At 37.8% G+C, this 56,604-nt stretch carries 62 protein-coding genes and 3 tRNA genes (2 of these 65 running past the window's edge); 51 read left to right on the top strand and 14 right to left on the bottom strand.

Annotated features, from left to right (window positions below; genetic code table 11):
- The 3 genes from WCS89_01625 to WCS89_01615 form a co-directional block, all read left to right on the top strand.
- Positions 1-298: the 3' portion of a cytidine deaminase gene (locus WCS89_01625; GenBank protein MFA6554185.1), read on the top strand. It extends 110 nt beyond the left edge of the window; only the last 298 of its 408 coding nucleotides appear in the window; its start codon lies beyond the left edge, outside the window; its stop codon occupies positions 296-298.
- 59 nt (positions 299-357) lie between these two features.
- Positions 358-873 (top strand): hypothetical protein, encoded by a 516-nt coding sequence (locus tag WCS89_01620; protein ID MFA6554184.1) that lies wholly within the window; start codon positions 358-360, stop codon positions 871-873.
- Between the two features lie 73 nt (positions 874-946).
- Complete coding sequence (locus tag WCS89_01615) at positions 947-1,396, top strand: HIT domain-containing protein (GenBank protein MFA6554183.1); 450 nt, start codon at positions 947-949, stop codon at positions 1,394-1,396.
- Positions 1,397-1,526: 130 nt separating this feature from the next.
- On the opposite strand, the gene WCS89_01610 is transcribed toward WCS89_01615, so the two are convergent.
- Entirely contained in the window at positions 1,527-1,919 is a 393-nt protein-coding gene (locus tag WCS89_01610) for a hypothetical protein (GenBank protein MFA6554182.1), read from the bottom strand.
- A 341-nt stretch (positions 1,920-2,260) separates the two neighbouring features.
- Entirely contained in the window at positions 2,261-2,557 is a 297-nt protein-coding gene (locus WCS89_01605) for a hypothetical protein (protein ID MFA6554181.1), read from the bottom strand.
- A gap of 428 nt (positions 2,558-2,985) precedes the next feature.
- Between WCS89_01605 and WCS89_01600 the strand changes: the two genes are divergently transcribed.
- The 23 genes from WCS89_01600 to dnaK all read left to right on the top strand — a co-directional run bounded on the left by WCS89_01600 (position 2,986) and on the right by dnaK (position 20,165).
- Entirely contained in the window at positions 2,986-3,861 is an 876-nt protein-coding gene (locus WCS89_01600) for an aldo/keto reductase (GenBank protein ID MFA6554180.1), read from the top strand.
- Positions 3,862-3,941: 80 nt separating this feature from the next.
- On the top strand, positions 3,942-5,729 hold the full coding sequence (locus WCS89_01595) for an alanine--tRNA ligase (GenBank protein MFA6554179.1): 1,788 nt from the start codon (positions 3,942-3,944) through the stop codon (positions 5,727-5,729).
- A gap of 13 nt (positions 5,730-5,742) precedes the next feature.
- Positions 5,743-6,984: an MFS transporter gene (locus WCS89_01590; GenBank protein MFA6554178.1), complete on the top strand. Its 1,242-nt coding sequence runs from the start codon at positions 5,743-5,745 to the stop codon at positions 6,982-6,984.
- Between the two features lie 14 nt (positions 6,985-6,998).
- A complete protein-coding gene (locus WCS89_01585; protein ID MFA6554177.1) occupies positions 6,999-7,769 on the top strand; it encodes an endonuclease/exonuclease/phosphatase family protein in 771 nt (256 codons plus the stop codon).
- A complete protein-coding gene (locus WCS89_01580) occupies positions 7,762-8,223 on the top strand; it encodes an NUDIX domain-containing protein (GenBank protein ID MFA6554176.1) in 462 nt (153 codons plus the stop codon). The genes WCS89_01585 and WCS89_01580 overlap by 8 nt, the downstream gene beginning before the upstream one ends.
- Positions 8,224-8,298: 75 nt before the next feature.
- Positions 8,299-8,505 carry a hypothetical protein gene (locus tag WCS89_01575; protein ID MFA6554175.1) on the top strand — a complete coding sequence of 69 codons (207 nt, stop codon included), beginning with the start codon at positions 8,299-8,301 and terminating at the stop codon, positions 8,503-8,505.
- Between the two features lie 126 nt (positions 8,506-8,631).
- The gene (locus tag WCS89_01570) at positions 8,632-8,829 is read left to right on the top strand and encodes a hypothetical protein (GenBank protein ID MFA6554174.1); all 198 of its coding nucleotides are present in this window, start codon (positions 8,632-8,634) and stop codon (positions 8,827-8,829) included.
- A gap of 9 nt (positions 8,830-8,838) precedes the next feature.
- Entirely contained in the window at positions 8,839-9,111 is a 273-nt protein-coding gene (locus WCS89_01565) for a DUF3850 domain-containing protein (GenBank protein ID MFA6554173.1), read from the top strand.
- 79 nt (positions 9,112-9,190) lie between these two features.
- Positions 9,191-10,348 (top strand): hypothetical protein, encoded by a 1,158-nt coding sequence (locus WCS89_01560; GenBank protein ID MFA6554172.1) that lies wholly within the window; start codon positions 9,191-9,193, stop codon positions 10,346-10,348.
- Between the two features lie 30 nt (positions 10,349-10,378).
- Positions 10,379-11,857 carry a hypothetical protein gene (locus WCS89_01555; protein ID MFA6554171.1) on the top strand — a complete coding sequence of 493 codons (1,479 nt, stop codon included), beginning with the start codon at positions 10,379-10,381 and terminating at the stop codon, positions 11,855-11,857.
- A 58-nt stretch (positions 11,858-11,915) separates the two neighbouring features.
- The gene (infA, locus tag WCS89_01550) at positions 11,916-12,137 is read left to right on the top strand and encodes a translation initiation factor IF-1 (GenBank protein MFA6554170.1); all 222 of its coding nucleotides are present in this window, start codon (positions 11,916-11,918) and stop codon (positions 12,135-12,137) included.
- A gap of 10 nt (positions 12,138-12,147) precedes the next feature.
- Positions 12,148-12,264: a 50S ribosomal protein L36 gene (rpmJ, locus tag WCS89_01545; GenBank protein ID MFA6554169.1), complete on the top strand. Its 117-nt coding sequence runs from the start codon at positions 12,148-12,150 to the stop codon at positions 12,262-12,264.
- A gap of 18 nt (positions 12,265-12,282) precedes the next feature.
- A complete protein-coding gene (gene rpsM, locus WCS89_01540) occupies positions 12,283-12,663 on the top strand; it encodes a 30S ribosomal protein S13 (GenBank protein MFA6554168.1) in 381 nt (126 codons plus the stop codon).
- 51 nt (positions 12,664-12,714) lie between these two features.
- Positions 12,715-13,143: a 30S ribosomal protein S11 gene (gene rpsK, locus WCS89_01535; GenBank protein ID MFA6554167.1), complete on the top strand. Its 429-nt coding sequence runs from the start codon at positions 12,715-12,717 to the stop codon at positions 13,141-13,143.
- A 24-nt stretch (positions 13,144-13,167) separates the two neighbouring features.
- The gene (rpsD, locus tag WCS89_01530; GenBank protein MFA6554166.1) at positions 13,168-13,776 is read left to right on the top strand and encodes a 30S ribosomal protein S4; all 609 of its coding nucleotides are present in this window, start codon (positions 13,168-13,170) and stop codon (positions 13,774-13,776) included.
- A 54-nt stretch (positions 13,777-13,830) separates the two neighbouring features.
- Positions 13,831-14,808 carry a DNA-directed RNA polymerase subunit alpha gene (locus WCS89_01525; GenBank protein ID MFA6554165.1) on the top strand — a complete coding sequence of 326 codons (978 nt, stop codon included), beginning with the start codon at positions 13,831-13,833 and terminating at the stop codon, positions 14,806-14,808.
- 87 nt (positions 14,809-14,895) lie between these two features.
- On the top strand, positions 14,896-15,246 hold the full coding sequence (gene rplQ, locus WCS89_01520) for a 50S ribosomal protein L17 (protein MFA6554164.1): 351 nt from the start codon (positions 14,896-14,898) through the stop codon (positions 15,244-15,246).
- Positions 15,247-15,274: 28 nt separating this feature from the next.
- Complete coding sequence (locus tag WCS89_01515) at positions 15,275-15,619, top strand: uL13 family ribosomal protein (protein MFA6554163.1); 345 nt, start codon at positions 15,275-15,277, stop codon at positions 15,617-15,619.
- Between the two features lie 23 nt (positions 15,620-15,642).
- The gene (gene rpsI / locus WCS89_01510) at positions 15,643-16,053 is read left to right on the top strand and encodes a 30S ribosomal protein S9 (protein ID MFA6554162.1); all 411 of its coding nucleotides are present in this window, start codon (positions 15,643-15,645) and stop codon (positions 16,051-16,053) included.
- Positions 16,054-16,131: 78 nt separating this feature from the next.
- Positions 16,132-16,437 (top strand): hypothetical protein, encoded by a 306-nt coding sequence (locus tag WCS89_01505; GenBank protein ID MFA6554161.1) that lies wholly within the window; start codon positions 16,132-16,134, stop codon positions 16,435-16,437.
- A gap of 211 nt (positions 16,438-16,648) precedes the next feature.
- Positions 16,649-17,245 carry a nucleotide exchange factor GrpE gene (locus WCS89_01500; protein ID MFA6554160.1) on the top strand — a complete coding sequence of 199 codons (597 nt, stop codon included), beginning with the start codon at positions 16,649-16,651 and terminating at the stop codon, positions 17,243-17,245.
- A gap of 417 nt (positions 17,246-17,662) precedes the next feature.
- Complete coding sequence (locus WCS89_01495; protein ID MFA6554159.1) at positions 17,663-18,013, top strand: hypothetical protein; 351 nt, start codon at positions 17,663-17,665, stop codon at positions 18,011-18,013.
- Positions 18,014-18,245: 232 nt separating this feature from the next.
- Entirely contained in the window at positions 18,246-20,165 is a 1,920-nt protein-coding gene (gene dnaK, locus WCS89_01490; protein ID MFA6554158.1) for a molecular chaperone DnaK, read from the top strand.
- Positions 20,166-20,297: 132 nt separating this feature from the next.
- Here dnaK and WCS89_01485 read toward each other — a convergent pair whose 3' ends face one another.
- Positions 20,298-20,603: a hypothetical protein gene (locus WCS89_01485; protein MFA6554157.1), complete on the bottom strand. Its 306-nt coding sequence runs from the start codon at positions 20,601-20,603 to the stop codon at positions 20,298-20,300.
- A gap of 244 nt (positions 20,604-20,847) precedes the next feature.
- Here WCS89_01485 and WCS89_01480 point away from each other — a divergent pair, with 244 nt between their 5' ends.
- On the top strand, positions 20,848-21,858 hold the full coding sequence (locus WCS89_01480) for a virulence protein RhuM/Fic/DOC family protein (GenBank protein MFA6554156.1): 1,011 nt from the start codon (positions 20,848-20,850) through the stop codon (positions 21,856-21,858).
- 390 nt (positions 21,859-22,248) lie between these two features.
- Here WCS89_01480 and WCS89_01475 read toward each other — a convergent pair whose 3' ends face one another.
- Positions 22,249-22,512 carry a hypothetical protein gene (locus tag WCS89_01475; protein ID MFA6554155.1) on the bottom strand — a complete coding sequence of 88 codons (264 nt, stop codon included), beginning with the start codon at positions 22,510-22,512 and terminating at the stop codon, positions 22,249-22,251.
- A 134-nt stretch (positions 22,513-22,646) separates the two neighbouring features.
- Here WCS89_01475 and dnaJ point away from each other — a divergent pair, with 134 nt between their 5' ends.
- The 8 genes from dnaJ (at position 22,647) to WCS89_01435 (ending at position 31,480) form a co-directional block, all read left to right on the top strand.
- Complete coding sequence (gene dnaJ, locus WCS89_01470) at positions 22,647-23,753, top strand: molecular chaperone DnaJ (GenBank protein ID MFA6554154.1); 1,107 nt, start codon at positions 22,647-22,649, stop codon at positions 23,751-23,753.
- Positions 23,754-23,989: 236 nt separating this feature from the next.
- A complete protein-coding gene (trpS, locus tag WCS89_01465; protein ID MFA6554153.1) occupies positions 23,990-24,937 on the top strand; it encodes a tryptophan--tRNA ligase in 948 nt (315 codons plus the stop codon).
- A 17-nt stretch (positions 24,938-24,954) separates the two neighbouring features.
- On the top strand, positions 24,955-25,677 hold the full coding sequence (locus WCS89_01460; protein ID MFA6554152.1) for a ScpA family protein: 723 nt from the start codon (positions 24,955-24,957) through the stop codon (positions 25,675-25,677).
- Positions 25,678-25,844: 167 nt separating this feature from the next.
- On the top strand, positions 25,845-26,378 hold the full coding sequence (locus WCS89_01455) for an SMC-Scp complex subunit ScpB (protein ID MFA6554151.1): 534 nt from the start codon (positions 25,845-25,847) through the stop codon (positions 26,376-26,378).
- Between the two features lie 27 nt (positions 26,379-26,405).
- Positions 26,406-27,503, top strand: coding sequence for a putative peptidoglycan glycosyltransferase FtsW (locus WCS89_01450; GenBank protein MFA6554150.1), 1,098 nt, complete (start codon positions 26,406-26,408; stop codon positions 27,501-27,503).
- A 54-nt stretch (positions 27,504-27,557) separates the two neighbouring features.
- Entirely contained in the window at positions 27,558-29,645 is a 2,088-nt protein-coding gene (gene uvrB, locus WCS89_01445) for an excinuclease ABC subunit UvrB (GenBank protein ID MFA6554149.1), read from the top strand.
- A gap of 33 nt (positions 29,646-29,678) precedes the next feature.
- A complete protein-coding gene (locus tag WCS89_01440) occupies positions 29,679-30,482 on the top strand; it encodes a response regulator (GenBank protein MFA6554148.1) in 804 nt (267 codons plus the stop codon).
- Between the two features lie 53 nt (positions 30,483-30,535).
- Positions 30,536-31,480, top strand: a complete 945-nt coding sequence (locus WCS89_01435; protein MFA6554147.1) for a LamG-like jellyroll fold domain-containing protein — start codon at positions 30,536-30,538, stop codon at positions 31,478-31,480.
- Between the two features lie 79 nt (positions 31,481-31,559).
- Here the strand turns inward: WCS89_01435 and WCS89_01430 are convergent, their stop codons facing one another.
- The 4 genes from WCS89_01430 to alr form a co-directional block, all read right to left on the bottom strand.
- Positions 31,560-31,829, bottom strand: a complete 270-nt coding sequence (locus WCS89_01430; GenBank protein ID MFA6554146.1) for a helix-turn-helix transcriptional regulator — start codon at positions 31,827-31,829, stop codon at positions 31,560-31,562.
- A gap of 26 nt (positions 31,830-31,855) precedes the next feature.
- Complete coding sequence (locus tag WCS89_01425; GenBank protein MFA6554145.1) at positions 31,856-32,173, bottom strand: type II toxin-antitoxin system RelE/ParE family toxin; 318 nt, start codon at positions 32,171-32,173, stop codon at positions 31,856-31,858.
- 131 nt (positions 32,174-32,304) lie between these two features.
- Positions 32,305-32,388 (bottom strand) — tRNA-Tyr (locus WCS89_01420).
- A 39-nt stretch (positions 32,389-32,427) separates the two neighbouring features.
- Entirely contained in the window at positions 32,428-33,609 is a 1,182-nt protein-coding gene (gene alr, locus WCS89_01415) for an alanine racemase (protein ID MFA6554144.1), read from the bottom strand.
- A gap of 193 nt (positions 33,610-33,802) precedes the next feature.
- Here alr and WCS89_01410 point away from each other — a divergent pair, with 193 nt between their 5' ends.
- From WCS89_01410 to WCS89_01375, 8 genes are all read left to right on the top strand, one after another.
- Positions 33,803-34,084: a hypothetical protein gene (locus WCS89_01410; protein MFA6554143.1), complete on the top strand. Its 282-nt coding sequence runs from the start codon at positions 33,803-33,805 to the stop codon at positions 34,082-34,084.
- Positions 34,085-34,125: 41 nt separating this feature from the next.
- Positions 34,126-35,178 carry a hypothetical protein gene (locus WCS89_01405; protein ID MFA6554142.1) on the top strand — a complete coding sequence of 351 codons (1,053 nt, stop codon included), beginning with the start codon at positions 34,126-34,128 and terminating at the stop codon, positions 35,176-35,178.
- Positions 35,179-35,329: 151 nt separating this feature from the next.
- A complete protein-coding gene (locus WCS89_01400; GenBank protein ID MFA6554141.1) occupies positions 35,330-35,749 on the top strand; it encodes a hypothetical protein in 420 nt (139 codons plus the stop codon).
- 95 nt (positions 35,750-35,844) lie between these two features.
- Complete coding sequence (gene rpmG / locus WCS89_01395; GenBank protein ID MFA6554140.1) at positions 35,845-36,003, top strand: 50S ribosomal protein L33; 159 nt, start codon at positions 35,845-35,847, stop codon at positions 36,001-36,003.
- Positions 36,004-36,075: 72 nt separating this feature from the next.
- Positions 36,076-36,729, top strand: coding sequence for a hypothetical protein (locus WCS89_01390; GenBank protein MFA6554139.1), 654 nt, complete (start codon positions 36,076-36,078; stop codon positions 36,727-36,729).
- 7 nt (positions 36,730-36,736) lie between these two features.
- Positions 36,737-36,810, top strand: a tRNA-Trp gene (locus WCS89_01385).
- Between the two features lie 94 nt (positions 36,811-36,904).
- Complete coding sequence (locus WCS89_01380; protein ID MFA6554138.1) at positions 36,905-37,291, top strand: hypothetical protein; 387 nt, start codon at positions 36,905-36,907, stop codon at positions 37,289-37,291.
- Positions 37,292-37,330: 39 nt separating this feature from the next.
- Complete coding sequence (locus WCS89_01375) at positions 37,331-37,930, top strand: hypothetical protein (GenBank protein MFA6554137.1); 600 nt, start codon at positions 37,331-37,333, stop codon at positions 37,928-37,930.
- Between the two features lie 52 nt (positions 37,931-37,982).
- Here the strand turns inward: WCS89_01375 and miaA are convergent, their stop codons facing one another.
- From miaA to WCS89_01360, 3 genes are all read right to left on the bottom strand, one after another.
- Positions 37,983-38,852: a tRNA (adenosine(37)-N6)-dimethylallyltransferase MiaA gene (gene miaA / locus WCS89_01370; GenBank protein ID MFA6554136.1), complete on the bottom strand. Its 870-nt coding sequence runs from the start codon at positions 38,850-38,852 to the stop codon at positions 37,983-37,985.
- Positions 38,849-39,502 carry a hypothetical protein gene (locus WCS89_01365; GenBank protein MFA6554135.1) on the bottom strand — a complete coding sequence of 218 codons (654 nt, stop codon included), beginning with the start codon at positions 39,500-39,502 and terminating at the stop codon, positions 38,849-38,851. The genes miaA and WCS89_01365 overlap by 4 nt, the downstream gene beginning before the upstream one ends.
- 8 nt (positions 39,503-39,510) lie before the next feature.
- A tRNA-Leu gene (locus WCS89_01360) sits at positions 39,511-39,592 on the bottom strand.
- A 68-nt stretch (positions 39,593-39,660) separates the two neighbouring features.
- On the opposite strand from WCS89_01360, the gene WCS89_01355 reads away from it, so the two are divergent.
- A complete protein-coding gene (locus tag WCS89_01355; protein ID MFA6554134.1) occupies positions 39,661-40,626 on the top strand; it encodes a ParB/RepB/Spo0J family partition protein in 966 nt (321 codons plus the stop codon).
- 150 nt (positions 40,627-40,776) lie between these two features.
- Here WCS89_01355 and topA read toward each other — a convergent pair whose 3' ends face one another.
- Positions 40,777-43,134 carry a type I DNA topoisomerase gene (gene topA, locus WCS89_01350; protein ID MFA6554133.1) on the bottom strand — a complete coding sequence of 786 codons (2,358 nt, stop codon included), beginning with the start codon at positions 43,132-43,134 and terminating at the stop codon, positions 40,777-40,779.
- 42 nt (positions 43,135-43,176) lie between these two features.
- Positions 43,177-44,250, bottom strand: a complete 1,074-nt coding sequence (locus tag WCS89_01345; GenBank protein MFA6554132.1) for a DNA-protecting protein DprA — start codon at positions 44,248-44,250, stop codon at positions 43,177-43,179.
- A gap of 155 nt (positions 44,251-44,405) precedes the next feature.
- Here WCS89_01345 and serS point away from each other — a divergent pair, with 155 nt between their 5' ends.
- The 6 genes from serS to WCS89_01315 all read left to right on the top strand — a co-directional run bounded on the left by serS (position 44,406) and on the right by WCS89_01315 (position 54,242).
- Complete coding sequence (gene serS / locus WCS89_01340) at positions 44,406-45,674, top strand: serine--tRNA ligase (protein MFA6554131.1); 1,269 nt, start codon at positions 44,406-44,408, stop codon at positions 45,672-45,674.
- Between the two features lie 174 nt (positions 45,675-45,848).
- Positions 45,849-46,712: a hypothetical protein gene (locus WCS89_01335; protein ID MFA6554130.1), complete on the top strand. Its 864-nt coding sequence runs from the start codon at positions 45,849-45,851 to the stop codon at positions 46,710-46,712.
- Positions 46,713-46,722: 10 nt separating this feature from the next.
- Positions 46,723-47,685 carry a serine hydrolase gene (locus tag WCS89_01330; protein MFA6554129.1) on the top strand — a complete coding sequence of 321 codons (963 nt, stop codon included), beginning with the start codon at positions 46,723-46,725 and terminating at the stop codon, positions 47,683-47,685.
- A 226-nt stretch (positions 47,686-47,911) separates the two neighbouring features.
- The gene (locus tag WCS89_01325) at positions 47,912-48,934 is read left to right on the top strand and encodes a tRNA-dihydrouridine synthase (protein MFA6554128.1); all 1,023 of its coding nucleotides are present in this window, start codon (positions 47,912-47,914) and stop codon (positions 48,932-48,934) included.
- Positions 48,935-49,042: 108 nt separating this feature from the next.
- Positions 49,043-50,323, top strand: coding sequence for a hypothetical protein (locus WCS89_01320; GenBank protein MFA6554127.1), 1,281 nt, complete (start codon positions 49,043-49,045; stop codon positions 50,321-50,323).
- A 43-nt stretch (positions 50,324-50,366) separates the two neighbouring features.
- Entirely contained in the window at positions 50,367-54,242 is a 3,876-nt protein-coding gene (locus WCS89_01315; protein ID MFA6554126.1) for a hypothetical protein, read from the top strand.
- Between the two features lie 76 nt (positions 54,243-54,318).
- Here the strand turns inward: WCS89_01315 and WCS89_01310 are convergent, their stop codons facing one another.
- Entirely contained in the window at positions 54,319-55,311 is a 993-nt protein-coding gene (locus WCS89_01310) for a hypothetical protein (GenBank protein MFA6554125.1), read from the bottom strand.
- 535 nt (positions 55,312-55,846) lie between these two features.
- On the opposite strand from WCS89_01310, the gene dnaX reads away from it, so the two are divergent.
- A protein-coding gene (dnaX, locus tag WCS89_01305; GenBank protein ID MFA6554124.1) for a DNA polymerase III subunit gamma/tau crosses the window boundary here: on the top strand, positions 55,847-56,604 show its 5' portion. 295 nt of this gene lie beyond the right edge of the window; 758 of the gene's 1,053 nt are visible here — the first part of the coding sequence; it begins with the start codon at positions 55,847-55,849; its stop codon lies off the right edge, out of view.

Below are 56,604 nucleotides of genomic sequence, written 5' to 3'. Positions count from 1 at the left end.
GACTTCGATAGGTATAGAGGATTCACCTAATGATTCCGTTAATCTCTGTTATGAGACAGGGTGTATTTTAGAGGCTTTAAAATTGGGAGAAGAAATTGTAGCTACTGTTTGCGTATATAGGGAAACTACAAATAGTCCTATTCTAATACTTACTCCGTGTGGAATATGCCAAGAGCGCTTAAGGATATGGAGTGGTGGTATCTTTGCCGCTGTTCCTCAAAAGGGAGATTCTTCTAAGTGGGAATCAAGAACCTTGGATGAATTAGAGCCGTATTATTGGGGCAATGTTCTGAAATAGACCTCAACTTTTTATTGAATTTGATATAATTATTAAGTTTTCATTTCATCAATAAATCCATGAGTAAAAAATATATATGTGACGGAACTAAATATGAGATGGGTGGTCCAAAATTAGATACGATAAGTTTACCTGTTTCTATTAAGGGCATTCCTTTGAAGATAAACATTGAGGGTTATGAATTACAATTAAAATCATCATTTTGGGTCAGTCTCGTTTGTATCGGTAAAATAATTGAGAAGCACAAAATATCTATTCCAGATTTTGTAGATAAGGTCATTGAGGATTTTTGTAATTATACTAGAACAGTGGAAGTAAATTTTTTGAAATATCGTAATGAATTTAGATTTGTCTCACAAAATGAGAGACGAACCATTGTTGCAATGTGCGATATTTCTAATTTAAGAGAATTTTTTGATTTGGTAAACAAAAAGTATAATTTGAATGTTGAATATCAACCAACACATGTGACGGTCTATACCTTGCAACCAGAATTAGGCATCTTTCTATCCGATAGTAATGATTTAGAGAGGCTTACAAAGGTAATTCCTAATCCTGAAGGTGTGAATATATAATAATTTCTTAATTGTAATCGGATACAAAACTTGTTTAACAAAGAGAAAAGGAGGTACAATATATGCAAATAATATGAAGAACTGTATATATTGCACACTAGCACTACCAGAAATACAAGCCAGAAAAGTTGCGGAGAATGATCTTGCAGTAGCTTTTCCGACCAACATTCCTATTACTCCTGGACATATGCTCGTCATTCCGAAAAGATGCGTTGCTCGTTATGAAGATTTGACAGTTGAAGAGAAGAAGGCAATCGAGGAACTTCGGATGAAGATTACCGATGCTTTAAAGAAAGTATTTGGTGCAGAAGGTTTTAATTTTGCTTGGAATGACGGGAAAATTGCCGGTCAATCCATACCACACTTTCATTTGCATATTATTCAAAGGAAACAGGGTGATGTGGGTATTCTTGAATATGATCCTAGGAGATTTATATATAGACCAGGTGAGCGGGAAACTTCTCCTGAAGAAGAATTAATTGCAGTTAGTGAACTTATTAAGAAAGCTGTTACACATTTATGATTACGAAAAATACAGTTTATGTTACATGTTATGTAGATCCTAATGTAGAATATTAAAAAATCGTACAGACTTGAGGTGTGTACGATTTTGAAGAATTTGCATGGTCTAGACTTTTATTGTCAGACACTTGCTAAGTGGGCTTGTAAGAAAAGTTTTCTTTCTTTTCTTTTGATTCGGAGAATTGTTCTGTGTTCTGAGTGAGTCCTTGCCAGAAACTATCCAGATTGGCGGGTTTTAATGAGAATGGAGCTATTATGCCACTGATAATCATTGAACACTTAATTCCGAAGTGCTTCTCAAAGACTCTTGCTAATTCCACGGGTCCCATTTCAGTCTGCAAACAAACCAGTTTGTATTGCTGACCAGCTAGGAAGAATTCTGCAAACCAATCTTCGGCACGGTCATTAATTTTACTAAAGACATCTTTGGGGCTGAAGATCAGACCTTGATGTTTCGAGGTTTCATCTGGTGTGATATTGACTGCGACATGTATCATTTTTTTTGAAAAATATACATCCAACATAATTTATCCTTTTGTTGAGGTTCATAAATTATATTACATGATAATTGGCTGATGTCAACAACGCAGATTTGGATTGATTTCAAGATTATAGTACAATTACTATTGAGATAATCAAATAATGTATCCAGTAGATGGGTCCCACTAACACGTGCAGATGCGTCGGCAGACCGATGATAACAACGTTGTTAAACGATGGCTGGGGCAACTACGCAGGTACGGGAAAACCTAATCCTGCTTATCTTACGTCAGCCGATAAAGCTGGCGTCCTTATTTAATTGTGAAAAATCCTCAACCAGTGACGGTTGAGGATTTTGTGAATCGTTCACTGTGTATCAGTTTAGTTATATTTTGAGACAAGGTTGTAGAAGGACAGGTTCAATCCAAACACAACCGTTTTTTCCTGGCATATTCACAGGTTCGAGCAATGTTTTTACCAGATCGAAATCGGTTGGTATATCAGAGTAAACACGCAAGAACGGTGCATTTTTCCCGCGACGATCGAACGATCGAGAGGGAACTATGGTGACCGCACAATCACCTAACTGACTTGCTGGAAGATTGTTGTTCAATTGTCTCCATATACTTTCGGCAACTTGTTCCGTAATATCTGGTAGAAAACCATGTATTTCAATGTTCATTTTTAGCTCCCGTTTGATTGTTTGTGTTGCAACTAAGCAACGTTGCTATTTATTTTATCTGTTTTAATGATATCATAACTAACTTGACTTGTCAAATACTTCTTTCGACTCTACGAACTTTCGTGTGGTGGATAACTAATGAAAAAGGCGGTGTTAAGCTATGGAATGTAATTGTTCGATAAAGAGAGAAAAAGGTATAATATATTAAGTAGCAATTATAGGTTAATTAAATTATTGATTCTTACGGGGGTGAAATGCGAGAAAGGCTCTACTGCGGGGTGCTATTAGGCCGAGTAAAATCGGAATCGAACGCATTACGATGAAGGAATGCCGCCCTTCCACTCCTATGAGAGTTCGTGATTTGAAAGATAATTATCATCGGTTCTGACATTATTTTAAGTAATAGAGAATGCTACAATACATAAATCATGCAAATCCCTATCAAAAAACTTAAAAATGGTTTTGAAATTCCTGAATATGGTCTAGGTACGTGGCAGATGGGTGGTCGTATGGAAAGAGATATGGCAAATGATGATAAGTCTGATATCAAAGCAATACAAAATGCTATTGATAAAGGTGTTACTCATATTGATACAGCCGAGATATATGCGAACGGACATTCTGAGGAATTGATTGCAACAGCTATTAAAGAGAACAATATAGATCGGGAAAAACTTTTTATTGTCTCAAAGGTCCCCGGAGAACATCAAGGCTATGATGGTACTATCAATGCTTGTAAGCAAAGTCTGAAAAGGTTGAATACTAATTATCTGGATCTATATTTACTGCATGATTATGTTGATGATTTTCCTTTAAAGGATACAATCAAGGCTCTTTGTGAATTGAAAGAACAAGGTCTTGTAAAAAATATTGGCGTATCAAATTTTGGTATTGAACATTTAAAAGAAGCACAAAGTTATAGTAAATATCCAATAGTGTGTAATCAGGTTCATTACAATCTGAGAGTAAGAGAGGTTGAACATAGTGGCTTACTGAAATACTGTCAGGAAAATGACGTTATGATTGTTGCGTATAGGCCAACAGAGAAAGCGAAACTTTTTGATGAGACGCCAGCAATAATTGAAGAGATGTGCAAAAAGTATGGAAAAACTTTTGCGCAGATTTCGATTAATTGGCTGATTTCTCAGCCTAATGTAGTGACTTTAGTTAAGACCAGAAACCCAAATCACCTTGAAGAAAATCTTGGAGCTGTCGGATGGTATATGGAAAAGCAAGATATTGAAAGGTTACGCAATGAATTTCCGAGGCAGGTTATTGCTTCTGATGTAATTAGACTTGGATAATCATCAAGGTCGGGCCTTGATAATTCCGGCTAGGTCGGACCTAGCCGAACCACCCCCATATTTGCTAGTATGTATTCATTATGACTTCTGCCGAAATACGTTCTAGATTCTTGGAATTTTTTAAAAAAAGAGAGCATGCTGTGTTGGAATCGGCTTCTTTGGTGACTTCAGATGAAAAAGGGGTTACCAATCCTACACTTTTCAATACTGCAGGAATGCAACCACTCATCCCATATTTGTTGGGCAAGACACATCCATTGGGCAAACGTTTGGTTGATGCGCAAAAATGTCTTCGCACAGTAGATATAGATGACGTTGGAGATAATACTCACGCTACTTTTTTTGAAATGTTGGGCAACTGGTCTCTAGGAGATTATTTTAAAGAAGAGGCTATAAAATGGAGTTTTCAATTTCTCACTTCAAAAGAGGAAGGACTTGGTTTGGATCCTGGACGTCTATACGTAACTGTTTTTGAAGGTGATGAGAATGCTCCAAAAGATACAGAGGCTTTTGAAATTTGGAAAAAATACGTTCCTGAAAATCGCATATATTTCATGGGTGCCAAGTCCAATTGGTGGGAAGCTGGCGAAAACGGTCCTTGTGGTCCAGATTCTGAAATGTATTACGATGTTACTCCAAAAGGTTTGGGTGATTTGAATAAAGAAGGTTTCATTTCCGCTGATGATAAACGTGATGTTGTTGAGATTTGGAATGATGTCTTCATGCAATATGAGAAGAAAGACGGCAAGATCGTCGGCAAGTTACCGAAACCTTCGGTAGATACTGGTGCTGGTTTGGAAAGATTGGCTATGGTTATACAAGGTGTCAATAATATTTACGATACAGATTTGTTGAAGCCTGCGATGATTAAAATAAGTGAATTACCAAAGAAAGATAGTTACGATTTGAAGTCAGCTAGGATTTTGGCTGATCATGTCAGAGCTTCAGTATTCCTCATTGCTGATGGAGTAGTACCTTCCAATACTGATAGAGGTTATGTTTTGAGAAAATTGATACGAAGGTCAGTCAGACATGCCAACGTTCTCGGTATTGGTGACAATGGCGAGATTGGTCTTATTGCCAAGTCTGTTATTGAGAATTACAAGAATATTTACAAAGAAGTCGTTGAGAAGAGTAATGTTGTAATAGAAGAAATTGCCAGAGAAGAAAAGAAATTCCGAGAGACTTTGAATCAAGGTTTGAAGGAATTTGAAAAGGGTGTTGACGCTTTCACCTTGTTTTCAAGTTACGGTTTTCCTTTGGAATTGACTCTTGAATTGGCGAAAGAGAAGGGAATCACGGTTGATGTAAATGATTTCAATGAAAAATTCAAGAAACACCAAGAACTTTCTCGTTCTGGTGCAGAACAGAAATTCAAAGGTGGGCTAGCTGATGCCAACAATGAAATGGTTGTCCGTTATCACACCGCTACACACTTGTTACACCAAGCTCTTTTTGATGTCCTCGGAAATGGTGTTATGCAAAAGGGTTCAAATATTACTACGGAAAGATTGCGTTTTGACTTTGCTCACACTGCCAAGATGACTGATGAAGAGAAAAAGAAAGTTGAGGATATTGTTAACCAAAAGATTGCTGAGAGATTACCAGTCAGTCAAGTAATAATGTCCAGAGAAGAAGCGGAAAAGACCGGCGCCAAACATTTCTTTGGTGAAAAATATGGTGATGAGATCTCTATTTATTTTGTCGGCAAAGATTTACCATCTGCTTTCTCAAAAGAATTCTGTGGAGGCCCTCACGTAAAGAATACCAGTGAACTCGCTGGTCCAGAAGGTAAGTGGCATTTCAAGATCGCCAAAGAGGAGGCAGTTGCTCAGGGTGTGAGGAGAATAAAGGCAGTGTTGGGGTAAGGAATATTGTTATATGAACAAAAAGAAAATATTTATTTGGAGTCTGTATGATTTCGCAAACTCGATAGTAATGATTGCTTTCTTCTTGTATTTTTCTCAGTGGCTCGTCATAGATCGTGGAATTTCAGATTTTTGGTTTAATGCTACACTTGCGATTTCAAGTCTACTTTTTCTATTGGTTGGACCTGTATTGGGTTCTATTGCCGATAAAACTGGAAACAAAACATCTGGCATAAGGATTACGACTATTCTCACAGCGATACTGTACCTTATTACAGGACTTATAACCGTCTTTATTCCAGAGTATGATATCCTTGCTGCTTTCTTTTTCACTATTGCGTCTAGTGTGTATCTTCTTTCTTTTATTTATTACAATTCTTTCTTAAAAGATATTGCTCCAGCAGAAAAAAATGGATTAGTTTCTGGTTGGGGTCTTGTTGGTAATTACCTTGGTCAGATAACAGCGATTCTTATTTCTTTACCTTTTGCTACAGGAGTTATTACCTTATGGGGAACTCCTGGGAGATCTCAAGTATTTATTCCTGCGACAATCATCTTTTTCTTATTCGCACTTCCTCTACTTATCTCTTTTAAAAAAGATAGCCGTATACCTTTGGTAGTACATATAAATGTTCTCGATGAATACAAGAATGTCTGGAGGGCGCTTGTTAATTTATTAAAAATACCAAATTTGGGACGTTTCTTTCTGGCTTATTTTTTATTTAATGATGCTGTGCTTACTGCTGGGAATAATTTTCCAATATATCTAGAAAGAGTTTTTGGTACAGATGATACTATAAAAAGTTATATTCTTTTGGGTATGATGATTACTTCTGCAATCAGTTGTCCTATATCTGGATGGATTGCAGACAAGATTGGATTTAAGAAAACTTTGATCGGAATTCTTATTGGCTGGATCGTTATGTTTCCACTTCTAGCTTTTGCGAATAGTGTGATATTTGTTGTTTTTGTCGCCGTTATCACGGGCCTTTTGTTTGGTTCTGTATGGACAGTTACTAGAGCGATGGTTATTAAATTTACACCACAAAGTAGTTTGAATCAGTCTTTTACGTATTTCACTCTTATGGAACGCTTTGCTACCTTTATTGGTCCAATCTCTTGGGGATTGATAGTTGCATTGGCTCCTCATTCCGAGGCGTTCAACTATCGCGCGGCAGCTTTTTCTATGACAATATTTGTGGTTGTAGGCCTTTTGATTATAAGGAAACTTCCTGGTGATACTAAGGAGTTGTAATAAGGACTATTAAGATGAAAATAATTTCTTTGAACACTTGGGGAGGTCGAGCTGGTAAGGAAGAATTGACCTCGTTTTTCAAGAAGTATAGAGAAGGAACAGACATTTTTTGTTTACAGGAGATTTGGTCTGCTCCACATAATAGAAATTTTGATGGGCAATTTGCTGGTGGACATGTTCTCAAACACAGTCAGATTATGACTGATGGTATGCAAAATATTTCCAAGTCATTATCTGATCATGTAAGTTATTTCCGTCCACATCTTTGGGACAATTACGGTCTCATGATGTCAGTTGGTAAAGATTTGAAAGTTATAAAAGAAGGCGAATTGTTTGTTTTTAGAGAAAAAGGTCATGTGCCAGAAGGTGATCTCGGTAATCATGCAAGAAATATTCAATTTGTAACTTTAATGATAGGTGAAAAATTAGTTACAGTCATAAATTTTCATGGCTTATGGAATGGTAAAGGTAAGACTGATACTGAAGATAGGATAAATCAATCACAAAATATAATTAATTTTATTAAATCATTGGAAGGTGAATGTATTTTATGTGGGGATTTTAACCTCTTACCAGATACGAAAAGTATAAAGTTATTTGAATCTTTTGGTCTTGTAAATCTGATAAAAGAATACAATATGAAATCTACTAGAACCTCTTTTTACACAAAGCCAGAAAAATATGCAGATTATGTTTTTGTAAGTAAAGGAGTGGAAGTAAACGATTTCAAAGTATTACCAGATGAGGTTTCAGATCATTTGGCTATGTATTTGGATTTTGAGTAAAGAAAATATGATCCACGAAAACACATTCAAGAAAGTTGACTTTAACGGAGCCAAAGGGCTTGTTTTTCTTGGGGACAAGATACTTGTTTATCGTCGAGATAATAAAACAAATAATTGGCCTCTGAATATCGATTTACCGGGTGGTGGTCGAGAAGGAGATGAGTCACCATTTGATACATTTAAACGAGAGGTGAAAGAAGAGTTTGGAATTGATATTGAAAAAAATGAAGTTGAATTTTCATGTACGGTCCAAAGTGTAATTGAACCCGACAAAAAGTCATATTTTATAGTTGTAAAGACTCTGAGATTTAAATCAGAAGATATTGTCTTCGGGAATGAAGGAATCGAATGGATGCTTATAACACCTGCGGAATTTATTAATCGATCCGATTGTATTGAACGACAACAAAAGAGAGTCAAAAGATATTTGGCAGAGGAGCTGGTGTCTGAATAGAATTCAAGAAATGATACCCCCAGGGGGTATCAGAATGCGATTTTATGATATTATAATCCCCAGAAAGATTACTTTATGAAAATGACAGTAGCATCGTTTGCTTCTCGGTTAGAGAAAACTTATGATCCGGAGTTACTTGAAAAATTCCGCAATAAATTTCCTAGTCTAAATTGGGAAATTACTTCAGATGAAGGTTTTAGGGTGGTTGGTGAGTTGTTGCATGGCGAGGGTCAAAACCAGCTTGATTTAGGGTCGTTGGCGTTACCGACCAATGCAAGGTGAAATGCTTGTTTAAGATTATAGCAACACACCCCCTCATACATTTTTGTGATGAGGGGATTTTTTATACTTCTGACAAAAATTGCGGTACTATTGCATTAAGATTATTTAAGGGTGTAGAATACCAATATGGAACCTATAAAAGCCCCCAATTTAAGCCTTCTTACTAAAGCTCATGAGTATAAATGGGTGGCTTTTTCTCTAGATTACAAAAAACTCCTTGCTGTTGCCGAGTCACTTATGGGTCTAAGAAAAAAGGTCGGAAAGACAGAAGCGGTTGTTATGCATGTACTGCCTGCTGATGTTAGCTACGCTCCGAATGTTTGATAAATCCAAATGAAAAAAATCCCAAAGAAAACTTGGCCGGAATATTTTCAACAGATATATGAGGGTAAAAAGACTTTTGAATTGAGATTGAATGATTTTGAGGTGGAAGAAGGCGATATTCTTGTCTTACAGGAATGGGATCCAAAGACAAAAAAGTATACGGGAAGGGAAATTGAAAAGAAGGTTGGTTATGTGGGTAAATGGAAGATTGAAGAATTGGAACAATTTTGGCCTGAGAAAGAGATAAAAGACAGGGGTATACAGGTCATTTCATTGAAATAATTAATCAGTCTGTTTTGGTAATATCCTGGATTCCCGCCTTCGCGGGAATGACAACAGAAAAAGTGGTATAATACTACCAATGTTTCTTGCAAAAAAAGCTGAAAGCCAATTGATATTGATTTTAGGTGTAGAAAGTACCGTCGTCTGCGGGTCTTTGGCTGTCATTTCTGCTGGAGCTTTACCAGAAGTTATATTTACTCACAACGTAGGTATTGCTTACGGTTTTAGGATGGACAATAACCATTTGGTTAGAGCTACACGCAAAGCTATCTCAGAGATTATTCAAGTCACTCAACAACATATTCATATTCGTCGTAACCTTGAAAATTTACCAGTTATACCCCATAAGATTTCTGCTGTTCATTACGTTTTATCTTCACCTTGGATAGTGTCTGAGACAAAGTTGATGACGATGAATTTTGAAAAAGATGTTCAAGTTTCAAAGAAATATGTTTGTGAGCTTATAGAAGCTGATAGAGCCAAGATCGTTCCAGTCTCGGCAGAACCAATGCAGGTTGTAGAGCAGAAGATTTTTGATGTCAAATTAAATGGTTATTCGGTGGCAGATTGGGAGAATAAACAAACCAGTTCATTGAATGTATCTTTTACTGTTTCTATTGCTAGCGCTAGGATGGTTGAGTGTTTTATAGAGGAATGTAGACATTTGGTACATCACAATAAGGTACAATTCCATTCTTCATTATTGCTTCAGTATATAGGTGTAGAAAAGGTTTTGAAATCAAGGGAGGATTATTACTTAGTCCATGTTCACGGTGACTACACTGACACTTTTGTTGTTAGGAGGAAGACTTGTGTATTTTTTGGGTCACTGCATTACGGAGTCCGTACTATTATAGGTAGGATCGGTACTATCATAAACAATAATAAGCAGGCTGTTGATTCCATCATGTCTCTGTATACTAGTGGGAAGCTAGATGATGTACACAATAAAAAAGATATTGAAGTCGTTGAGGAAGTTGTAGGTGAATGGTACAAAAAGCTGAGTAAATTGTTATCAGAATCTGGAAATGAAATGAGCCCATCTACTTCTGTTATCATAAACACTTTGACTCACAATGATTGTTTCTTGAAGATTTTAAGAAAGATCAATCCAAAAGCTTTTATCTCAGAACTTCCTATAGATGATCTTTTGACCAAGGTTGTTTTTGAAGAACAATCAGAGAAAAGTAGACTTTCTTCATTGTATACGATTGCTATTCACAGTTTATTAGTATAGATAATGTGTTAATATTTAAATATAAAGAAGATGCCAAGACGTGTACAAGATATAATTCCTGCTAACCATCGTTCTATGCGTGAAATATCACCACGTACGCGTGTTGATGCAAAAGAATCTAGTAAATCAAAGAAAGAAATAGTAGAAGAAATAATGGTAAAAGAGGAAGAGGAAGTCCCTATAAAGATAATTAAAGAAAAAAAAGGCCCTACTTCGCTCGCCGAGAGCGAGTTACGAAGGGTGAATAAAACAGAAGATTTTGAAGAAGAAGTATCAGTTGGTAAAAGCAAATCGCCGTTCGGCAGAATGCCGATAACTCCACCTCCTGTAGAAAAGAAACCAAGGAGAAAAATAAAGATAGGTAAATGGCCGATTATTACAGTTGGTGTGATTGTTCTTATCGCTATTATCGGTTATTTTGCTTCGTCTTTCTATTCTCAAGCCACATTTACTATTGTTCCAAAAGTTGTTCCAGTTACTGTAAATAGTACTTATGTTGCTCAAGGTACTCCAGAGAGTAATGGTCTTTCATATCAAATAATAACAAAGAAAATTACAGCGACCACTACGGTAACAGCCGTAAATGGCCCTATGACCAATACAAAAGCTTCTGGCAAGGTTACATTTTATAATTCGTATAGCAGTCAAGCAGTACGCCTAGTAGCTGGAACTCGTTTGTCTAGTGAATCCGGCTTGATATACAAATTGGCTAGTTCTATTGTCATTCCAGCATATACGAAGCCTGCTGATGTAGTAGTTCCGGGCAAGATCACTTCTACAGTTACAGCCGATCAGTCTGGTCAAAACTACAATATTTCTCAAACAGATTTATCCAAAGATCTCAAGATTGTTGCTTACAAAGGTTCACCAAAATATGACACTATATACGCCAAGCCAGTCACTAGTATTGCTGGAGGTTTTTCTGGTGTAAAGAAAATCATCAATCCTTCCGCTCTGGCATCTTCTACAGCAACGTTGAAATCACAGATAACTACATCTCTACTTGCAGATGTAAATACTTCCATACCAGATGGTTACATAATGTATGAAAAAGGCTATACAATATCTTTTGGTGCTCCAGTCACAGGTGGCAATGATCCTTCTACCGCTACAGTAAGTCTGCAGGGTACTATTTATGGTATTGCTTTCCCTAAAAATAAACTTGTAGAAAGTATTGCCGGAAATCAGACTATTTCTCTCTTTGGTCCATTCGCATATACTGCACCAGGCTTAGAATCTCTAGAAGTTGTAATTACAAATCTTAAGGATTTTTCACCAACCAAGAAAGGGGCATTGGTCATCCATGCCAAAGGGGGTATGAAGATTATTGGTACTATTCCAGTTGATGATATAAAGAAGAAACTGGCTGGTATATCTTTGGCAAGCACTCAGGAAGTCTTCAAATCATATAGTCCAGTTATAGAATCTGGTTCTGGAGAGTTGGCTCCGCCTTGGGCAAAGATTCCAACCGATTTGAGTAGAATCAAGGTTATCGTACAGGAACCCTAGTCTTCTATTGACTTTGATAGGTCATTTCTGCTAATATCATCAAGCGTCCTTTTAAGAGATGGAATCACCTTCCAAACCAAATAATTCCGCAACCGGAACAGTCGTTGAGGCTTTGCCAAATACGCTTTTTCGCGTAAAGCTTGAGAATAAAGAAGAGATCATTCTAGCCTATCTGGCAGGAAAGATGCGAATGAATCGCATCCGTGTTCTCATTGGTGATAAAGTAGAACTTGAGATAGATCCTTATGGAGGTAAAGCACGCGTAACAAGACGCCTTTAATATATAAAAAATGAGAGTCAAAGCTGCAGTAAAACGCATATGCGCAAAATGTACCGTCGTCCGACGCGGAGGGTATGTTTATGTAACATGCAAAGGTAATAGGAGACATAAGCAAAGACAGGGATAATTTCAATAATATAAAAATATGCGTATTTTAGGAATAACACTACCAGAAAACAAAAGATTAGAGATAGCTCTAACAGCTATTTATGGTATCGGACGTTCTCGTGCAAAGCATGTTCTCCTCAAATCAAAGATTGATGGAGGTACAAAACCAAAAGATTTGACTGTTGAACAAGAAAACGCTCTTCGTAAATTGGTAGAAGGTTTCAAGATAGAAGGTGACCTCAAGCGAGATACCGCAGGCAATATCAAACGCCTCAAAGATATCAAAGCTTACCGAGGCTTACGTCACGCAAGACATTTACCAGCGAGAGGTCAGCGAACAAAGACCAATTCCAGAACAGTCAGAGGTAACGTTAGAAAGACAATGGGATCTGGTAAACGTAAAGAGGAAAAGAAATAATCCGAAATCAATCAACCCCTCGATAAAAACTCGGGGTAAATAAACAATAACATGGGTAAAAAAAGAATTGTAACAACTGAAGGAGCTGAAGGTGCTGATAAGGCCAAGGCAATCACCGTATCTGCAAAGAAACGTGTTGATTCTGGTATTTTACATGTCCAATCAACCTACAATAACACCAAAGTTATGCTTACAGACAAAGCTGGCAACGCCCTCATGTGGGGTTCTAGTGGTGGCGCAGGTTTCCGTGGAGCAAAGAAGGGTACTCCATTCGCAGCAGCCAAGGTGGGAGAGACCCTAGCTTTGAAAGCTCAAAATATCGGTCTCAAAGAAGTTGACGTTGTAGTCAAAGGGGTTGGTTCTGGTCGTGAATCAGCTATCCGTGGTTTTATTAGTAAAGGAATAACTATTTCATCTATCAAAGATGAGACTCCAGTTCCTTTCAATGGTCCTCAGCCAAAGAAACCTCGTCGAGTATAATTTTGTAATTCATCATAAATTTCCATGAAAATAGGACCAAGATATAAAAAAGCAAGATACCTCGGAGCACCAGTCTTCCGTAAAACGCAAACACAAAAGTTTGCGATGAGATCTCAGCGCAAGGCAAAGACTATGGGTGGCCGTCGTGGTGCCAAGAGTGAATACGGCAAGCAAATGATGGAAAAGCAGAAGGCAAGATTCAGTTATGGTGTTTCTGGTAAACAATTCACAAATTACGTCAAGAAAGCTTTGAAGACTCAAGGTGACAACGGCAAGAACCTCCTCTCACTTCTAGAAGGAAGACTTGATAACGTAGTAGTTAGAGCTGGTTTTGCTCCTACTAGTTCAGCGGGAAGACAGATGGTTGCCCATGGACATATTGTCGTCAATGGTAAAAATGTAACCGTTCCTTCATACGAAGTTCGTATTGGAGACAAACTTACCATTCGTGAAGGAAGCAAAAATAAGGTCATTTTCTCAAAACTGGATGAAGATTTGAAGGCAGTGAAGCACCCAAGTTGGATGTCTATTGATGAAAAAACAAGAACCATTACCATTATTGGAAGACCAGTCAGTGAAGCAACCGAACTTCTATTTGATGTTCGTGCGGTGTTGGAGTTCTACACACGCTAGACAATTATCTTTTTTACTGTATAATTAATCCTCTATTTTATAATATAAAAATATATGACCTACGACGTCGTTTTACCTTCAAAACCAAAAGCAATCCGCGAGGACAAAGTCAGTGGAACCTATGAGATTGATGGTCTTTATCCTGGATACGGACATACTCTAGGTAACTCTCTTAGACGCATCATTTTGTCGTCTTTGCCTGGTACAGCTATTACAAAGGTCAAGATCAAAGGTGTTGAACACGAATTTTCAACTATCAATGGCGTCAAAGAAGATGTCATCATGATCTTGCTCAATTTGAAAAAAGTTCGTATTCGTCTTGATACAGATGAACCTCAGGTCATAACTTTGAAAGTAAATGGTGTCAAAGAAGTTTGTGCCAAGGATGTAGATGTCCCTGGTCAAGCAGAAGTTCTCAATCCAGATTTACATATTGCAACTTTGACCGAAAAGTCATCTGAGCTGGATATTGAGCTCACGGTTGAAAAAGGCCTCGGATATGTTTCCAAGGAAGTTATCCAAAAAGATCGCGTTGATATCGGAGCTATCACTCTTGATGCCGCTTTCACTCCTATTCGCAAAGCAAATTACGAAGTAGAAAATATGCGTGTTGGAGATCGTACAGATTTCAACCGCCTCCGCTTGGTTATTGAAACAGATGGTACTATCACTCCACGTGAAGCTTTGGAAAAGTCTATTACGCTCATGATTCACCAGTTGAAGTCAATTGTTGGATTCAAGGAAGAAGAAGTTGTTCCAGAAGCTTCGGAAGACAAAGATTCCGACAACGAAGCTGGAGCAGGTAAAGAAAAGAGAGGTGAGATTGATACCGAACTCTCAAAGACACGCGTTGATACTCTGGACCTTTCTGCTCGTACAGTCAAAGCACTTTCAAATGCAAACATCAGGACTTTGGGTGGACTCTTCCGTAAGAAGGAGTCAGACATCATGGATGTTGATGGATTGGGAGCAAAGGGAATGCAAGAGATCAAAAAGTTATTAGCACAGTATGGAGTAACGTTGAGACAGTAATGGAAAGATTAAAAATCAAAATGGAAAATAAAATCACACATGCAACAGATATTTTCAAATTTGATTTTTCAATTTTAATTTAATTTTATGAGACATCATTCAAACGTAAGAAAATTCGGACTAGAAACAAATCAGCGTCATGCATTGATGCGCTCTTTGGCTCGTAACCTTATTCGTGATTCTAGGATTACAACCACAACAGCAAAGGCCAAGGAACTCAGACCATTCGTAGAAAAGTTGGTCACTAGAGCAAAAGCTGGTACTTTGGCTGGAAGACGTATCGTCAATTCACGCATTCAGAGTGATGATGAGACAAAGATTTTGTTTGATACTATCGCTCCAAAGTACAAAGATAGAAAAGGTGGCTACACAAGGATTATAAGAATGCCAAACCGTGACTTGGATGGTAGTTCTATGTCACTCATTGAATTTGTATAATGTTTCAACGATTTTCACCATAAATATTATGAAATACACAATAGACGCACAAGGAAAGAAATTGGGACGAGTAGCTAGTGAAGCTGCTGCTCATCTTATGGGCAAACATTCTGCTGTATTTGCCAAGAATGTTGTCTCAGAAGATAAGGTTGAAATCTGCAATGTAAACATGGCTGATATTTCTGATGCCAAGAAGACCAAAGATACCTATGTCACTTACACAGGTCATCGTGGTGGTCTCAATTCTGAAAGCCTCTCTCATCTCATCGGTCGTCGTGGTATGACAGAAGTTTTTCGAAGAGCCGTCACACGTATGTTGCCACCAAACAAGTTGCGCGATCTTAGGTTGAAGAATTTGATTATAAAAGAATAGCCAGCAGAAATAGAAAGAATAAAATGACACCTACAAAAACAACAGCCAAATATTTCGAAGCCGTCGGACGACGCAAGACTGCCATCGCCAGAGTCCGCCTTTTTGCCGGAACGAAAAGTGGTTTTGAAGTTAACGGAAAAACTCTAGAAGCATATTTTCCAGTAAAGGAAATGCAGATAACTGCTGTAGAAGCTATCACTGCTGCTAAGGCTGGTGAGAAGTTCCATGTTACTGCCAAGATTGTTGGTGGTGGCATTTCAGCCCAATCAGAGGCTCTACGCCACGGTATTGCAAGAGCTCTACTTATATATGATATACAGATGCGTGGTACTTTGAAGAAACTAGGATATTTGAGACGTGATCCTAGAGCCAAAGAACGTCGTAAATTCGGATTCAAGAAGGCAAGAAAGAGTCCACAGTGGTCAAAGCGTTAAATTAAGATATTCACAAAAAGAGAGGTTGCAAAACCTCTTTTTTTGTTGTATCTTTTAGTCAGAAAGAAGAATGCTCCTATGAAAAAAATAATATACGAATTGTATACGTTGGTTCTGGCAATTATATTGCGAGCTCGCCGTCGGACGAAGATTGGTGATTTACGTCGTCACATTCTCATGATAGTCGATCCTGAAGGTTGTGATCGTGCTTGTGAACATTTGGATGAATGTCGCCATATTGTTGAGCATTACCGCATCAAACTTTCCGAAGCTGGCTTCGACTCTGGTCTCCCCGCATTACGTAACGAAATGTACGCTTCGCTTCAACGTGCCATGCTTCGCAAAGCCAATAGTATCAGTGGGTTTTGTTTACAATTTTTATAAGATAAAATTTTGCGGCACATTGTAGTTCGGCCAGTCTGTACGGACATATAAGTAGACTAGGCCTGTCATCAAGTAATAAGTATATCGTTGCCGCATTCAAAGCTGGATTTCTCCTCACGGAAATCCAGCCCTTTTTTTGTGAGTTTTCCGGATGTCTCTCTTCCAGAAAAAAGATTGCAAAACGATCAATTTTCCATTAAGATTCTATTACATGAATAAAAAAGACTCTGATAACGATATAATTTCTGAGCAAGAATCAGAAAATCTTGCCGTGGATACGGATAACCTCGACGATTCTGTTGTGGCTGAAGAAAATGCTGTAGAAGCTATCAAAAAACTTCGCGAAAAGTTGAAAAAGGCTGAACAGGAAAAACAAGAATATTTGGTAGGTTGGCAACGTGCAAAGGCTGACCATATAAATGCTCGCAAACGTGATGAATCCGAAAAACAAGAATTCGTAAAGTTTGCCAACGAACGTTTGATTGATGGTCTCATTCCGGTTATGGAAAGTTTTGATATGGCAATGGGTAACAAAGAAGTTTGGGAAAAAGTTGATAAAAATTGGCGGGTTGGTGTGGAGTATATTTATTCTCAATTAAAAAAAGTCTTGAGTGACGCTGGTTTGGAGGAAATCAATCCTATAGGAAAACCATTTGATCTCAACCGTGACGAAGCTTCTGAGTATGTGCCAGTAGAAAAGGAGACTGACCATCACAAGGTATTGGCTGTGGTGCAAAAAGGTTACACTTTGAATGATAAGCTTATGCGACCTCCTAAGGTAAAGGTTGGGGAATTTAAGAAAGAATAATGGACAGAAATTAGTAAACAAAAATTCCGCATTAAGCGGGATTTTTTATAGAATTTTTTATAGAAAATGCCGAACCTTTTTGGAAAGGTCCGGCATAAGGAGTTTGGGGGTCTTCAGATTTAACTCCTCAAAAACAGTAAGGCGGATTCTGTTCTGAAGATTTTTGGATCCAATCTATACACCAGGAATTTGGGCCGTGGCGTATGTAGTCTTACCCAGTCACTAGCAAATATTAACAACTCAGTCTTCCTCATGGAAATTATTTGAAAGTCATCTACATGAAGAATCCAAATAAAGATTACCATGGTATTTGATAAAGTGCAAATATAAAAATGTTGGAAGGGTTTGGTATAAAGGGCGTCATGATTTTTTCTTGAATTTTTGCACTAAATAAAGTAGAATGTTTGTACTAAAGATATGATAACCCCCTATAGTAATTCACAGTTTTTGTCCCGTATTTTCACTGACGCCGTTGGTCGCCAATTTCGTTTGACTTTCCTTGTTGCCGTTGTGAATGGGGAACTCAAGGGTCGTTTGGTATCAGCTCAACCAGTTTCGGCAAACACCAATAACCAAACACCAATAACCAACCTTCAACTTACTGGATCTGTTTGCGATTCTAGTAATGCTTTCTGTTTGCCTATTGTCTTTTCTAATAAGAAGCCAGCTACTGTCTATGCTCCATATTTTGCTCCAGTAGTTTCTCCATATTTTTCTTTAGAATTTCTTATAAATAGTCAACCAACTAGAGCGCCATCTCGCAGATAATTTTCGCGCATTTTTTGGTCAAGAAATTGGCTATGTTTGCGTGAGGGGAGAGAACACTTTCTCTCTCTTAACAACTTATGAAAATGTGACGAAAAATCCGTCACATTTTATGAAGTAATGTTGAGAAGAAAAGGTGTGTGGGGAAGTAGGTGAAAAAGAAAAAAGAGTCTTGGTCGCCTCTATTATGAGAAAATTAAATCTAAAAGTAGATTATTAAATTAAATTAACTAAAATGTCCAAAATCATCGGAATAGACCTTGGAACCACTTTCTCGGCAGTCGCTGTTATGGAAGCTGGTACACCAAAGGTTCTAGAAAATGCAGAAGGTGCAAGGACTACACCTTCTATAGTCGCACAGTCCAAAACTGGTGAACGTCTCGTCGGTTTGCTTGCAAAACGTCAGGCTGTTACCAATCCAAAAAATACAATCTTCCAGATCAAACGCTTTATGGGTCATACATTTGATGATCCAGGAGTACAAAAAGACATCAAAAATGTCTCCTTTGAAGTACGAAAATCTTCTACAGGAGGTATTGAAGTCAATATGTCTGGAAAATGGATGCGTCCAGAGGAAGTTTCAGCAATGATCCTTCAGAAACTAAAGAATGATGCTGAGTCTAGACTTGGAGAAAAGATTACCGAAGCTGTTATTACCGTACCAGCTTACTTCAACGATTCTCAAAGACAAGCCACGAAAGATGCCGGAAAAATCGCAGGTCTAGATGTGAAGCGCATTATCAATGAACCAACAGCTGCTGCTCTCGCTTATGGATTCAGTAAGAAGAAAGATGAAAAGATTGCAGTTTTTGACTTTGGTGGAGGAACATTTGATATCTCTGTTCTAGAAGTTGGAGATGATGTCATTGAAGTAAAATCAACCGACGGTGACTCACATCTTGGTGGTCGTGATATTGATGCCAAGATCGTCAACTGGTTGGCTGATACATTCAAAAAAGAAAATGGAATAGATTTGAAAAGTGATCCTCTTGCCTTACAACGCCTAGATGAAGCTGCTGAGAAAGCCAAGATTGAACTTTCTACAGCTATGCAGACGGAAATAAATATTCCTTTCGTAACTTCTGGTTCAGATGGACCAAAGCATTTGCTCGTAGTTATGACACGAGCAAAACTAGAAGAAATGACACAGGAATTTGTTGACCGTGCCATGACTATTACCAAACGAGCTATTGACGCTTCACCTTTCAAGATTGGAGAAATAAACGAAGTCATCTTGGTTGGTGGACAGACTCGTATGCCAGCTTTGCAAGAAGCTGTGAAGAAGCTATTCGGTAAAGATCCTCACATGGGTGTGAATCCCGACGAGGTGGTTGCGGTGGGCGCCGCTATTCAAGGCGGAATCTTGGGTGGAGAAGTTCGTGATGTCCTTCTCTTGGACGTCATTCCACTTTCACTCGGAATTGAAACTTTGGGTGGTGTAGCTACTAAACTTATAGAAAAGAACACCACGGTTCCTACCCAGAAATCTCAGATATTCTCAACAGCTGCTGACAACCAGACGTCAGTAGAGATTCATATCACTCAAGGTGAACGTGCTATGTCAGCCGATAACAAATCTCTAGGCAGATTTATTCTTGATGGTATTCCACCATCACCTCGTGGTATGCCTCAAGTGGAAGTCTCATTTGATGTTGATGCAAACGGTATCTTGAATGTTACCGCAAAAGATAAAGCTACTGGAAAAGCGAATTCTATCAAGATCACTGCTAGCTCGGGACTTTCAAAAGAAGAGGTAGAAAAGATGAAGCAAGAAGCTGCTGCTCATGAAGCTGAAGATAAAGCCAAGCATGAAGCGGTTGAAGCAAAAAATATTGCGGAACAACTTGTTTATACCGCAGGAAAAGCTTTGAAGGATGCTGGTGAAAAAGTTCCAGCCGAACTTCGTAAGTCAATTGAAGATAAGATTGCAGATTTGAAGACTGCTAAAGATAATTCCAATCCAGATAAAGAAGCTATCAAAAAGGCAACCGAAGCTCTTTCTACAGAGATTCAGAAGATTGGTTCCTTCTACGCTGAAGCTTCGAAGGACAAGCAGAATAATCAGACTGGGAATTCGGAGCCGGCTGGTAATTCAGGTGACGGTAAAGAGGGAGGTGATAATGTGAAAGATGCCGAATTTAAGGAGAAGAAGTAATAGCTAGGTCCGACCTAGCCGAAAAAACTACCATGAAAAAACGTCGAACTTTTCGACGTTTTTTCGGAATGATAAAAAAGACCCTCGGTGATGAGGGTCTTTGTGATGGTGAAGGTCATTCTTCGGTGAAAGTTAGAAATTTGTTTCCCAGCCAGTCTCTTTAAGAACTTCAAAATTGATATCGAGTATTTTTTTACGTTGCTCGATTTCTTTTGCGTCATCAATAAGCTCATCTTCCAATATTAATGTAATTGATGGTTCTTCCGGTGTATCTTTCTGATCAATAGACGCTTCCACTTTTTTAACGACAAGACTGAGGTCATTTTCAGTGTGGATTGTCATTCCAATAAACGGATTGATATTTTGTGGTAGATTGACAATCTTTGAAGCTTCTCGATTATAATCAACGGTATCAAGGAACAATAATAAGACTCTCATAAATGTGCATCTTCTAAGTTTAATTTCCAAAGCATTCCAATGCCTTGAATAAAGGGTATTAACCCTTTAACTGTTTAATAAAACATTAACATTGTAGTTACTATTATGTCAAGTTGTGGTATTTTTTAACAAGCGTAAAATTGTAGTAACAAATTTCAATTTCTAGCGAACGAAAAACCGTCGAAAAGGAGTGAGAGGCGGTTTTTTGTTACAGGAAATAATTATTAATTAATTTTATAAACATATGAACAAAAAAGAAGTCAAAAATACAGGGGAGTTGATTATTTACAGTGGTCAGAAGGGTGGAGTTGAGTTACGAGCGGATGTTGGGAAGGAGACTATTTGGGGAACTCAAGACCAGATTGCTAAACTTTTTGGAATCCAAAGACCGGCGATTACGAAACATTTTAAAAACATATTTGATTCTGGAGAATTGAATGAAAATTCAGTCAGTTCCATTTTGGAACATACTGCCGAAGATGGTAAGAAATACAAGGTTAAATTCTATAATCTCGACGCTATTCTTTCTGTCGGCTATCGCGTTAATTCTAAACAAGCAACTCAATTCCGTATCTGGGCTACCAAGACTCTAAGAGAGTATCTTATGAAGGGTATTGTGATGAATACTGACCGTATCAAACAACTTCCTGAAAAGATTCTCAAAGATCTTGATCAAAAAATTAAGTTTATTCAACGTACAATTCAGAGACGAGAACTCAACAAAAATGAAGTTGACGGTTTATTATCCGTTATTGACGGTTATTCAAATGCTTGGTTACTTCTTAAAGAGTATGATGAAGGCGGAATTTTATTGAAAAAGAGTAAAGGTAAGGAAAAGCGACGCTTTGACTATGAATTTGTCCGACCAGCTGTTGATAGATTGAAGGAAAATTTGATTGGAAAAGCTGAGGCTGGGGAATTGTTCAGTTCTGAGCGCGACGGCTCATTCCAAGGTATCTTGAAAACAATTTATCAAACGTTTGGTGGTAAAGAATTGTATTCAAGTCTTGAAGAAAAAGCTGCACATTTATTGTACTTTATTATCAAAGATCATCCTTTCTCTGATGGTAATAAACGAGTCGGTTCTTTCTTGTTCATTTCATTTTTACAGATCAATGGCATCTTGATCCGTCCAAACGGAGAAAAGAAAATTAATGATAATACTTTGGTTGCCCTAGCACTCCTTATTGCAGAAAGTGATCCAAAAGAAAAAGAGGTGATGGTGGCTTTGGTGACTAACCTATTAGTATCATAATATAAAAAACGTCGAAAAGTTCGACGTTTTTTCGGAGTGATAAAAAAGACCCTCACTGCTTTCGTTGGAGAAAGTGTGAGGGTCTTTGTGAGATTACTGGCTGAGAATTGGGTTAGCGGTGGTATAGGTTGAAACATTTTATATTGTGGAACCAGTGGATTGTCTTACCACGCGAATCAACCATTTTCATCGCTACTGTCTCTTTGGGTATGTGATTTTTACACCCATAACAACGGACAGTCCCTGTTTTCACCTCATCTTCAATCATTCGAGCCCTTTTCTTTGTTCTATGGAAGCAAGTTATTGATAGATCTGATCTTAATAGCATAACATTTCAATGTTTTAGGTTTTCTTGTTTAGGCTTACCTCGGTTTCCTTTCTAAAACCAACCTACGTCCTGCGTGTCTTTTTTGTAAGAATGTTTCTCAATTGTTTTTCTTTGGATTGTTTTTCTGAGACCTCTCTGATAGTGAAATGAGGTTTCGGTTCAAGAGTTCTTGTGCGACCAACTTCAAAGTTTTGAAAGCCATTTTCTGGAACAGGTGTTTCGCATACGATACTACCCATCTCTTGAGGTTCAATAGTGCAGTGCCCAGAAAACTTAATTTCTGCAAGCACTTTGCCATCTTGATTTTTAACCAAGAATTTTGTCATAATAAATCCTTTAGTTTTTGGTTTAAGTTTCTGTTAGACCATTTTTAAATTAATTCAAAGACCAGTGTTTCAAGTCATAAAGACTTGTAAAACGGCTAAAAGTATGATAACATGGCAAACATTAATCGTCAAATATGAAAGATTATTACAAAACATTAGGTGTTGAAAAAGGTGCTTCCAAGGACGATATAAAAAAGGCCTTTAGAAAATTGGCGCATCAATATCATCCAGATAAAACTAAAAATGACCCCACCGCTTCTCAAAAGTTCAAAGAAGCCAGTGAGGCTTATTCTATATTGTCAGATGATGGTAAACGCCAGCAATACGATACCTATGGTTCAGCTGGACCTGGTGGAGCTGGTTTCAATGGTGGTGGTTTCAACCCACAAGGAGGTTTTGGTGGTTTTGATTTCTCTGGATTTCAGCAAGGCAATGGTCAAGGATTTGAATTTGATCTAGGTGATATCTTTGGAGAATTCTTTGGTCAAGGTGGAAGATCTAGTTCAAGACGAGCCGCAGATGAGAGGGGTCGTGATATTTCTGTTGACTTACTCATTTCTTTTGAAGAATCTATTTTTGGCGTTGAAAAAGATCTCTTGGTTACAAAATCATCAAAATGTTTGACTTGCCAAGGTAGTGGAGCTGAAAAAGGTTCTTCTATGCACAAATGTGACACTTGTAATGGTAGAGGCAAGATAAATGAAACCCGCAGGTCATTCATTGGAGTTTTCAATACAACCAGAGTTTGTGACAATTGTCACGGCCTAGGTCACGTACCTTCTTCCAAATGTGGAACTTGTCATGGTACTGGCGTCAAAGAAAGAGCTCAAGAAATTGCCGTCAAGATTCCTGAAGGTATAGAAGATGGTCAGTCCATGCGTCTCACAGGAATGGGTGAAGCTATACCTTTTGGTGTTAGTGGTGATCTTTATGTAAAGATTCATGTCAAACAACATTCTCATATTCGTAAAGAAGGTCACAACCTTGTTGCGGAACTAAAAATCAAACTTACTCAAGCTTTGATTGGTGGTGAAGTTACATTCAAAACTCTTGACGGTGATATTGTCGTCAAAATTCCAGAAGGAACCAATAATGGTGACATTCTTCGTGTAAAAGGCAAAGGCGTTCCAAGTGGTGACAGGAGAGGTGATTTGCTTATAAAGATAAATGTTGAAATGCCAAAGAGGTTGTCAAAGGATGCAAGGAAGGCTATTGAAGATTTGAAACGAGAAGGAATTTAGTTGTGTCATTCCCGCGAAGGCGGGAATCCAGGATTATTACGAGATAATAGTTTTATAAAGTGATTTAAATAACTGAACTATGTTTTTTGATATCTGTATTTAGTGGTTATATCCTGGATTCCCGCCTTCGCGGGAATGACAACAAAAAGTTGGAGAAATACTCGGATTCATGAAAAGAATATGGCAGGACTCTTCCGAGACTGTGCACCACTGACCTTATTTGTTATAATCAGTCTATGAAAAAAATAATACTTTCTGGTGTACAACCAACTGGACGACCACATATTGGTAATTATTTTGGAGCAATGAAACAGTTTGTCGATTTACAAAAATCAAATAACTATGATTGTTTTATCTTTCTTGCTAATTATCACGCTTTGAATTTTATTCAAGATAGATCAAAAATGGAGAAGTTTATTACGGATCTTGTTATTGATTATTTGGCTATAGGGCTTAATCCTGAAACTACTACAATCTTCAAACAATCAGACGTCTCGGCTCATACCGAGCTCGCTTGGATTTTTGACACAATAGTAACAATGCCATACCTCATGCGTGCACATGCTTTCAAAGACGCTGAGGCTAAAAACAAAGAGATCAATGTAGGAACTTTCAATTATCCAGTACTTATGGCTGCCGATATTTTGCTTTATGGTACAGATGTTGTGCCAGTAGGACAGGATCAGAAACAACATATAGAGTATGCCCGCGATATCGCAGAGAAATTCAATCATATCTTCGGAGAGACTTTCAAATTACCAGAATCTCTTATTTTGGAAAATGTTGCTACAGTCCCAGGTATTGATGGTCGCAAAATGTCCAAGAGTTATAACAATACAATTCCACTTTTTGCTACTCGTGAGGAGATCACAAAGGCTGTCATGAGTATTGTGACTGATTCTGGTGCAGGTATTCCAGAAAATGTCTATGCTATTCACAAACTTTTCAAAACCGATTCCGAATTAAAAGATTTTTATGCAAAAAACTCAGGCAAGTACAAGATCTTGAAAGAATCTTTGATAGAAGATATTGATGCTTTCATCAAACCTCTCCGAGAAAAGCGCGAAGAATTGGCCAAGAATCAAGACTTTATTATTGAAGTATTGAAAAAGGGAAGTTTGAAAGCCAATGAAGTAGCTGGAAAAAAGCTTTTGGATGTAAAAGCTAAGATAGGAGTCTTGTAATAGTCCTAGTGTTTAAAATGTCGTTTACTATAAAAACACAATCATTTGAAGGTCCTCTGGATCTATTGTTGGATCTTATAGAAAAACGTAAACTTTTTATTAGTGATATTTCTTTGGCGAAAGTCACGGATGATTTTATTTTGCATGTGAGAGACATGGGAAATGTAGAAATAGGTGAGTCAGCTCACTTTATTTTGGTTGCTTCAACGTTACTCCTCATCAAATCAAAATCATTACTTCCAGAATTGGCTTTGACCCAAGAAGAACAAGTAGATATCCACGATCTTGAGACGCGCTTGAAGATTTACAAGAGAATTAAAGATGCTAGCTTAAATGTAAGCAAACTTTTTGGTGAGCAAGTTATCTTTTCACCATCACAATCTAAACCTATCATCCCAGTTTTTACACCAGAACCAGAATTTACCTTAGAAAAAGCTTTGTATTCATTGAAGGACCTTATCAACCGTTTACCAAAGAAGGAGAATGCACCAAAAGTTTTGATTAAAAAAGTTATAAGTCTTGAAGATATGATAGGGACTCTCACGACTCGTATTACCAGTCATCTCCGTATGAGTTTCAAGGAATTTACCAAAGAACACAAGGAAAATCGTGTGAATGTCATCGTTAGTTTTCTTGCCATGCTTGAATTGGTCAAACAAGGGATAGTACATGTTAGTCAAGAGAAGACCTTCGGCGATATTCAGATGGAGACGAAAGAGGTTGGGGTGCCGAGATACTAAGATGTGTCATTCCCGCGAAGGCGGGAATCCAGTGTATAACCACAGACAATCTCGTATTATATTTAAATATTAAATAGATGTTATCTTGTAATAATCCTGGATTCCCGCCTTCGCGGGAATGACAACAAAAAAAGCGAAAATGACAAAAGAAATGTTACAATAATCCCATGGAATTATCACAAAAAATTGAAGCCTTACTTTTTTGGAAAGCGGAACCAATATCTATAAAAAAGTTGGCATCTTTATTGAAGGTTGATAATTCTGCGATCGTTCAAGGGTTGGATCAATTAGAGCAAAACCTGAAGGGTCGTGGACTTTCTTTGGTTCGTGATGATGAAGAAGTGATGCTTGGAACAGCCAAGGAGCTTTCATCTTTGATAGAAGATATTACAAAAGAAGAACTGACCCGTGATTTGGGTAAAGCTGGTTTGGAAACACTTTCAATCATTTTGTATCAAGGACCTATTTCTCGCGCAGATATAGATTATATACGTGGTGTCAATTCGCAATTTATTTTGCGAAACCTTCTCATCAGAGGACTTGTGGAACGTGTAGATAATCCCGTAGACGCTCGTAGTTTTCTCTACAAACCAACCTTGGCTCTTTTGTCTCATATGGGTATTTCAAAGATTGAAGATCTGCCAGAATATGGACAAGTCAAAGCTGAGATAGAAAATTTCAAAAAGGCACAACAAGAGTAATTTTGGTTAGATTTTTATTTTATAAAAATGATTTCATTCTTTTCAAAAATTGACCGTTTTTTTCTCATCTCCGTTAGCACATTGACGTTGGCTGGTTTTGTCGTTTTTCTATCTGTCTCAATGGGACTTTTGGCACAAGATGGTGCTTCTTTTGAAACTGTTGCGATTAAACAAACTATAAGTCTAATCCTCGGCATTATCGCTTTTCTTGTTTTTTCCAAAATTCATTATTCTTGGTTACGCAAATCAGCACTTTTTATACTTATTGGAGCGATTTTAGTTAACCTACTTCTTTTTATTCCTAGTTTGACTATTCATTTCAATGGGGCTTCGCGTTGGCTTGCCATCGGCCCATTATCTTTTCAACCATCAGAATTGTTGAAGATTGCTTTTATTATCTATATGGCGGCTTGGATTTATTTTATAAAGGATAAGATTGAAGGTTTCAAATTTGGAACTCTACCTTATTTAGTCATTATGGCTGTGCTAGGTACACTCTTATTGATTCAGAGAGATACAGATACTTTGGTCATCATTGCAACCACTGGACTTGCGATGCTTTTTATAGCTGGTATACGGTTTAGACAAATTATTCTTATAATGGTCCTTATGGGCATAATGGTTGGTGGAGTTGTCTTGATTCGTCCATACGCTCTAGATAGAGTCAAGACATTTTTGAATCGCGGTTCAGATACTCAAGGTTCTGGTTATCAGATCAATCAATCTTTGATTGCGATAGGTTCAGGACAATTGACTGGAAGAGGTTTTGGTCAAAGTATTCAAAAGTTCGGTTATTTACCTCAACCGACCGATGACTCCATTTTTGCTGTAACAGCTGAAGAATTCGGTTTTCTAGGTAGTATTGCTCTTATTGGTTTGTATTTACTTTTGATTGCTAGTATTTTCAGAATAGGGAATAGGTCACCAGATGTTTTCGGTGGGCTCATGGTCATGGGTATAGGTGTACTCATTATTACAGAATCTTTCATGAATATTTCGGCTATGATAGGACTTATACCATTATCAGGAGTTCCGTTGTTATTCGTCAGTCACGGAGGAACTGCGCTTATTATCACTTTGGCAATATCAGGAATGGTGGCGAATGTTTCTAAGTACATTAAATAATAGGGGCCATGTTGATATGTGGTCATAACCCGATTTTGATGTTATTGTGAGAATATGTCAGGTAAATCACCATTCAAGCTAGCTACTCCATTCAAACCCGCTGGAGACCAGCCAAAGGCTATAAAAGGCCTTATAGAGGGCTTGGAGAAGTCTTTTGATAGGCAAACCCTGCTCGGTGTTACCGGTTCAGGTAAGACTTTTACCATGGCCAATGTTATTGCTTCTTATGGTAAACCTACTCTAGTTATTGCTCATAACAAGACTTTGGCTGCTCAACTCGCTCAAGAATACAAAGAATTTTTTCCAAATAACGCTGTTCATTATTTCGTCTCTTATTATGACTACTATCAGCCAGAGGCGTATATGCCAGCAACTGATACTTATATAGAAAAAGAAGCGATGATCAACGAAGAGATTGAGAGACTTCGCCACGCCTCCACACAAGCTTTGCTTACAAGAAAAGATGTGATCATAGTTGCATCGGTTTCTTGTATTTACGGTCTGGGAAGTCCAGAAGAATATGAAAAAGTAAATTTGAAGATAAAAGTAGGTATGGAATTGTCTCGTTCAGAACTTATCCGTAAACTTATAGATATTCATTTTGTTCGTACAAACGCAGATATCAATTCTGGTCAATTTCGTGCACTTGGAAATACTTTAGAAATTATGCCGGTCAATGAAAAGACTATTTTCAGAATAGAATTTGATGGTGGCGTTATCAGTCATATTGTAGAATTGGACCCTGTTTCTAGAGCTGTTCGTGATTCTGATGTTGAACATCGGGACGAGGGTCGCACCATCTTCATTTTTCCAGCCAAACATTTTATCAGTAGTCCTGAACAGAGTGAAAAAGCCGTCAAAACTATTCAGGCCGAATTGGCTGATAGATTGAAAGTTATGGAGAAGGAAGGTAAGACTTTGGAAGTAGAAAGATTGAAGCGCAGAGTCAAATACGATCTTTCTATGATTCGTGAAGTTGGATATACGAATGGTATTGAAAATTATTCTCGTCATTTTTCTGGCAAAATGCCAGGCGAACCGCCAGATACTTTACTCTCATATTTTCCATCAATTACGCTCGGGGCTGGTCCAAATGCTAAAAAAGTACCAGATTTTTTGACTATTATTGATGAGTCACATGTGGCTATACCACAAATCCGAGGCATGTTCGCTGGTGATGCTTCTCGTAAGGAAACCCTTGTTGAACACGGTTTTCGTCTACCTTCTGCCAAAGACAATCGCCCGCTTAATTTTGCAGAATTTTTGGAAAGGGTTGGTCCGATGATCTACACTTCTGCTACACCTTCTGATTATGAGCATGAGACTAGTAAGCAAATAGTAGAACAAGTTATCAGACCAACTGGACTTATAGACCCAGAAGTTGAAATCAGACCTATTCGCGAAAGCGGAAAATATAAAGGTCAGATTTTTGATTTTATAAATGAAACGGAAAAGACAATAAAAAAAGGTGATCGTGTCCTTGCTACTACGCTTACAAAGAAAATGGCAGAGGATCTTTCTGAATTTTTGAAAGAGAAGGGTATAAAAACTACTTATTTACATAGTGATATAAAAACTATGGAAAGAATTACTATTCTTACAGAATTTAGAAGGGGAAAATATGAATGTTTGGTTGGGGTTAACTTGCTTCGTGAAGGATTGGATCTGCCAGAAGTTTCTCTTATAGGTATTCTTGACGCAGATAAAGAAGGTTTTTTGCGTTCAGAGACTTCTCTTATTCAAACTATCGGTAGAGCAGCTCGTAATTCTGCTGGTAAAGTTATTCTCTATGCAGACAATGTCACTGGTTCAATAGATAGGGCAATCAAAGAGACCGATCGTAGACGCGCTATTCAGGTTGCTTATAATACCAAACATAACATCACTCCTAAGACTATTATAAAAAATATTCATGATATTACGGATCATTTGAGGACTGAACATGAAAAAGCTGTACATGAGTTGATCCTTATAGATGAAGAATTGGGTAAGACCAATCCGAAGTTACTTTTTAAGCAAAAGGAGGAGCAAATGGCTGAAGCAGTCAAAAATCTTGATTTTGAAACCGCGGCTCTAATACGAGATGAATTGTTCGTTTTGGAGGAGAAATTTGGTATTGCAATAATCAAGAAAAAGAAGTAAACCTTTATTTTTGTTATATGCTAAAATAGTGGTATGGCTACGAACACTCTTTCTTTTAAGAAGGAAAAAATCGTCATTATAGAAAGTTCCGAATCTTTTGGAAAACAATTGCTTGATACTCTAAAAGCAGATGGTTATGAAAGTGTTTTCCTTATCAAAAATGGCGAAGAAGGTTTGAAGAATGTGTATGATATATTACCGCACCTCATTATATTGGATGTTACTCTGCCGGATACTGATGGATATCAAATTTTGAAAAGGAAACAAGCAGAGCCGTTACTGTCAAAAATTCCTGTTATTTTACTTTCTACATCTGGAGCGGTTATAAATATGAATAGTATTCCTAGAGATAGTAATGCTCAGATCATCATTTCACCACCCACTAAACCTGTAGAAATTTTGAAAAATATAAATGAATTTTTTGATTATCCACAAGCTACTGTTGATGAATCAGAACTTTCTCCAATAACAAAGAAGAAGATTTTGTGGATAGAAGATGACAAGTTGATAGGTACGATTTTGTCAAAAAAATTGGTTTCTTCTGGTTTTGATCTGGTTCATGCTATGAGTGGCGAAGAAGCTATCAAATCTTTAGAATCCAGAGTACCAGATGTGATAGTTATTGACCTTCTTTTGCCTGGTATGGGCGGTTTTGATATTTTACAGAAAATCAAAGATAATTCTGCTCTACAAAAAGTGCCAAGAATGGTATTATCCAATCTAAGCAAGTCTTCTGATATTGAAAAAGCAAAGGATTTGGGTGCCAATAAGTTTCTGGTGAAGGCTTCTACGTCATTGGATCAGATTGTGGTTGAAATCAAGAGTTTATGTAAGTAGTGGATAACTATAGATTATTATTTAATTAAGTATTATTGTATAATCAACAGCATATGAAAATCATTAACTTTACAAGCAAACACAGAAGTTCAGGTTTTACTCTTATTGAACTTTTGGTGGTTATTTCTATTATTGGAACGTTGGCATCAATAACGTTGGTTACTCTGGGTAATGTTCGAGCCACTGCATATGTTGCAGCTGGCAAAACTTTTGCCAACAACACAAAGTCGGCTCTGTATGATGATGCTTTGGTTTACTTTGATTTTGATAATGCAAGTTGGACCTCTGCTGGTTTATATTCTGTACCTAATTTGGGAAAGAGTGTTGGTGTAAATGGTCCTTGTCCTTCAGTTGCATTTACGTGTATCAATGGTGTGTATTTGAGTTCGTCTTTTGGTGGATCTCCTTTTACAGGAGATACAGATTTGTATAAAAGGGGTAATAATTTCGGTAATATAGCAGCATCTCCTTTTGTTGATGGACTTAAGTTTGTCTCAACTTCCGATTTAATTAATTTTAGTAACGGAGATTATTCTTTTAGTTTTTGGTTTAAACCAACAAGTCATAGAACAAGTTTTACGGGTATGATGTTTGGTGTTGGTAATGCTGATAACGCTTCGACTTTTGCTTTATATGCACAATATGATTCAGTTTCAAGTGTCAATACGATTAGGCCATTTGTTTCTGCTTATCTAGGGGATGTTGCTTTTAGTATCAAATCAAATCAGTGGGCTCATCTTGCTGTATCAGTAAAGAAAATTGATACTACGACTTCTAGTTATTCTTTGTATATAAATGGAAAACAGGTAACGGCTTCTGATGTCTTTGCGACGGGTAATATGACTAATGTTAAATATATTTTGCTTTCCTATAACAATGACTGGGTAGCCGGTGGTTATTACGATGAAGTCATGTTCGCAGGCAAGAGTCTTACTGCTTCAGAAGTTCAGCGTATTTACGCCGAAGGTCTACCAACACATTCATTGGCACAGAAATAATATAATAATAAAGAAAATAGAAACAAAAAGCCGAGGATGTCTCGGTTTTTTTGTGGTAACTACTATTGACTATAATAATCTAAATTATGGTAAGTTTCAAACCCAATCCAGAAGTAATTTTTTGGAGAAAAGAAAGAGTGGGATTTGTTCTGCCAGATTCAAAACGTGCAAGAGCTGATTGGGTAATCCCCAGTTTTGAAGCTAACTGTTTTTGAGTGAGTTTCTTTTGGATTCGGGCTTCTATAAGTGCATCGTGAATTTTGAATTCAACTTCAAGACTATCATAAGCTTTCTTATTTTCTGGATCCCTAAGAAATTCTTCCATGACTTGTTTGTGCGTTTTCATCATGGTACTAATATAGCATATACGGTATATTATGCAAATCCAACGACCTCATTCTGAATTCTCCTAGCATAACTAATGTCTTTTATACTTATTTTCCAAGCTTTTTTGATAAAACCGTGAATAATATAAACCTTATTGTCATGGAATATATACAAAATTCTTATTTGATTTTTACCGAGAGTTCTAAGTTCAAATAATCCCTTACCTAAGCTTTTAGAATCAGGCATTCCTAATAAATGTCCGAATTTTTCCAGAGAATTTATCGTCTTTTTTACGCGGGAGGATGTGATCTTATCGAGACCGTCTATAAATTCTTGTACTTTTTCATTCCAATAAATTATTTCCATTTAGGAATGATACACCAACTTCAAAAAGAAGCAAAAGAAAATTTTGAGGGAAGGATTTTTTTACTGCGACGTACTCAGGCACGTCGCTCTGCGCCCACTCAAAAACCGAGTAAAACTCGGTTTTTTCGTAGTGCGCAGGGAAGGATTTGAACCTTCGTAGCCCATAGGGCGATGGATTTACAGTCCATTGCAATTGACCGCTCTGCCACCTGCGCTTTTGGCGAACCCAATGATTCTAATATTATTTGGCTTGTTTAGCAACTTATGACCCTTTTTAAATGTTCAGGAATATGAACAGCTCTTTCGTACTCAATAGTTCCACAGAGTTTGGAGATAGATTGAATAGAATTTTTATTTGAAGGATTGTTACTGATCACTATAACCTCAGTACCAATAGAGACATCACTTATACCAGAAATATCTATACTCGTAATATTCATACTGACTCTGCCTATGATGGGGCAGATTGTTTTCTGATTTGTTGATCCGTGGACAACTTCAATAGCGCCAATATTAGATAATTTACGATCTACACCTTCAAAATATCCGACGGGTATCGTGGCTACGGTCATATCTCGTTCTGCCTTGAAAGTATTGTTGTAGCCTATAGTTTCTCCCTGTCTTAGTTTTTTTATCCCTGTAATGATAGTCTTCATCTCTAAGACAGGTTGAAGGTCTAGTTCAGCGTTAAATTTTTCTGTAATACCATAAAGACCCAAACCAAGTCTGGAAACGTTAGCTTCTATAATAGGAGAATATTTGTGTCCATCGGTAGCACTTAGATGAATGTATTTAATGTTAGGGAATTCATTTTTTATTTTTTTGACAGCATTATTCCATATAGAAATTTGATTTTTTGTAAATTTTGAATCTTGATTATCAGCATCGCATAGATGAGAACAGATACCATCTAGTGATACCCTAGGACTATTTTTGAGATATTGAATAGTCTGATCTATTTCACTTGGTAGTATCCCTTGACGATGCATTCCGGTATCTATTTTCAAATGAATGGAAATTGTGTGCTTGCAATTTTTTATAGCTTGTAATGATTCCAGATTTGAGATGGTGTAACTGATATGGGAAAGATGTGAAGTTAATATAGTTTCTGGTCGGGTGTATCCGATAATCAACAGAGGAGTTTTGATCCCTTTTGCTCGTAATGCTACTGCTTCAAAATATGAATCAACAACGAAGAAGGGGAGGTGTTTTTTCATTATCCCACTCTTTTTTATTTCTGATTCTAGAAGGTTAGCGATTTCCAACAATCCATGTCCATAGGCGTTACTTTTCAAAACAGGAGCGATTTTATTTTCTGGAGCTAGTTTTTTGAACTCGTTCAAATTGTGAGTAAGTCTACTTTTTGATATCTCAACCTTGATGAGGGGTTCGTATGGAAAACGACGACGGGACAGCCAAGTTAAAGGGTTTTTCATCGGTTTATTGTACGCCGAGTAGCTTTTTCATACTACTTGACATATAGGGCTTATGTATGCTAGTCTACTAGGAGATTAAACAAAGGCTCAAAAGCCTATTTTCATTCCTTGAAAACCACATATTGTGAATTACGGCTAAGATAAGCCGTAGTTTTATCTTTTCGTGTGTGCGAGAAGATATGGTTTTTGTTGGATGAAAAAACTTGGAAACAAAGTTATGCGAAAAAATATTGAAAGTACGGAAAAATCCAAAGATTCAAATATTTGGATTTGTATCTTTAGTTTGATAATTATGGCATCGGTCCTCGGGATCGCTACCTCTAATTGTAAGATGAAGGATGCCCCTATAGTACCAGCGACTTTGCAGATTAGTCCTGCAGTTGTTAAGACTCAAACACCTGTCGTGTTGGAGTCTAAGTCCAGTCTGACTAATAGGGTGACGGTTGAGTATCGTGCTCAGCCAGTCATTAAATGATGTTGTAAAAACCAAACAAAAAACCAAAAAAAGGAAAAAGTATGAAGATCGTGTCATCAATAATAATGATGCTAACTTTCGTGTTAAGCATCTCTGCTCAAACCCCAACCCAACAGGCTGTAACTGCGATCCCTGAAAAGATCCCACTAGCTTCAGAGGAAGTTCTCAAGGCTTACGCCTTGACAATGGTGGGGAGAATTAACGTTCAGGTTTACGGATCGTCGGTACAGGGAAACAGTTATCAATCCGTGGACTACCCTTATAAGGATGCGGACCCTGATCGTATGGCCTATGTCGCCAGATCTCAGGTCTTGCGGTTTGATGCAACTACTGACGATAAGTTGACATCGTACATCTCGTACAATAGTCGCGAGATTGCATTGTCGGATGGTTATTCTACTTCTTTTGCCTTATTTTCAGGACAGAAGGAGTTTATGTTAGAGCCTCAAAAAGGTGGATGGGGAGTTCCTTCGGACGCCTGCAAGGTTGAACTGGATTATTATGGAATCCCGTTCGTCATTCCTGGTATGACAGATGCTTACATCGTTACTAAGGATGAAAATGGTAATCAAAACGGGTTCTATAGTTTCAGACAAGGTGATGGTTATTGGATGGATCGCGGAATCATTTTTCTTACAAAAGAATTGGTCTCCAGAAATGGGGAATTCAATCTGGTTATGAATAATGGTTCACGAATTATCTATGACCTCGGTACTGGAAATCGTAAGTCGACGGAAAATGTCTCGGCTGGTGGGTTTAACCCAACGATTAAAGGTATTCGATCGGTTCCTGCCGATACGTTTAGTATTGATTACGAAGATACGGATCAGATTATCCGTGCGTCGTACTCGTTCTTAAAAGAAATTATAGTACAGGTGACGTTTCGGGCTGGTCTCAAACGTTATCCGGTTAAAGTGTCGGTTATATCCTCAGAAGCTTTGGCAGAAAATCCAAATGCCGATTGGAAGGAGTTTAATCCATACATTGAACCCGTTAAATTTTCAGTCAAGCCACAAGGGACAATTCTTATTCGTTTTGACCACGAAAAGAATATGCAACCGTTAAATAACAATGAGAGTGGTGGCAAGGGCTAATCAACCCTAATTTGATTTCACCCCCGTAAATTGCGAAAGCAGTTTACGGGGTTTGTTTTTATAAGATTGAGAAAGAAAAAGTTGAATCTACGGCATTGCTGTTTGACAAATGTGATATATGTGTGATAGGGTATTGTTAGAAAGGAAACAAATGAAAACAATCGCGAAGATTCTAATGATTATTGTCATATTGTTTACGACCAACGTCGGTGCGCAAACCAATGAACAGATCAATGAAGAAAACTTGGCTAAGCCAGTTATACCCAAAGGTGGATACAATCCAACCGCCATCGGGTATACCAACTTCTTGTATCTTACGAAACCAATCAAAGTGGAACCGTATGACATAAGAGAGATGAACGTCCTTGTCAATAAGACCAATAAAAATGGTCAGCAGACGAACGAAGTTCGCAATTTTTACCGTATCAATGAGAAGTTTTATTTTGAGGGTGAATATTCCAATAGTGGATACCTCAAGATTGTTGAGTGGGTCGGTACGACTTATATCTACCCATTAACAAATATTAACAATAATGCGACTACAGTCGCTATTGTTAACGGCAAGAATTAAAGCTTCTGATTGATACGTTTCACCCCGCAAGTTGCATAAGCAGCTTGCGGGTTTTTCGTTTATAGGATATATTATGGGTTCTAAATAGTAATACAATCATGTCACAAGACAAACTTATACAGCTCAAAAACAAGTTAACTGGCGAGGTTTATTGGTCTCGCAAGAACAGGAAGACTGTTGAAAAGAAGATAGAACTCAAGAAATACAGTGCCAAATTGAGAAAGCACGTCGTTTTCAAGGAAGCCAAGAAATAGTATTTTATTTTATAATTTAAACGATTCTACATGAGTGAGAATCGTTTTTGTTATATCTGATATAATCGTCGAATGAAGACGATTCATAAAAATGATGCACGAACTTTACGCAACCAAGGTTATTCTTTGAGTGAGATTTCTAAACGTTTTGGTATCTCAAAAAGTACGGCATCTTTATGGACGAAAGATGTTATTTTGAGTTCTGTAGGAGATGCTCGTGTAAAGTTAAATACCAAAATAAACATGGCTAAAGGACATGCTAAACTTCATGAGAAAAAATTAGAGCGTCTAATTAAAGCTGATATTATCGCGGATAAATTATTTGAGAATGTTCAAAAAGATAAAATTACTTCAATGGTCGCTCTTTCTATGATGTATTGGTGCGAAGGGACAAAAGATGGCAGAGGTATATCTTTTACTAACTCAGATCCAGAATTGGTTCGTGCTTTTATAAAAATGCTTGGCAATATCTTTGACATTAATAGAGATAAATTAAGAATTTGTGTACATTTACATGATTATCACAACAGAAAAGAGATACTTTCGTTTTGGTCTGACACTCTTGGTATATCATTGGTGCAATTTACCAATCCGTATATGAAGAAAAGTAATCATCTGTTTTCTAAGAAAGGGTATAAAGGTTGTGTCAGAGTAACATATTTTGATTCACATTTAGCTCGAGTGATTTTGGCGTTTGCAAAAAAGTTTATAAGGCTCTATATTTAAGGTGTTGGGGCCTATAGTTTAATGGTAAAGCATCGCTCTCCAAAAGCGAGGTTCCAGGTTCGAGTCCTGGTGGGCCCGCCAAATTTTGTTGATCTGTATGGGATTACTTTTAGATAGAGTTAGAGATATTAGGACTTGTATAAAAGATTGAATTTATCAATGTAATTTTGGGGATATGAAATTAGAAACTAAATACAAAATGAGAGTAGTCAGGGGAGCTTTTGTTGACCAAAGTGTTTTGGACAAGCTCGGAGCTAAAATTATAGAAAATTTAGAAAGAGATGTTTGGATAAGTATTGATGAAGTCTCAGTCACATTAGAGCAAGTTGGAGAGATGCAAAAGTTAATGGTTAAACATTATGACGACTCAAATATTCCTTGGTATATGGATGGGTATAAAGAAGATGATAAGAATGAGCTTATAGTAGCTTTTGGTGCTGATGATGGAGAATATGGAAAGGTTTTTCAATTTAAGCGAAACGAAAAAGATAAAATAAAGGAGGTGGTAGATTATGGAATATTAAAAGGTATTCCAAAGGAGCAAATGGATTTTGACCAATAGAATCTGATGGTCTTGACCAAACCCTCTTTTAGGTGTTATATGACTGCAGAGAAAGTGCATTCGTACTTTCAAGAAAAACAAATAAAATACGAGGAGAGTCTTATGAGAGAAAAATTGAAAAGAAAATGGCAGTCGATTAAGGGTAGATTGGTGAAGATTGTGCGATGGTTATGTAAAGATGACTATGGCGATATGATTTGTCTTAGGACTTGCCTGATCATCTTCTTCGCTTTTGTTTACGCTTTGGGGTGGGTTTTGTACGTTCAAATCAATGGCAGTGCCCCATCAGTTTCAATTTTGGAATTGATTTGGTGGGATATTGAATTACCTTTTGCCGTGAGTCGTCTGTGGGATATATTTCTTATTCCCGGTTGGTTTTTTACTCTTGGTTTTATTGGGACCAGTTATTACTTTGCCGAAAAAGAAGATTCTGGATGGTCTACAAATAATATTGGACCATTAGGAACAGTGATTGTCCTAGATCTGACAATGAGCGTCTTCACAGCATTGTTTCTTGGTACTGCATACATACCAATATTGTTTATCGTCTACATGATTGCTATGGTGGTGGGTATGATATTCTGGGTAATCTATTGTCTAAACACAGAAGACCCAAAAAAGACACCAGAAGAAGGTTGAAAATTATTAGATCGTTTGAATCACAAGAGGAGTTTCGGCTCCTCTTTTTTGTTTACTTGAAAGCCAATAGCGCCTCTTCACCACTCTTGTACCACTCAATCTTCTTATCTCTCTTAAACCACGTCATTTGTCTTTTGGCATAATGGCAAATTTCCATTTCCAGTTGTTCCAGCATTTCTTTTTCTGTAATCATTCCTTGGAGATGTCTTGAAACATATCTGTATTCCAAACCAAGATCCTCCATTCTTTCCCACGAAAGCCCGTTGTCATGAAGATTGCGAATCTCTTCTATCATTCCATTTTTGATACGACTAAGTAACCTTTTGTGAATTCTTTCTTTCAATATATCCATCGGCATATCAATCCCTATGAATCTGGTATCATATTTATATGTTTTTTCTAGAAGAGGAACACTACCTAGTGCTGTAGCTATCTCTATAGCTCGGATAAGTCTACGAGGATTATCTTTATCAATAGTTTCAAATCTTGCAGGGTCAAGTCTCTCTAAGATTTTATTTAATTCAGAGATAGTTTTTGTTGAAAGTCCCTTTCTTAATTCTTCATTTGGAGGTACTTCGGGTATAGATAAGCCATCAACTAGAGCTTGAATATAAAAACCAGTTCCACCACAAATTATTGGAATTTTGTTTCTCTTTGTAATATCTGCGATGGCTTTTTCTGCCAATTTTACGTAATCAGCTACAGTAAAAGTTTCTTTTGGGTCGGCAACGTCCAAAAGGTGATGAGGAATTCCTTGCATTTCAACACTAGTAATTTTACCTGTTCCAATATTTAAACCTTTATAAACTTGTCTAGAATCAGCAGAAATAACTTCGCCACCAATTTTTTTGGCTATTTGTACAGCAAGGTTACTTTTGCCGGATGCTGTAGGACCTAGGATTACAATCAGTTTGGTTTTCATGAATTTTTAAATTTCTTGTAAATTGTTCGTTTTCTTGTCAGACAGGGTAATGTATTGGAATAGTATATCTTACTAAGTAATTTTATTGATTCTTTCTTTCCAAACTTTATCACATAAATTGAGTTACCAATATTATTAGGTTTTGTTATATGTATACGATCTTTGACACCAATAATCTTTGTAATTTGTTTACGTAACCATATTATATGTTTTTGACTTCCTGAAATAAATCGTACCCAAAGTCTTTGATATACATATTTTTTATTTTTCTTTGTATTATATTTATCCAAGTAAGTTGTGATTGAACCATCTCCATCTAGGTGTCCTCTTAGAAAATCTATGAAGTATTCATCTGGTACTTTGATTGATTCTATAGTTAGAGATTTGTGAGGTGTTAATCCTATACTTTCTAACCAGCGATAAAGTTCAATGCTTCCAATTTGAATACGATACGCTTCAGATCTCTCGTTTATCGTCTTACCAACTGAATTTGTGGCACCAAGAATTTTGAGGACATTGTTTACAGCCTCAATATCTTTTGAAGTGAAGATTACATGACGTCCATCAGAAGAAAGGCAACCATCAGTTACCAAAAGACCGACAACGTATGCCAAATCAGGCACCCATTTTTTGATATGGATATACTGCATAATTACGGTGCCGGAGGTGGGACTCGAACCCACATGGATTTCTCCACACGATTTTGAGTCGTGCGCGTAGACCAATTTCGCCACTCCGGCATATAAATACCACCATGAACCAGTTTATAGTATTTTAGAAATAAATCAAAGGTGTTACAATGTCATACATGGCAACACCTTATGTTAGCGATGCGATCTTCTGGGTTGAAGTAGAGAAGATCAGTCCCAATCCTTATCAACCAAGACGCGAATTCGACGAAGTCGCTCTTAAAGCTTTATCAGAATCTATCCGCATGTACGGTGTTTTGCAACCATTGGTTGTCACCAGAAAGGAAGTTTTCCACGAAACTGGCGGAATGACCGTAGAATATGAACTTATTTCAGGGGAACGTCGTTTGAGAGCCTCCAAGTTGGCAGGATTGGCTTCGGTGCCAGTACTTATCCGAAGTGGTGAAGAAGACCCTCAGCTAAAATTGGAGATGGCTATCATTGAAAATCTCCAAAGGGAAGACCTTAATCCTGTAGACCGCGCTAGATCTTTTGAACGTTTGGCAAAAGAATTCAAACTCAAGCAAGCTCAGATTGCAGACAAAGTGGGCAAGAGCCGTGAATATGTTTCCAACTCAATGCGTATTTTGTTATTGCCAGATGAGATGATCACCGCTCTTGAAGAAGGTAGGATTTCTGAAGGTCACACTCGTCCATTGCTCATGCTTGCTGATAGGCCAGAAGAACAGCTAGTTTTGTTCAAAGAAATAATGGCAAATAAGCTCACGGTCCGTGAAGCTGAATCTATGTCTAGAAGAGTTGCTACAGACAAGATTCGCAACAAAGAAAAATATTTGGATCCACAGATTATTGAAATGGAGAAGAATTTTACCGAGTCTTTGGGTACACGTGTGCGTATTGAAAAGAATAATAAGGCTGGTGGTACTGTTACGATTGATTTCTTTAGTCCAGATGATCTACGTGGACTATTGGAGAAACTTATAAAATCAGAATCAGGTAAATTTAGTCAACTTGCGAAGACAGAAACAACGGATTCAGTTATTCCTATGGATGATAGGTCAGCAAAAGAGATTGAGAAAGAGGATAATGAAGAACTTTACTCACTGAAAAATTTCTCGGTTTAATCGCTGTGTCATTCCCGCGAAGGCGGGAATCCAGGATTATTACGAGATAATGTTTTTAGTATTTGAAGATAATACGAGACCGTTTGTGGTAAACATGGATTCCCGCCTTCGCGGGAATGACACAGGAGGCGTGGGAATGACAACAGTAATTTAATTAGTAATTTTCCTTTTTCCTCTCACCATCTTTGGTACCGCAAGCATCTCCAATGCTCTCTCCAAGGTAATATCGTAAACAATATCAGGAGTTTTGATTGTTCTGTAATTGCCATCAGAAACTATATAAGGACCAAAACGTCCAGCCGAAGCTACAACATCTTTGCCTGTTTTTGGATCTATGCCGAGAGTTCTAGGTAGACTCAAAAATTTAAGAGCGTCAGCAACCGTGACCTTGGAAGGATCCATGTATTTTGGAATAGAAGCCATCTTTGGTTTTGGTGCTACTGGTGCAGGTGCTTCTTCGGTAGGCTTAATTATTTCGGCTGGAGTCTTGGTTACTTCAGTTTCAGTCGAGATTGCAGACGAATCATTTGCGGGTGATTTTGCTTCTGAAGAAGATTTATCTTTTTTGATTTTCTTTACTCTTGGTTTTTTAGTTTTCTTAACTTTAGGTAACCTTGCACCAAGTTGAACATAAGGACCAAATCTGCCATTCAATACGTAAATAGGTAAACCGGTCGTAGGATCATTGCCGATAGGTGTGTCACTTTTGAATTCGGTACCATCTAAGGTGAGAGCACCCTCGCAATCTGGATAGCGTGTACAAGACAAGAATTTGCCATTCTTACCTAATTTTATCTCCATAGGTGATGTACCACATTTTGGACATTTGAATTTTGGATCTGAAAGACCGAGGTTGGTTGCTTTTGCTAATTTTTCTTTTGACAAAACTTCTTTGTGGAATGGTTTGTAGAAATCAGAAAGAGTTTTTTCATAGGTTCTGGTTCCATTTGCAATCTCATCCAGATGATCTTCCATTTCAGCTGTGAACGAATCGCTAATATAAGAAGGGAAATATTCTTCCAAGAATGATGAGACAACATCACCAGTATCGGTTGGTCTCAAAGCTTTATTTTCTTTGGAAACATAACCACGGTCTTCTATGGTCTTACAAATAGAAGCGTAAGTAGAGGGGCGACCGATACCTCGCTTTTCCAATTCTTTGATAAGGCCAGCTTCGGTGTATCTAGGAGGTGGCTGGGTCTGTTTTTCTTCTGAATCTATAGAGATGAGATCTAGATTTTCATCTTTACTACATTTTGGTAAGGTCGTTTCTTCACCATTTGATTCTGGATCAGCTTTGAGCCAGCCATCAAACAAAACTCTTGAACCATTGGCTTCAAAATTTGGTATTGTGCCAACATTTACATTTGCAATTATTTTTGTTCGTGCCATGCGAGCATCCGCCATCTGTGAGGAGACGGCTCTTTGCCAGATGAGACGATAAAGTTTCTTTTGCTCGTCATTGTGGCCAGCATTTTCTTTATCAAAATGAGAAGGACGGATAGCTTCGTGAGCTTCTTGGGCATTCTTACTCTTTGCATTGTAAGTACGGAATGAGAGATAGTCTTTACCGTATTGTTTTTCTACAACTTTACCTATTTGCTCCAAGGCTTGTTTACCTAGGTTTGTAGAATCTGTACGCATATAAGTAATGTAACCAGACTCATAAAGTTTCTGGGCAATACCCATAGTTCTAGAAGGAGAAAATCCTAGGCGTGAACTGGCGGCTTGTTGGAGAGTAGAAGTGATGAATGGGGCACGAGGAGATCTCTTTTGTTCAGATTCTTCTATATCTACGATATGCCATTTTTCTTTTTTGGCAGTTTCTAGGATGGTGTCAACTTGTTTTTTGTCACGTGGTTCTTCTACGCAAGTCAAAGAAAGTTTTTCTCCAATAGGAGTTTTCCATTGTCCGGCTATAGCCCAATATGTTTCTGGTTTGAAAGCACGAATCTCACGTTCGCGTTCCATTATGATACGTAGAGCTGGGGATTGGACACGACCAGCAGAAAGTCCGTAGCGAACTTTTTTCCAGACGAGACCAGATAGGTCGTAACCTACAATACGATCTAGGACACGACGAGCCTCCTGAGCCTCACGAAGGTGCTGATCTATCTCTCTTGGGTGTTCTAGGGCCTCTAGGACGGCTTCTTTTGTGATTTCATGATAGGTGACACGACTCATTTTCTTTGCTATTTTTGCACCTAGGCGGTCTTTCAAGACTTCAGCTATGTGCCAAGCAATAGCTTCTCCTTCACGGTCGGGGTCGGTTGCGAGTATGATCTCATTGGCTTTTTCGGCTTGCATGGTGATGTCGGCGATGACATCTTCTTTTTTTGCTACAACTTCATAATGAGGAATGAAACCACCTTCTATATCTATAGCTTTTTTGCTAGATTTTGGTAGATCTCTAACATGTCCTACTGAAGCACGGACAACAAAACAGTCCCCAAGATATTTGGAGATGGTCTTTGATTTTGAAGGGGATTCCACAATGAGTAATTTCATGTGTGTCATAAGTATTGCATGATAATATTATTTTGCAAAATTTTATCTCCTTATTGAATAAAACTCCCCGTTTTGTTTAATTAACCCCTTTAACTCAAGCTCTGATAAAATAATATTTAGCTGGCTCACATTAAATGAAGTCTTTTGGACAAGATCAGAACCTGAACACGGTGCATATTGAAGAATCTTAATCACAAGCATTTCCTCCTTGAAAAGCCCTTCAAAAGCTTTAGAAGAAAGATTTGGTTGGGAGATTGGATTAGAAACTGTCGCATTCTCTTCCGCATCTTTTTCCTCGCTTCCTACTTCATATTTTGTTTGATAAAAATATTCATTTTCTGGTGAATAATAAGTGTCAACTGGAATCTTGCAACTAATAGTATCTTTGTCAAAAATTATTCCAGCATTTACTCCCGTATTTACTTTTTTGTTGAATTCAATCTTTTGCGGTTTCTCTGGAAGCTCAAATTTCAAAGCTTCCAAAATTTCTTCTGACGAAGTTACGGGAATAGCGCCTTCCTTGTATAACTTATGTGGACCATAGGAAAGATCTGAGAATATAGAACCGGGTACAATGAGGACTTCACGGCTGAATTCTAGAGCATAATTAGCGGTAAGGAGTGTTCCAGAGCCTTCACGCCCTTCTATTATAAGAGTGGCATGTGAAGATCCCGCCATTAGTTGATTACGGACAGGAAAAGTCCATATTGTTCCAGTCTGATCTTTTTTGAAAGGTGAGAGCAGGGTATTACCAGTTTCTATAATCCTATTTGCAAGAGCGATATGTCTATTTGGAGAAATAACATTTTTTGAAAGGCCTGAACCAGGGAAAGCTATAGTTTTCATCCCAGCATCTAGAGCTGATACGTGAGCAATAGAGTCTATTCCTATGGCCATACCAGAGACTATGACTATGGGGTAATTTTTCAAACCATTTATTAAATGTCTGCAAACCTCTGCACCATATTCACTAAATTCTCTAGAACCTATAACACAAAGGTATCGATATTCTTCACCGGGTGGTAAAGCTCCAGCGCAATCCAAATATTCGGGTGGCTTTTCAATTTGTCTCAAGAGATAAGGGAATTGTTCTTTTGTAATGCGGATAGTTTGCATGACGATTGGTCCTGTGGTTAGAAATAATACAGATAAGCATACACATATGAGTTAAAATCCTGATGAAGAAAGGTTAAAGAAATAATGAAGAAATTTAGCTAGGTTGGATATCGCTATTTGTTAGGTCTGACCTCATTATGTTAGACTTAATTATTATGTTAGACATCAAATTTATACGTGAGAACAAAGAGCTTATAACTGCAGCTGCAAAAAAGAAGCATCTCAATTTTGTAGTTGAAGAACTTATTGCTCTAGATGACAAACGTCGTTTACTCATGGGTTCTACGGAAAAGCGTCGTGCCGAGCAAAATTCCGCTAGCGAAAAGATTGCTAGTGCAAAATCTCCAGAAGAAAGACAAAAACTCATTGATGAGATGAAGATTGTAAAGACTGCTATGGAAAAAGATGAAGAGGCTTTGAAAGAAGTTATGAAGGATTGGCAATCTGCTATGCTTCGTGTTCCAAATATTCCCGATATGTCTGTACCAGAAGGAGATAGTGATGCTGATAACAAAGAGATCAAGACTTGGGGTGAATGTCCAAAATTTCCTTTTGAACCAAAGGATCATGTTGACCTTATGACAAATTTGAAGATGGTTGATTTTGATAGGGGAGCAAAAGTTCACGGTTTTCGTGGATATTTTCTCATGGGTGATGGTGCAAGATTATCTTTTGCTATTTGGAATTATGCCTTGGAATTTTTTAGTAAAAAAGGATTTAATCCGATCATTCCTCCTATTGTCTTGCGTAAGCTCAATTTTCTCGGTTCAGGATATTTGCCACAAGGCGAAGAAGATCTTTACAAGACTCAAGATGGTGACTATCTAGCTGGTACAGCTGAAGTTCCTATCATGGGTTTTCATAGTGACGAAGTTTTTACTGCAAGTGAACTTCCAAAAAAATATTTGGGATTTTCTCCTTGTTATCGTCGCGAAGCTGGTGCGCACGGCAAAGATGTTCGGGGACTTATTAGAGTTCAGGAATTTTATAAGTTTGAACAAGTTATCATCTGTGAAGCCAACCATGAGACATCAGTCAAGCATCATGAAGAGGTCAATAGAAATATTGAAGAATTCATTGAATCTTTGAATATTCCTTATCATACTGTAGTCAATTGCGGTGGTGATCTTGGTCAAGGTCAGGTTAAGAAATACGATGTTGAACTTTGGGTTCCAAAAGAACAAAAGTATCGCGAAATTGGTTCAGCTTCATATTTCCACGATTTTCAGACTCGCAGACTCAATATAAAGTACCGTGACACAGAAGGTGTTATGCGTTATGCACATTCATTAAATTCAACTGCTATTCCTACGCCTCGTATTCTCGTTTCTCTCGTAGAAAATTATCAACAAGCTGACGGTAGTATCAAGATTCCAGAAGTCTTGGTCAAGTATTTTGGGAAAGATTCAATCAGATTAGAATAACTGCGCTGTCATTCCCGCGAAGGCGGGAATCCAGGATATAACCACAATAAATAGCATATATTTTAAAATAATTTAACAGACTCTCCGCTCGTAATAATCCTGGATTCCCGCCTTCGCGGGAATGACAACAAAAAGCATGACAGGTGACACAAATTACTGTGTTATTATTACTTCATGCGTCCTCACAGTCGTCTTACTTCCTATCAATCAAAAAAGTTTATTGAACGCAAGAATGCTCGCGTTACTATTGAGATCGCCCTCTCCATTTTTTGTATAGCTTTATGGCTGTATTGTTTCTCGGGTTTGAGTTATCTGAATGTTTTTACTATTAAAGATATAAGAGTAAATAGTGCCAATATCAATATTTCTGTACCTCTACAAGCTTTGGCCAAGGATTCATTGCAGGGTTCATATATGGGATTGTTTTCTAAATCAAATATTTTTATATACCCGCATAATAAAGTTGTTTCTTCAATAGAAAAAGTTTTGCCAAGCGTAAAATCATTGACGATAAGTCGTGACGGTTTTCAGGGATTAAAGATTGATGTTATAGAAAAGAATCCTTCAGCTATTGTTTGTGCTGGATTACCTGATTTTTCTGACGAGACATTTTATTTGAATGAAACTGATGATTGTTATCTGGCAGATTGGTCTGGTTATATTTTTGATAAAGTATCTTCTTCGAGTTTAGTTTACAATCGTTATTTTATTCCAGCTCTATCAGAAATTGCCACATCCAGCGATTCTGTTATTGGTTTATATGCTACTTCTTCTCTCAAATTTTCTCTTTTGCAAGATTTTTATAATGGAGCACGTAATGCTGGTATAAAAGTACTCGCTATCCTCGTTAAAGATAATGGTGAATATGAGATGTATGCAAATGACACGGTTGTTTATTTTAATGGATTTCGTCCACTGAAAGACCAACTCTCAAATCTCATTTCTTTCTGGAATCGTATGGTGGTGACCAAGAATATTAATATGGAGTATATAGATATTAGGTATGGATCTAATGTCTTTTATCGTGAGATAAAGTAGAATACTTCCAATGAAGCATTTCTTTTATGTAGTTTTTGGAGGTATAACTGCTGTTGCTTGTGGTATTCTGATTGCCTTTGTAGGAAGATTGTTTGTTGTATCGGTTATACCCAAACTAGCAAATATTAATCTATCGTTTCTTGCCGATTCTATTGTATCTCAACCCATAGATGGGACTTCTATCTCTGGCTTGAAACGTACAGTCCGTTATACAGCTAGTGAAGAAGAAGGTTTGATGTCAGCAGCGACGCTTTCATTACCAAATGGCTCTATAAATACCATTTCAGCAGATGCTTATATGGTAAAAGATCTAAAAACAGGAAAAGTTATTGCAGAAAGCAATCCCAACAAGCTTTTACCTATCGCTTCACTTACGAAATTGGTTACCGCTGTTGTTGCCAAAAGATTGATTGACGGTGAGACAAAGGTTCAGATTACAAGAGAAATAATCAACACTTACGGTAATACTGCTCAATTTAAAATTGGCGAAACATTTAGGGCTGGTGATTTGTCCTACCCACTCCTCATGGATTCTTCCAATGATGCGGCTGAAGCTCTGGCCAAAAGTTACGGTCGTGTGAAATTTATTAAAACTATGAATGATTTTGTTCAATCTATAGGTGCGTATAGGACTACATTCTACGAACCTTCTGGTTTGTCGGCTAGTAGTAGATCAACGGTAAATGATATTGCAGTCATACTAGATTGGATACGAATCAATGAACCGGAAATAATGGCGATTACAGAAACAAAGACAAAAGTTATGCGTTCACATACTTGGACGAATCCAGCACATTTTTTAAGTTGGTCAAATTATTTAGGTGGTAAAAATGGTTATACAGATGAAGCGGATCAAACTGGTGCAATGTTGTTTGAGATGGGTGATAAAAAAGATGTTTATGCCGTCATCGTTTTGGGAAGTAATGCGAGAGATGGGGATGTAGTTAAGTTGTTGGCGAAGATTTCGGAATAATGTTGCGTGTCATTCCCGCGAAGGCGGGAATCCAGGATGTCACCACAAAATCTGTCTTCAAATAAATTATAACAAACTATTATCTCGTAGTAATCCTGGATTCACCGGTCCATACGACATGATTTTACTAAATCGCCTTCGCGGGAATGACAACAAAAAAATTTGCAACTTTGCACTACTAACATTCCTTCCCATTATTCGTCAAAAACGGTAAAGTGAGTTGACTATGAAGGTTTTGGATAAGAAAAAAGAGAAGAACTTCTGGAAAGGCTTGGGTAAGCCGTTTTTTGTGTTAGCACCAATGGCCAATGTTACAGATTACGCTTTTCGCCAGATGATAGCTAAGTACGGTAAACCTGATGTTATGTGGACAGAATTCGTCTCAGCAGATGGACTCATGTCCAAAGGGAGGAAACAATTGTTACATAATTTGGAATTTTCTAAGAAAGAAAAACCTATTGTAGCTCAACTTTTTACAGGACATCCAGAAGTCATGAAGGGTACTGCAGAATTGGTTAGTAAACTTGGTTTTGATGGTTTGGATCTCAACATGGGTTGCCCAGATCGGGCAGTTTTGAAACAAGGAGGCGGATCTTCATTGATTAAAAATTCAAAAATAGCTCTTGAAGTACTAAAAATGGCTAGGGAAGGATCTTCTATCCCAATTTCAGTTAAAACTAGGATTGGTTATACAAAAATAGATTTGGATTGGATTAGATTGCTTTTGGAGCAAAAGCTTCCAGCTCTAACTGTTCATCTGCGCACTACAAAAGAGTTATCTTTGGTGAAAGCTCATTGGGATGTTATGCCAGAGATTATTAAAATGAGAAATGAAATATCTCCAGAGACTTTGATAATAGGAAATGGAGATGTTAATTCTCTAGAAATGGCACAAGAAATGGTCAGAAAGTATGGTTGTGATGGAGTTATGATCGGTCGGGGCATATTTGGTAGACCATGGTTTTTTTCCAAGGATCCAAAATTTAGTGAAATTACTGATTTTTCTTCAGAAAAGACGCCAACAAAACAGGTTCGGTTAAAAATCATGGTTGAACATACAAAACTCTTTGAAAAAACTTTCAAAAAGGGTAGTGTCAAGATGAAGAATTTTGATGTTATGAAGAAACACTTCAAAGCTTATGTTTCTGGTTGGGATGGTGCAAAAGAGCTTCGTGTTGAACTTATGAATTGTAAGAATTCTAAAGAAGTTGAAAAGGTTGTAAAAGAATATTTAAAATTAGAAAAATAGCCCAAATAAAGCCATACTTATCCCCAAATGACTTTGTTGGTGGTGCGTAATAATGTTATTATTGACATGATATTATTTCTTTTAATTTTTTAAAAAATATAGATTCTTATGCCTAATAACACTTCAATAATGAGGAGAAATGTCTTAGCTACCATTACGACAGTATTGATTTTGTTTATTACGGTTACGATTCTTACTATTATCACAAAACCTGCTACATCTGTTAGGGCAGATTCTGTTAGTTTAGGAAATTGGGCTTGGTCGTCAAATATCGGTTGGGTGGATCTTGCTCCGAACAATACTCCCGTAGTTGTTGGTTCGGTGAGTGGTGATATCACGGGTTACGCTTGGTCGTCTAACATTGGTTGGATAAAATTTGGTGGTTTATCAGGCTATCCTTCAAATGGTGCTTCTGGAGTTCCTGCAAATATAGATTCAACGACTGGAGAAGTGAGAGGTTGGGCACGTGCTTGTGCAGGTACAGCAAATGGTGATTGTAGCAGTATGGTCAGTAGGACTGATGGTTGGGATGGTTGGATAGAGTTGGCAGGAGCAAATCATCCTTCTACTGCCGGAGGATCATCGGGCGTACATATGGACGATGTTATTGTTGGTGGTGCTTCAACCAAGATGTTACGCGGATATGCTTGGGGAGGAAATGTTATCGGTTGGTTGCAATTCAATCCAGATTATTCATCGTTGCCACTTACTCCAAATCCAGTCTCAACTCCAACTTTGAGTACGGTCATGACTGTTGATTATCAGATAGGCTTGAGGAGTCTCCGTAGAACATTCATTGTTAGTGTTTCTGGTGGTACGGCTGTAGGTCCCATCACTTATCAATTCAAATGTAAGGAAACAGATTCTTCATGGAGTACCCCTATTACTACCACAGATACTTTCAAAGTTTATGCAGATTGTGATTATTCCGGTCTAGATATTGGTAATTACACAGCTTCAGCAAAGGTTGTACGAGAGGGTGTAACGTCAACACCTACAAAAGAGATTACCACTACGGATTCTTTACTCAATCTCTGGATTGGCGGTACCGGTAATAGTGCCAATAAAAATTCATATACAGTTAAGAAAGGTTATACCTTTGGTTTGAAATGGGGTAATGCATTAAATCCAAAATTCAATCAAAATACTGGTAAAGGTTACCAGTGTAATACTTTGATACCAACTGCTAGTGGTTCTAATTGGTCTTCTGTGTGGGATGGTAATGTCAATTCTGATGGTAGAACTTTCTCTCCAATGAATACCACAGATACTGGTACATACGTCTTTAAGATACTATGTGAAAATAAAGGAGGAAGTCCCGATGATACACAAACAGCTTCAGCTGTGTTGGAAGTGATCAGTTCCTCGGGTGGTGGCGGGGAGAGATGATTATTTCATTGTTCACAATTGGAGTTGAATCGAGGTAAAATATATGAATATAGAAATGAAAAAGAATATCTCGTTAGCATTCTTTACATTAGGTGTATTGTTCTTTGGAAGTGACGTCTCTGCGCAAAGTATACCGTCCAACACCTCCACTTCTTCAAAAGCGATCAGCGCTACAGTTGCTACTGTCAATATCTATAATGCCAGAATAGTCTCTCAAAGAGAAAATACCCTTAGGCTCTCTTTTGATCTCTCCAATCGCGAAGGAGTTCAATCAGGTATCAAATATTCTGTAGTACTGACTAAACCTCCGTTTGGAAGTACCGCAGATGAAAAGGTATACGACGAAATTATAGAGTTGGGTCCAAATCAAACAATTCAGAAAAACATTATATATACATCACCAGTAGCACTTTCTGGTGGTATATATCAACTCTGGATTAAAAGTAACAATGATAGAGGTCTTCCTTTGGCTTTGGCAAGTCTAGGAGATGTCACTTTGCAAAGTAACAAGCTACCAAGAATTGAGATCATATCAGACACATGTAGTCTAAGTGTAAAAGGCGAAAAACCACAAAAAGGGTATAAACCAAATCAGGGTGTAGATATAAATCAAAATGAGGTATTGATAGCTAACTGTAAAATATTTAGTGATTTTACTATTCTCAAGCCAGTTTTTGAAACCTATAACAGAACTATTTATGGTAATAAAGTAAATCAGACTGAACCTGTAGTCACGGCAGTTACAGTAAAAGCTGGTACCTCTACATTGTCATTTGAATTACCAAAAGCTCTGCAACCACAATCATACGATCTACTTTTTTCATTGACCAGTAGTACCACTACTTCCAATACAGCCAGATTCCATTACGTTCTACGTGGTGCAAGTGGTACTATTCAAAATATCGTTTTTGACAAATCTTCATATAAAACAGGAGATACTGCAAAATTACAAATTTTCTTGACACCATCGGCTGATACTTTTCCAGATTCACGTTTGGGTGCTGGTACAAGTCTTGAAAATCAAGTAATCAAAGTCACTGTAACTAACCGAGAAGGAGTTGTCTGTGGTCAACAGATGATGGGTGTAAACAATTTGGTTATCAATGCTCTTGTACCAATAGTAACAGGTTGTAATGATCCTAAGGCTAATATATCTTTTGAAGCCAAATCAGGTGGCAAGTCACAAATCTTGGATACGAAAGAAGCAAAAGTAACAACGCCTGTGGAAGTAAAAGCCAGTTGGCCTGTAGCTGAAACTATCACAATAATTGTTGGATTTATATTGATAATGATAGTCATCATGTTGCGAGTACATATAAATAAAAAGTTGAAAAGTATATTTGTATTATTTTTGGTTTTTGGTTTGTATATGTTTGGTGGTGTGGATATGGTTAAAGCAGATACAAAGATCTATAACGTTGCTGGTTATACTTATGTTTACAATCTAGGCCTCAATAAATCCACTTATGATTTTGGAGAATCAATAATCGCTTCTGGATCCGTATCTGATGTTAGTGGTGGTTGTAATTTCAATAGTAATACAGCCCTAAGTATTTCTGCGGATGTTGATGGTGGACCTCAAGAAAGTGTGGTTCAGGCTGTTTATTCTTGTGTAGGTAATTTAATTTTTTATGATACGTACGGTGTCACTGCAGGTTCTCATATTTTGAATGGTCAAGATTGGGGTAATACTTTTGATTATGTAGATGGAGTAGGGTGGCAGTGGTTACCACATCAGTTTGGTACACACGCTATTCCTTTTGATGTTAATACTCCAGCTCTCACGGCGTCTCTTGTTGCAAGTCCTTCTAGTGGTAGTGCGACTTTGGATAATACTCTCACCGCTACACGTACAGGTGGAACTGCTATCGGTGCTATCACTTATCAGTTTAAATGTAAGGATATTGATATGTGGAGTCTTTCACAATCTTCAAATTCTTTTTCTTGTACTTATACAACAAATGGTACATATACAGCTTCTGCCAAAGTTACGCAATCGGGAATAATTGCAACGCCTGTGACAGTCATCACGGTCGGTTCTTCTCAAGCCAGTCCTCCGCCTACAGGTACCCCGACTGTTGATCTAAGTGCAAACCCTTTGTCGGTGACCTACAATTCTTCATCCCAACTTTCTTGGGTATCTGAAAATACCACATCATGTGTTACAGGAGCTTCTTGGCCAGCAAGTTATACTGGTACATCAAATTATGTTGGTGTAAGTACTGGTCCTATAACAGCTACAAAGACTTATGAAATAACTTGTACTGGTCCTGAAGGATCTGCAAGCGATAGTGTGACGGTGACTTTGGTCAATAGTCCTCCAAATGGAAATGTTATCATAACAGCTACACCTAGTTCAGTTAACACTGGTAATTACACCAATCTGTTTTGGTCAACTAGTCAAAATCCAGACAAATGTTTTGCAGGTGATAATTGGCCTGCACCTTATACAAAAGGTACAGAAGTACCTCTTGTCAATACTACCGGTTTACAGACCAGTATTCTGAATGTAACAACTACTTTTGATATGACTTGTACATGGACTGTTCCTTGGCCTTCTTCAGACCGCGCTTTTGTAACTGTTACGGCCAACCCACCTCCTACGGTTGAGATGACAGTCAACCCTAGTTATGTTTTGAAGGGTCAAGGAACATTTTTCTTTGGTTCTTCCCAAAATACAACATCATGTGACAGATATTTTATTCCAACGGGTACTATGTCACCGTATAATTATGATAATACTATTTTTGCTGGTACTGGTGCTATGTATACAGATAGTTCATTTAGTGTGACCTGTATAGGACCGGGGGGTACTGCTAATGCAAGTACCGATGTTCACATAGCTATTCCTAGTTTGTCTGCCACGCCTTCCACTGGAGAGGTTGGTGGTATGACTAATGTTAAACTTACAGCTTCATCTTGGGGTGTAAACAATATGTATTACGCATTCAAATGCCATAATACTGATCCTGTATGGAGTGTCAGTTCTTTGTCAAATATTTATTATTGTAATTATCCTACGGCAGGGGATTATATAGCAGATGTTGCGATTAGACAGACCACCCAAATTACCGGTTATCCACAAAGTGATACGTATTGGAGTACCACTGAATATGCTACGACTTCAGTGAAGGTGACTGCGCCTGTAACTTCATTACCAGATCTTACTGCGGTCATGCTAACTTCTTCTGGTGGGGCTAAAGATTCGCTGATTTATTTTTATGCAAATATTTCAAATATTGGTGGTGTCAGTGTAGATTCTTCATTTAGGAACTTCTTCCAAGTAGCAGAGCAGACAAGTGGTGGTGGTACTGTAGCGGACGTTATTCCTATGGTAGCCATCTCTCCTGATGGTTTGGGAAGTGGTGAAAATGCACCTATCTTAGGCCGGTATACTTTTACTTCAGATGGTGTCAAGTCTGTAAAAGTCTGTGCTGATAGTCAAGACTTTTCTTTTGCCGGCACGGTCACAGAGTCAGATGAAACCAATAACTGTAGTTCATGGCAAGATGTAAGAATATCTACACCAGTCGTAGAACCAGTACTCAATCTCTGGATTGGTAGTAATGGTAGCACTGCCGATAGTTCCAAAAGGACTGAATATACTGTAAAGAAAGGATATAGCTTTGGTTTGGCATGGCAAAATACTTTACCGGCTTGGAGTCCTACTAATACAGAGGGTTACAATTGTTCACGTTCAATTTCTAATGATCCAGATGGATGGGGTAGTGTTTTAACAGATGATAATGTAGATGCGAATTCTAATGTAAGTAGTATGAATACTTCGGTTAGGGGTACTTATCTTTTCAAGATTACTTGTACTTCTGGTGGCGATCAAGTTACCTATCCAGAAAAAACTGCAACAGCTATTTTGAATGTTTTCAGTTCTTTCGGAGGTGAAGCAGAAACAACGTTCTGATGTCTTTAACAAAAGACCCTCAACATTCATCGTGTTGAGGGTTTGTGTATTCCATACATTTTGCTCACAATCAATCTTACTCGCAAGAAGCCTTATAAAACGTCTTTCCGTTGCCATTTACTGGTAGTGTAATGTTATTTACTCCACCTGAATTTGTAGTACCGAACAATGTCCAGTTCTTCAAATCGGTTGATGAAAAGATTTTAGTATTTGAACCTCTGGGGGTATTGATTGCAAGATTTTTGCTGTCAGGCATGCTCATTTTTGGCGGTTTTATCCTGTCACCATAATGAGTGTATACCGCTAGCGACCCGTTGGTTGTCCTGATCGTGATCCTTGCTGGATAATTGCCAACACAAAGCCATTTGTCCATAGATAGATAACCAGGCCTTGTTTGGTTTGAAGGGTTACTTGGCCACAATGCCGAAGTTTTGACGACAGAATTGGACCAACTGAATGTCCCTACACCGGTTGGCATCTCTACGGTGATGTTTAGATATTCAAGAGCGGGTATTGCAATCACTGCTTTTTCAACTAGATTTGTTGTAGCAGTTGATGGAAGAGAGAATACTTCCTTGAATGTCATAGGAGTAACCATTTCCAAAGTACCAACCTCTCTGTATACCCATAGACCTATTGGATATGATGGGGTATCGGGTCTGTCGTTGAAGTATGTAACTTCAAGCATTGCGTATAACTTTCTCCCAGGAGGATAGGCTATACCATTTGTGTAGTATCTTTCAAGTACTTTCACTGCAGCATTGGTTACATCATTTAGAAAATCATCATAGGAATCGTATCCATATGAAAATTTTCCACAGCTGGAAGGTGTCCAATTATCATTATCATTTTGGAATCCCAAACTAACCCAGACGTTCATTCCGAGGTTGTTTTTACCTACGATATAACTTTTGAATGTTGACTCGTCACCCATTGGCAGTTTGTTGGGTAACCCAGATGAATCTATGACGATACTGGATGTTGAACCAGCTCCTCTTACGTCTAGCGCAAGGGAAGCAAGGATGGTTACGATGAATATAGTAATCATCGTGTCAATTAATTTTTTCATAACTTACTCACTTTCTTTTGCGCTTTGTATTACACACAATATGTACAATACTGAAGCTGTTTTTGTTTGGAGAAACTCTGTCGTTTTGTCAACGAACGAGAGCCTAATCTGAAACCTAGTATACAATGATTGGAGTGTAAAGTCAAAAGTGGAGGTGGATAACTAAGGTTGCTCGGGTTTTTTCATACTTGCATATTTTTTCCTATGGGTGTAATGTTTTGAACGGAGTTAGATTATGAAGACTACATATAACTTGGTCCAGTTCGTGGAATGCATTCTCTTTGGAGCTACCATGAACATTTGGTTAGAAGTAGTTGGTAATATGGGTTCGTTTCAGCGATTTTCAGGGAGAGAAATCAGGCCACGCAAGAAATTGCATCATGGCCAAATATTCACCTTGAAGAATCTGGCGCACGATAAGGTTCGTGGTCAACGCTGGTAATTAAAAAATAGCCCAAAACTGAAATGGTGTCTCAAAGGCACCAAGACCGCTGTTTGCCAGAACAGCGGTCTTCCTTTATGTTATAATCGTTCCATGTCGGTATTATATAGAACCTATCGCCCTAGCAAGTGGTCAGAGGTCATCGGTCAAGACCATATCGTCTCGGCTTTGAAAGATGCTATAGCCAATAAACGTGTTGCCCACGCTTTTCTTTTTTCCGGTTCTAGAGGAACTGGTAAAACTTCAGTTGCACGCATCTTGGCAAAATCTGTTTTGGCTAGCGAAGAAGATATTTATGAAATAGACGCCGCTTCAAACCGAGGTATAGATGACATCCGTTCACTCCGAGAACATGTCTCGGTTTTACCTTTCTCTTCACCTTTTAAAGTTTATATTATTGACGAAGTCCACATGCTTTCCAAAGAAGCTTGGAATGCTCTCTTGAAGACCCTAGAAGAGCCTCCCAAACACGTTATATTCATCCTAGCGACAACGGATCTGGATAAAGTCCCTGATACCATAATCTCACGCTGTCAAACTTTCTCATTCCGTAAACCAGCAAAAGAAATAGTCCGTAAGATGGCTATAGAAGTTGCCAAGAAAGAAGGTTACGAACTTGATTCTGGTGCAGGAGATCTCATCGCACTTCTAGGTGACGGTTCATTCCGTGATTCTTTGGGAATGTTGGAAAAAGTTTTGTCTGCTTCTAGTGCTCCTCTCGACCGTGCTCGAGGCATGAAAAAAATTACTCGCGAAGAAGTAGAAGCTATCACTGGTTCTCCGAAAGCCGGTCTGGTAAATTCTTTTATTACGGCTTTAGTAGAAAAGAATGCCGACAACGCTCTGAAGGT

The organism is Candidatus Paceibacterota bacterium, assembly GCA_041666915.1.
Taxonomy (GTDB): domain Bacteria; phylum Patescibacteriota; class Minisyncoccia; order Phycocordibacterales; family PALSA-1337; genus C7867-002.
Note: the sequence above shows the minus strand (reverse complement) of the source record. Positions and strands in the feature narration are given on the sequence as shown.

What these genes read in the sequence shown, in the direction of transcription:
- WCS89_01620 (MFA6554184.1), top strand. Translation starts at nt 358, where the DNA reads ATGAGTAAAAAATATATATGTGACGGAACTAAATATGAGATGGGTGGT.
- WCS89_01615 (MFA6554183.1), top strand. Translation starts at nt 947, where the DNA reads ATGAAGAACTGTATATATTGCACACTAGCACTACCAGAAATACAAGCC.
- WCS89_01610 (MFA6554182.1), bottom strand. Translation starts at nt 1,919, where the DNA reads ATGTTGGATGTATATTTTTCAAAAAAAATGATACATGTCGCAGTCAAT.
- WCS89_01605 (MFA6554181.1), bottom strand. Translation starts at nt 2,557, where the DNA reads ATGAACATTGAAATACATGGTTTTCTACCAGATATTACGGAACAAGTT.
- WCS89_01600 (MFA6554180.1), top strand. Translation starts at nt 2,986, where the DNA reads ATGCAAATCCCTATCAAAAAACTTAAAAATGGTTTTGAAATTCCTGAA.
- WCS89_01595 (MFA6554179.1), top strand. Translation starts at nt 3,942, where the DNA reads ATGACTTCTGCCGAAATACGTTCTAGATTCTTGGAATTTTTTAAAAAA.
- WCS89_01590 (MFA6554178.1), top strand. Translation starts at nt 5,743, where the DNA reads ATGAACAAAAAGAAAATATTTATTTGGAGTCTGTATGATTTCGCAAAC.
- WCS89_01585 (MFA6554177.1), top strand. Translation starts at nt 6,999, where the DNA reads ATGAAAATAATTTCTTTGAACACTTGGGGAGGTCGAGCTGGTAAGGAA.
- WCS89_01575 (MFA6554175.1), top strand. Translation starts at nt 8,299, where the DNA reads ATGAAAATGACAGTAGCATCGTTTGCTTCTCGGTTAGAGAAAACTTAT.
- WCS89_01570 (MFA6554174.1), top strand. Translation starts at nt 8,632, where the DNA reads ATGGAACCTATAAAAGCCCCCAATTTAAGCCTTCTTACTAAAGCTCAT.
- WCS89_01565 (MFA6554173.1), top strand. Translation starts at nt 8,839, where the DNA reads ATGAAAAAAATCCCAAAGAAAACTTGGCCGGAATATTTTCAACAGATA.
- WCS89_01560 (MFA6554172.1), top strand. Translation starts at nt 9,191, where the DNA reads ATGTTTCTTGCAAAAAAAGCTGAAAGCCAATTGATATTGATTTTAGGT.
- WCS89_01555 (MFA6554171.1), top strand. Translation starts at nt 10,379, where the DNA reads ATGCCAAGACGTGTACAAGATATAATTCCTGCTAACCATCGTTCTATG.
- infA (MFA6554170.1), top strand. Translation starts at nt 11,916, where the DNA reads ATGGAATCACCTTCCAAACCAAATAATTCCGCAACCGGAACAGTCGTT.
- rpmJ (MFA6554169.1), top strand. Translation starts at nt 12,148, where the DNA reads ATGAGAGTCAAAGCTGCAGTAAAACGCATATGCGCAAAATGTACCGTC.
- rpsM (MFA6554168.1), top strand. Translation starts at nt 12,283, where the DNA reads ATGCGTATTTTAGGAATAACACTACCAGAAAACAAAAGATTAGAGATA.
- rpsK (MFA6554167.1), top strand. Translation starts at nt 12,715, where the DNA reads ATGGGTAAAAAAAGAATTGTAACAACTGAAGGAGCTGAAGGTGCTGAT.
- rpsD (MFA6554166.1), top strand. Translation starts at nt 13,168, where the DNA reads ATGAAAATAGGACCAAGATATAAAAAAGCAAGATACCTCGGAGCACCA.
- WCS89_01525 (MFA6554165.1), top strand. Translation starts at nt 13,831, where the DNA reads ATGACCTACGACGTCGTTTTACCTTCAAAACCAAAAGCAATCCGCGAG.
- rplQ (MFA6554164.1), top strand. Translation starts at nt 14,896, where the DNA reads ATGAGACATCATTCAAACGTAAGAAAATTCGGACTAGAAACAAATCAG.
- WCS89_01515 (MFA6554163.1), top strand. Translation starts at nt 15,275, where the DNA reads ATGAAATACACAATAGACGCACAAGGAAAGAAATTGGGACGAGTAGCT.
- rpsI (MFA6554162.1), top strand. Translation starts at nt 15,643, where the DNA reads ATGACACCTACAAAAACAACAGCCAAATATTTCGAAGCCGTCGGACGA.
- WCS89_01505 (MFA6554161.1), top strand. Translation starts at nt 16,132, where the DNA reads ATGAAAAAAATAATATACGAATTGTATACGTTGGTTCTGGCAATTATA.
- WCS89_01500 (MFA6554160.1), top strand. Translation starts at nt 16,649, where the DNA reads ATGAATAAAAAAGACTCTGATAACGATATAATTTCTGAGCAAGAATCA.
- WCS89_01495 (MFA6554159.1), top strand. Translation starts at nt 17,663, where the DNA reads ATGATAACCCCCTATAGTAATTCACAGTTTTTGTCCCGTATTTTCACT.
- dnaK (MFA6554158.1), top strand. Translation starts at nt 18,246, where the DNA reads ATGTCCAAAATCATCGGAATAGACCTTGGAACCACTTTCTCGGCAGTC.
- WCS89_01485 (MFA6554157.1), bottom strand. Translation starts at nt 20,603, where the DNA reads ATGAGAGTCTTATTATTGTTCCTTGATACCGTTGATTATAATCGAGAA.
- WCS89_01480 (MFA6554156.1), top strand. Translation starts at nt 20,848, where the DNA reads ATGAACAAAAAAGAAGTCAAAAATACAGGGGAGTTGATTATTTACAGT.
- WCS89_01475 (MFA6554155.1), bottom strand. Translation starts at nt 22,512, where the DNA reads ATGACAAAATTCTTGGTTAAAAATCAAGATGGCAAAGTGCTTGCAGAA.
- dnaJ (MFA6554154.1), top strand. Translation starts at nt 22,647, where the DNA reads ATGAAAGATTATTACAAAACATTAGGTGTTGAAAAAGGTGCTTCCAAG.
- trpS (MFA6554153.1), top strand. Translation starts at nt 23,990, where the DNA reads ATGAAAAAAATAATACTTTCTGGTGTACAACCAACTGGACGACCACAT.
- WCS89_01460 (MFA6554152.1), top strand. Translation starts at nt 24,955, where the DNA reads ATGTCGTTTACTATAAAAACACAATCATTTGAAGGTCCTCTGGATCTA.
- WCS89_01455 (MFA6554151.1), top strand. Translation starts at nt 25,845, where the DNA reads ATGGAATTATCACAAAAAATTGAAGCCTTACTTTTTTGGAAAGCGGAA.
- WCS89_01450 (MFA6554150.1), top strand. Translation starts at nt 26,406, where the DNA reads ATGATTTCATTCTTTTCAAAAATTGACCGTTTTTTTCTCATCTCCGTT.
- uvrB (MFA6554149.1), top strand. Translation starts at nt 27,558, where the DNA reads ATGTCAGGTAAATCACCATTCAAGCTAGCTACTCCATTCAAACCCGCT.
- WCS89_01440 (MFA6554148.1), top strand. Translation starts at nt 29,679, where the DNA reads ATGGCTACGAACACTCTTTCTTTTAAGAAGGAAAAAATCGTCATTATA.
- WCS89_01435 (MFA6554147.1), top strand. Translation starts at nt 30,536, where the DNA reads ATGAAAATCATTAACTTTACAAGCAAACACAGAAGTTCAGGTTTTACT.
- WCS89_01430 (MFA6554146.1), bottom strand. Translation starts at nt 31,829, where the DNA reads ATGATGAAAACGCACAAACAAGTCATGGAAGAATTTCTTAGGGATCCA.
- WCS89_01425 (MFA6554145.1), bottom strand. Translation starts at nt 32,173, where the DNA reads ATGGAAATAATTTATTGGAATGAAAAAGTACAAGAATTTATAGACGGT.
- alr (MFA6554144.1), bottom strand. Translation starts at nt 33,609, where the DNA reads ATGAAAAACCCTTTAACTTGGCTGTCCCGTCGTCGTTTTCCATACGAA.
- WCS89_01410 (MFA6554143.1), top strand. Translation starts at nt 33,803, where the DNA reads ATGAAAAAACTTGGAAACAAAGTTATGCGAAAAAATATTGAAAGTACG.
- WCS89_01405 (MFA6554142.1), top strand. Translation starts at nt 34,126, where the DNA reads ATGAAGATCGTGTCATCAATAATAATGATGCTAACTTTCGTGTTAAGC.
- WCS89_01400 (MFA6554141.1), top strand. Translation starts at nt 35,330, where the DNA reads ATGAAAACAATCGCGAAGATTCTAATGATTATTGTCATATTGTTTACG.
- WCS89_01390 (MFA6554139.1), top strand. Translation starts at nt 36,076, where the DNA reads ATGAAGACGATTCATAAAAATGATGCACGAACTTTACGCAACCAAGGT.
- WCS89_01380 (MFA6554138.1), top strand. Translation starts at nt 36,905, where the DNA reads ATGAAATTAGAAACTAAATACAAAATGAGAGTAGTCAGGGGAGCTTTT.
- WCS89_01375 (MFA6554137.1), top strand. Translation starts at nt 37,331, where the DNA reads ATGACTGCAGAGAAAGTGCATTCGTACTTTCAAGAAAAACAAATAAAA.
- miaA (MFA6554136.1), bottom strand. Translation starts at nt 38,852, where the DNA reads ATGAAAACCAAACTGATTGTAATCCTAGGTCCTACAGCATCCGGCAAA.
- WCS89_01365 (MFA6554135.1), bottom strand. Translation starts at nt 39,502, where the DNA reads ATGCAGTATATCCATATCAAAAAATGGGTGCCTGATTTGGCATACGTT.
- WCS89_01355 (MFA6554134.1), top strand. Translation starts at nt 39,661, where the DNA reads ATGGCAACACCTTATGTTAGCGATGCGATCTTCTGGGTTGAAGTAGAG.
- topA (MFA6554133.1), bottom strand. Translation starts at nt 43,134, where the DNA reads ATGAAATTACTCATTGTGGAATCCCCTTCAAAATCAAAGACCATCTCC.
- WCS89_01345 (MFA6554132.1), bottom strand. Translation starts at nt 44,250, where the DNA reads ATGCAAACTATCCGCATTACAAAAGAACAATTCCCTTATCTCTTGAGA.
- serS (MFA6554131.1), top strand. Translation starts at nt 44,406, where the DNA reads ATGTTAGACATCAAATTTATACGTGAGAACAAAGAGCTTATAACTGCA.
- WCS89_01335 (MFA6554130.1), top strand. Translation starts at nt 45,849, where the DNA reads ATGCGTCCTCACAGTCGTCTTACTTCCTATCAATCAAAAAAGTTTATT.
- WCS89_01330 (MFA6554129.1), top strand. Translation starts at nt 46,723, where the DNA reads ATGAAGCATTTCTTTTATGTAGTTTTTGGAGGTATAACTGCTGTTGCT.
- WCS89_01325 (MFA6554128.1), top strand. Translation starts at nt 47,912, where the DNA reads ATGAAGGTTTTGGATAAGAAAAAAGAGAAGAACTTCTGGAAAGGCTTG.
- WCS89_01320 (MFA6554127.1), top strand. Translation starts at nt 49,043, where the DNA reads ATGCCTAATAACACTTCAATAATGAGGAGAAATGTCTTAGCTACCATT.
- WCS89_01315 (MFA6554126.1), top strand. Translation starts at nt 50,367, where the DNA reads ATGAATATAGAAATGAAAAAGAATATCTCGTTAGCATTCTTTACATTA.
- WCS89_01310 (MFA6554125.1), bottom strand. Translation starts at nt 55,311, where the DNA reads ATGAAAAAATTAATTGACACGATGATTACTATATTCATCGTAACCATC.